At 36.0% G+C, this 57,671-nt stretch carries 53 protein-coding genes (2 of these 53 only partly in view); 30 read left to right on the forward strand and 23 right to left on the reverse strand.

What is annotated here, in order from left to right:
- Positions 1-1,205, reverse strand: the 5' portion of a protein-coding gene (locus AC1RNE_RS11600; RefSeq protein WP_492801124.1) for an MFS transporter. 91 nt of this gene lie to the left of the window's left edge; 1,205 of the gene's 1,296 nt are visible here — the first part of the coding sequence; it begins with the start codon at positions 1,203-1,205; its stop codon lies off the left edge, out of view.
- A 115-nt stretch (positions 1,206-1,320) separates the two neighbouring features.
- On the reverse strand, positions 1,321-2,079 hold the full coding sequence (cobA, locus tag AC1RNE_RS11605) for a uroporphyrinogen-III C-methyltransferase (protein ID WP_492801125.1): 759 nt from the start codon (positions 2,077-2,079) through the stop codon (positions 1,321-1,323).
- A gap of 397 nt (positions 2,080-2,476) precedes the next feature.
- Here cobA and nirB point away from each other — a divergent pair, with 397 nt between their 5' ends.
- From nirB to AC1RNE_RS11625, 4 genes are all read left to right on the forward strand, one after another.
- The gene (gene nirB, locus AC1RNE_RS11610) at positions 2,477-4,984 is read left to right on the forward strand and encodes a nitrite reductase large subunit NirB (protein WP_492801126.1); all 2,508 of its coding nucleotides are present in this window, start codon (positions 2,477-2,479) and stop codon (positions 4,982-4,984) included.
- Between the two features lie 79 nt (positions 4,985-5,063).
- The gene (gene nirD, locus AC1RNE_RS11615) at positions 5,064-5,411 is read left to right on the forward strand and encodes a nitrite reductase small subunit NirD (RefSeq protein ID WP_323249747.1); all 348 of its coding nucleotides are present in this window, start codon (positions 5,064-5,066) and stop codon (positions 5,409-5,411) included.
- A gap of 164 nt (positions 5,412-5,575) precedes the next feature.
- Entirely contained in the window at positions 5,576-7,054 is a 1,479-nt protein-coding gene (locus AC1RNE_RS11620) for an ATP-binding protein (protein ID WP_492801127.1), read from the forward strand.
- Positions 7,055-7,183: 129 nt separating this feature from the next.
- Complete coding sequence (locus AC1RNE_RS11625; RefSeq protein WP_492801128.1) at positions 7,184-7,828, forward strand: response regulator; 645 nt, start codon at positions 7,184-7,186, stop codon at positions 7,826-7,828.
- Here AC1RNE_RS11625 and AC1RNE_RS11630 read toward each other — a convergent pair whose 3' ends face one another.
- The 5 genes from AC1RNE_RS11630 to AC1RNE_RS11650 form a co-directional block, all read right to left on the reverse strand.
- Positions 7,829-8,527 carry a DNA alkylation repair protein gene (locus tag AC1RNE_RS11630; protein WP_492801129.1) on the reverse strand — a complete coding sequence of 233 codons (699 nt, stop codon included), beginning with the start codon at positions 8,525-8,527 and terminating at the stop codon, positions 7,829-7,831. It lies immediately after the preceding gene.
- On the reverse strand, positions 8,487-9,173 hold the full coding sequence (locus tag AC1RNE_RS11635) for a hypothetical protein (RefSeq protein ID WP_492801130.1): 687 nt from the start codon (positions 9,171-9,173) through the stop codon (positions 8,487-8,489). The genes AC1RNE_RS11630 and AC1RNE_RS11635 overlap by 41 nt, the downstream gene beginning before the upstream one ends.
- 34 nt (positions 9,174-9,207) lie before the next feature.
- Complete coding sequence (locus AC1RNE_RS11640; RefSeq protein WP_492801131.1) at positions 9,208-10,578, reverse strand: DEAD/DEAH box helicase; 1,371 nt, start codon at positions 10,576-10,578, stop codon at positions 9,208-9,210.
- Between the two features lie 365 nt (positions 10,579-10,943).
- Entirely contained in the window at positions 10,944-11,945 is a 1,002-nt protein-coding gene (locus tag AC1RNE_RS11645) for a hypothetical protein (protein WP_492801132.1), read from the reverse strand.
- A gap of 37 nt (positions 11,946-11,982) precedes the next feature.
- Positions 11,983-12,666: a hypothetical protein gene (locus AC1RNE_RS11650; RefSeq protein ID WP_492801133.1), complete on the reverse strand. Its 684-nt coding sequence runs from the start codon at positions 12,664-12,666 to the stop codon at positions 11,983-11,985.
- A 602-nt stretch (positions 12,667-13,268) separates the two neighbouring features.
- On the opposite strand from AC1RNE_RS11650, the gene AC1RNE_RS11655 reads away from it, so the two are divergent.
- From AC1RNE_RS11655 to AC1RNE_RS11675, 5 genes are all read left to right on the forward strand, one after another.
- The gene (locus tag AC1RNE_RS11655; protein ID WP_492801134.1) at positions 13,269-13,667 is read left to right on the forward strand and encodes a T9SS type A sorting domain-containing protein; all 399 of its coding nucleotides are present in this window, start codon (positions 13,269-13,271) and stop codon (positions 13,665-13,667) included.
- Positions 13,668-13,928: 261 nt separating this feature from the next.
- Positions 13,929-14,543: a hypothetical protein gene (locus AC1RNE_RS11660; RefSeq protein ID WP_492801135.1), complete on the forward strand. Its 615-nt coding sequence runs from the start codon at positions 13,929-13,931 to the stop codon at positions 14,541-14,543.
- Positions 14,544-14,712: 169 nt separating this feature from the next.
- On the forward strand, positions 14,713-15,543 hold the full coding sequence (kduI, locus tag AC1RNE_RS11665; RefSeq protein WP_492801136.1) for a 5-dehydro-4-deoxy-D-glucuronate isomerase: 831 nt from the start codon (positions 14,713-14,715) through the stop codon (positions 15,541-15,543).
- A gap of 36 nt (positions 15,544-15,579) precedes the next feature.
- Entirely contained in the window at positions 15,580-16,755 is a 1,176-nt protein-coding gene (locus AC1RNE_RS11670) for a glycoside hydrolase family 88 protein (protein ID WP_492801137.1), read from the forward strand.
- A 247-nt stretch (positions 16,756-17,002) separates the two neighbouring features.
- On the forward strand, positions 17,003-20,380 hold the full coding sequence (locus AC1RNE_RS11675; protein ID WP_492801138.1) for a ThuA domain-containing protein: 3,378 nt from the start codon (positions 17,003-17,005) through the stop codon (positions 20,378-20,380).
- Between the two features lie 92 nt (positions 20,381-20,472).
- Here the strand turns inward: AC1RNE_RS11675 and AC1RNE_RS11680 are convergent, their stop codons facing one another.
- Both AC1RNE_RS11680 and AC1RNE_RS11685 read right to left on the reverse strand, forming a co-directional pair.
- Entirely contained in the window at positions 20,473-21,126 is a 654-nt protein-coding gene (locus AC1RNE_RS11680) for a thioredoxin family protein (RefSeq protein WP_492801139.1), read from the reverse strand.
- A gap of 95 nt (positions 21,127-21,221) precedes the next feature.
- Entirely contained in the window at positions 21,222-21,752 is a 531-nt protein-coding gene (locus AC1RNE_RS11685) for a TlpA disulfide reductase family protein (RefSeq protein ID WP_492801140.1), read from the reverse strand.
- Between the two features lie 263 nt (positions 21,753-22,015).
- Here AC1RNE_RS11685 and rplU point away from each other — a divergent pair, with 263 nt between their 5' ends.
- The 3 genes from rplU (at position 22,016) to AC1RNE_RS11700 (ending at position 23,424) form a co-directional block, all read left to right on the forward strand.
- The gene (gene rplU, locus AC1RNE_RS11690; protein WP_492801141.1) at positions 22,016-22,327 is read left to right on the forward strand and encodes a 50S ribosomal protein L21; all 312 of its coding nucleotides are present in this window, start codon (positions 22,016-22,018) and stop codon (positions 22,325-22,327) included.
- 79 nt (positions 22,328-22,406) lie between these two features.
- Positions 22,407-22,661, forward strand: a complete 255-nt coding sequence (gene rpmA / locus AC1RNE_RS11695; protein WP_323249771.1) for a 50S ribosomal protein L27 — start codon at positions 22,407-22,409, stop codon at positions 22,659-22,661.
- Between the two features lie 613 nt (positions 22,662-23,274).
- Positions 23,275-23,424: a hypothetical protein gene (locus AC1RNE_RS11700; protein ID WP_492801142.1), complete on the forward strand. Its 150-nt coding sequence runs from the start codon at positions 23,275-23,277 to the stop codon at positions 23,422-23,424.
- 52 nt (positions 23,425-23,476) lie between these two features.
- Here AC1RNE_RS11700 and pdhA read toward each other — a convergent pair whose 3' ends face one another.
- Positions 23,477-24,484: a pyruvate dehydrogenase (acetyl-transferring) E1 component subunit alpha gene (gene pdhA, locus AC1RNE_RS11705; protein ID WP_492801143.1), complete on the reverse strand. Its 1,008-nt coding sequence runs from the start codon at positions 24,482-24,484 to the stop codon at positions 23,477-23,479.
- Between the two features lie 257 nt (positions 24,485-24,741).
- Here pdhA and recF point away from each other — a divergent pair, with 257 nt between their 5' ends.
- Positions 24,742-25,827, forward strand: a complete 1,086-nt coding sequence (recF, locus tag AC1RNE_RS11710) for a DNA replication/repair protein RecF (protein WP_492801144.1) — start codon at positions 24,742-24,744, stop codon at positions 25,825-25,827.
- A gap of 32 nt (positions 25,828-25,859) precedes the next feature.
- Here the strand turns inward: recF and AC1RNE_RS11715 are convergent, their stop codons facing one another.
- Genes AC1RNE_RS11715 through AC1RNE_RS11725 form a run of 3 tightly spaced genes read right to left on the reverse strand, consistent with a single transcriptional unit; the run spans position 25,860 to position 28,405 of the window.
- Positions 25,860-27,191, reverse strand: coding sequence for a hypothetical protein (locus AC1RNE_RS11715; RefSeq protein WP_492801145.1), 1,332 nt, complete (start codon positions 27,189-27,191; stop codon positions 25,860-25,862).
- Between the two features lie 26 nt (positions 27,192-27,217).
- Entirely contained in the window at positions 27,218-27,793 is a 576-nt protein-coding gene (locus AC1RNE_RS11720; RefSeq protein ID WP_492801146.1) for a hypothetical protein, read from the reverse strand.
- Between the two features lie 48 nt (positions 27,794-27,841).
- Positions 27,842-28,405: an RNA polymerase sigma factor gene (locus AC1RNE_RS11725; RefSeq protein WP_323249777.1), complete on the reverse strand. Its 564-nt coding sequence runs from the start codon at positions 28,403-28,405 to the stop codon at positions 27,842-27,844.
- 234 nt (positions 28,406-28,639) lie between these two features.
- On the opposite strand from AC1RNE_RS11725, the gene AC1RNE_RS11730 reads away from it, so the two are divergent.
- The 3 genes from AC1RNE_RS11730 (at position 28,640) to AC1RNE_RS11740 (ending at position 30,199) form a co-directional block, all read left to right on the forward strand.
- Complete coding sequence (locus AC1RNE_RS11730; RefSeq protein ID WP_309923634.1) at positions 28,640-29,089, forward strand: Xre family toxin-antitoxin system antitoxin; 450 nt, start codon at positions 28,640-28,642, stop codon at positions 29,087-29,089.
- A 146-nt stretch (positions 29,090-29,235) separates the two neighbouring features.
- On the forward strand, positions 29,236-29,703 hold the full coding sequence (locus AC1RNE_RS11735) for an RES family NAD+ phosphorylase (protein ID WP_492801147.1): 468 nt from the start codon (positions 29,236-29,238) through the stop codon (positions 29,701-29,703).
- Entirely contained in the window at positions 29,690-30,199 is a 510-nt protein-coding gene (locus tag AC1RNE_RS11740) for a cupin domain-containing protein (RefSeq protein ID WP_492801148.1), read from the forward strand. The genes AC1RNE_RS11735 and AC1RNE_RS11740 overlap by 14 nt, the downstream gene beginning before the upstream one ends.
- 20 nt (positions 30,200-30,219) lie before the next feature.
- Here AC1RNE_RS11740 and AC1RNE_RS11745 read toward each other — a convergent pair whose 3' ends face one another.
- On the reverse strand, positions 30,220-30,804 hold the full coding sequence (locus tag AC1RNE_RS11745) for a DUF4136 domain-containing protein (protein WP_492801149.1): 585 nt from the start codon (positions 30,802-30,804) through the stop codon (positions 30,220-30,222).
- 244 nt (positions 30,805-31,048) lie between these two features.
- Here AC1RNE_RS11745 and AC1RNE_RS11750 point away from each other — a divergent pair, with 244 nt between their 5' ends.
- Positions 31,049-31,744 carry a DsbA family oxidoreductase gene (locus AC1RNE_RS11750; protein WP_492801150.1) on the forward strand — a complete coding sequence of 232 codons (696 nt, stop codon included), beginning with the start codon at positions 31,049-31,051 and terminating at the stop codon, positions 31,742-31,744.
- Positions 31,745-31,838: 94 nt separating this feature from the next.
- Here AC1RNE_RS11750 and AC1RNE_RS11755 read toward each other — a convergent pair whose 3' ends face one another.
- The 4 genes from AC1RNE_RS11755 to mutL form a co-directional block, all read right to left on the reverse strand.
- Positions 31,839-32,543, reverse strand: a complete 705-nt coding sequence (locus tag AC1RNE_RS11755) for a 2-phosphosulfolactate phosphatase (RefSeq protein ID WP_492801151.1) — start codon at positions 32,541-32,543, stop codon at positions 31,839-31,841.
- A 28-nt stretch (positions 32,544-32,571) separates the two neighbouring features.
- The gene (gene gcvT, locus AC1RNE_RS11760) at positions 32,572-33,669 is read right to left on the reverse strand and encodes a glycine cleavage system aminomethyltransferase GcvT (RefSeq protein ID WP_492801152.1); all 1,098 of its coding nucleotides are present in this window, start codon (positions 33,667-33,669) and stop codon (positions 32,572-32,574) included.
- Between the two features lie 238 nt (positions 33,670-33,907).
- Positions 33,908-34,918 (reverse strand): M28 family peptidase, encoded by a 1,011-nt coding sequence (locus tag AC1RNE_RS11765; RefSeq protein WP_492801153.1) that lies wholly within the window; start codon positions 34,916-34,918, stop codon positions 33,908-33,910.
- A gap of 37 nt (positions 34,919-34,955) precedes the next feature.
- Positions 34,956-36,845, reverse strand: coding sequence for a DNA mismatch repair endonuclease MutL (gene mutL, locus AC1RNE_RS11770; RefSeq protein WP_492801154.1), 1,890 nt, complete (start codon positions 36,843-36,845; stop codon positions 34,956-34,958).
- A 440-nt stretch (positions 36,846-37,285) separates the two neighbouring features.
- Between mutL and AC1RNE_RS11775 the strand changes: the two genes are divergently transcribed.
- The 5 genes from AC1RNE_RS11775 (at position 37,286) to AC1RNE_RS11795 (ending at position 41,161) form a co-directional block, all read left to right on the forward strand.
- On the forward strand, positions 37,286-37,876 hold the full coding sequence (locus AC1RNE_RS11775) for a NifU family protein (protein WP_492801155.1): 591 nt from the start codon (positions 37,286-37,288) through the stop codon (positions 37,874-37,876).
- 89 nt (positions 37,877-37,965) lie between these two features.
- Entirely contained in the window at positions 37,966-39,690 is a 1,725-nt protein-coding gene (recJ, locus tag AC1RNE_RS11780; protein WP_492801156.1) for a single-stranded-DNA-specific exonuclease RecJ, read from the forward strand.
- A gap of 90 nt (positions 39,691-39,780) precedes the next feature.
- On the forward strand, positions 39,781-40,512 hold the full coding sequence (gene lptB / locus AC1RNE_RS11785; protein ID WP_323249801.1) for an LPS export ABC transporter ATP-binding protein: 732 nt from the start codon (positions 39,781-39,783) through the stop codon (positions 40,510-40,512).
- Positions 40,513-40,549: 37 nt separating this feature from the next.
- Entirely contained in the window at positions 40,550-40,783 is a 234-nt protein-coding gene (locus tag AC1RNE_RS11790) for a hypothetical protein (protein ID WP_492801157.1), read from the forward strand.
- 9 nt (positions 40,784-40,792) lie between these two features.
- Positions 40,793-41,161: a type II toxin-antitoxin system VapC family toxin gene (locus AC1RNE_RS11795; RefSeq protein WP_492801158.1), complete on the forward strand. Its 369-nt coding sequence runs from the start codon at positions 40,793-40,795 to the stop codon at positions 41,159-41,161.
- A gap of 15 nt (positions 41,162-41,176) precedes the next feature.
- On the opposite strand, the gene recO is transcribed toward AC1RNE_RS11795, so the two are convergent.
- Both recO and AC1RNE_RS11805 read right to left on the reverse strand, forming a co-directional pair.
- Complete coding sequence (gene recO, locus AC1RNE_RS11800; RefSeq protein ID WP_492801159.1) at positions 41,177-41,878, reverse strand: DNA repair protein RecO; 702 nt, start codon at positions 41,876-41,878, stop codon at positions 41,177-41,179.
- Positions 41,879-41,882: 4 nt separating this feature from the next.
- Positions 41,883-42,695, reverse strand: a complete 813-nt coding sequence (locus AC1RNE_RS11805; RefSeq protein ID WP_492801160.1) for a lysophospholipid acyltransferase family protein — start codon at positions 42,693-42,695, stop codon at positions 41,883-41,885.
- A gap of 201 nt (positions 42,696-42,896) precedes the next feature.
- Between AC1RNE_RS11805 and AC1RNE_RS11810 the strand changes: the two genes are divergently transcribed.
- Positions 42,897-43,802, forward strand: coding sequence for a TIGR01777 family oxidoreductase (locus AC1RNE_RS11810; protein WP_492801161.1), 906 nt, complete (start codon positions 42,897-42,899; stop codon positions 43,800-43,802).
- A 21-nt stretch (positions 43,803-43,823) separates the two neighbouring features.
- Here AC1RNE_RS11810 and AC1RNE_RS11815 read toward each other — a convergent pair whose 3' ends face one another.
- Entirely contained in the window at positions 43,824-44,915 is a 1,092-nt protein-coding gene (locus AC1RNE_RS11815; RefSeq protein WP_492801162.1) for an acyltransferase family protein, read from the reverse strand.
- Between the two features lie 592 nt (positions 44,916-45,507).
- On the opposite strand from AC1RNE_RS11815, the gene AC1RNE_RS11820 reads away from it, so the two are divergent.
- The gene (locus AC1RNE_RS11820) at positions 45,508-46,089 is read left to right on the forward strand and encodes an LOG family protein (protein ID WP_492801163.1); all 582 of its coding nucleotides are present in this window, start codon (positions 45,508-45,510) and stop codon (positions 46,087-46,089) included.
- A 59-nt stretch (positions 46,090-46,148) separates the two neighbouring features.
- Positions 46,149-47,804, forward strand: coding sequence for an OmpA family protein (locus AC1RNE_RS11825; protein WP_492801164.1), 1,656 nt, complete (start codon positions 46,149-46,151; stop codon positions 47,802-47,804).
- A gap of 420 nt (positions 47,805-48,224) precedes the next feature.
- Here the strand turns inward: AC1RNE_RS11825 and AC1RNE_RS11830 are convergent, their stop codons facing one another.
- Positions 48,225-48,479: a hypothetical protein gene (locus AC1RNE_RS11830; protein WP_492801165.1), complete on the reverse strand. Its 255-nt coding sequence runs from the start codon at positions 48,477-48,479 to the stop codon at positions 48,225-48,227.
- Between the two features lie 315 nt (positions 48,480-48,794).
- Between AC1RNE_RS11830 and AC1RNE_RS11835 the strand changes: the two genes are divergently transcribed.
- From AC1RNE_RS11835 to gldJ, 3 genes are all read left to right on the forward strand, one after another.
- Positions 48,795-51,296 (forward strand): S9 family peptidase, encoded by a 2,502-nt coding sequence (locus AC1RNE_RS11835; RefSeq protein ID WP_492801166.1) that lies wholly within the window; start codon positions 48,795-48,797, stop codon positions 51,294-51,296.
- Positions 51,297-51,444: 148 nt separating this feature from the next.
- On the forward strand, positions 51,445-54,801 hold the full coding sequence (gene mfd / locus AC1RNE_RS11840; RefSeq protein WP_492803634.1) for a transcription-repair coupling factor: 3,357 nt from the start codon (positions 51,445-51,447) through the stop codon (positions 54,799-54,801).
- Positions 54,802-55,009: 208 nt separating this feature from the next.
- On the forward strand, positions 55,010-56,233 hold the full coding sequence (gene gldJ, locus AC1RNE_RS11845) for a gliding motility lipoprotein GldJ (protein WP_492801167.1): 1,224 nt from the start codon (positions 55,010-55,012) through the stop codon (positions 56,231-56,233).
- A 49-nt stretch (positions 56,234-56,282) separates the two neighbouring features.
- On the opposite strand, the gene AC1RNE_RS11850 is transcribed toward gldJ, so the two are convergent.
- Positions 56,283-56,960, reverse strand: a complete 678-nt coding sequence (locus AC1RNE_RS11850) for a ComF family protein (protein WP_492801168.1) — start codon at positions 56,958-56,960, stop codon at positions 56,283-56,285.
- Between the two features lie 88 nt (positions 56,961-57,048).
- Here AC1RNE_RS11850 and AC1RNE_RS11855 point away from each other — a divergent pair, with 88 nt between their 5' ends.
- Positions 57,049-57,393 carry a carboxymuconolactone decarboxylase family protein gene (locus AC1RNE_RS11855; RefSeq protein WP_309923592.1) on the forward strand — a complete coding sequence of 115 codons (345 nt, stop codon included), beginning with the start codon at positions 57,049-57,051 and terminating at the stop codon, positions 57,391-57,393.
- A gap of 137 nt (positions 57,394-57,530) precedes the next feature.
- Positions 57,531-57,671, forward strand: partial view of a hypothetical protein gene (locus tag AC1RNE_RS11860; protein WP_492801169.1) — the 5' portion only. 207 nt of this gene lie beyond the right edge of the window; only the first 141 of its 348 coding nucleotides appear in the window; its start codon is at positions 57,531-57,533; its stop codon lies off the right edge, out of view.

Here is a 57,671-nt window from a genome sequence, read left to right on the forward strand (position 1 = left end):
ATGCCAATATAAATGAATGCTTCTGCATACGTAATGGTCTCTGATTTGAATAAAAACCCTGCTAATACCCCGCCTAAATTTCCACCTGCACCCACGATTCCTGCTACAGAACCCACATTTTTTGAATCTATAAAAGGTACAATGGCATAAGTTGCTCCGTTAGCCATTTTCAAAAACATGGCAAAACCTAACATCGCTATTACAGCAAAACCAATTGAGCCTGTCTGAGCAAAAAGCATAATTCCTAAACCTTCCATCACTAATAAGCCTGCTAATAACCAACCCTTGCCTTTCATGCCGTATACTTTCCCTACTTTATCAGCTACAATTCCACCAATGGCTCTGGCGAATAGATTCATAAATCCGAATGCTCCTGCTAAAAGTCCTGCTGTTTTTAAATCGCACGAGAAGTTTTCTGTAAAATAAAGTGCCGCTACATTATCAAAAGTAATTTCGATACCAAAACAAGCACCATAAGCTAAAAACAAAATCCAAGTACGATAATCTGATGCTGCTGATGCGAAAGAACCTTTCTGAACGGCTTCTCTTTCAATATTAGCATAGTTACCTGTAGGTGTATCCTGAGTAAATTTATAGTACACAAAAGACATGATTAGCAAAATCACTCCTGGAATAATCATGGCGAATCTCCAAGCATTGTGGTTAGCATAACCCGCTCCAACGAAAGCCGCAAACACTAATGGCATTACCATGTTAGTTACTCCTCCGCCAAGATTCCCCCAACCTCCAGCTACAGCGTTAGCTGTTCCTTTGATACTTGGTGCAAACATAGCGGAAGTATGATATTGCGTAATGACGAATGATGCTCCAATGACACTAATGGCTAACCTAAATAATAAAAATGATTCATAGCTATTTGCCAAGCCGATGGTCATTACTGGGATAGAACCAATGGCTAATAACCATGTATAAGTAAGTCTTGGTCCTAAGGTGTCGCATAAACGACCGATAATTAAACGTGCAAAAATAGTGGCAGAAACTGAAGCAATGATGATGTTCCCGATTTGACCTTTGGTTAACCCTAAATCGTCTTTTACGATTTTCATTAAGGGTGCGATACCAAACCAACCAAAGAAACAGAAAAAGAAAGTAAGCCAAGTAATGTGAAATGTTTGCATTTGAATGCCTTTGAAAGAAAATACATTCAACGCATCAAGCGGTTTGTTTGTACTGATATTTTTCATAACCTTTTTTTAAAGCAGAGAAATTATCTTCTTAAAAATTTCTCCGATTTGTAAAATCTATCGCCCCCACGATAGACTTTTTTCAACGGATGCTGAAGGGAAGAAAAAATTTAATTTATTTAATAACTAAATGATCACTAAACTTTTCGATGAATGAAGGGTGCAAACTCACCACTTCACCGATTACAATCACAGCAGGATTTGATATTTGCTGTTCTTTAACAATTGGAATAATAGTAGATACTGTGCCGATAGCATAATTTACATTTTCACGCGTCCCATTCTGGATAATCGCTATGGGCGTTTCGCCTTTACCATTCAACTGGAATAGCTCACAGATTTGATTCAGCTTACTCATTCCCATTAAAATCACTACTGTCGCACTTGATTTTGTTGCTAATGCTATATCTTTTGATAATTCTCCAGATTTTGTTGTTCCTGTTATTACCCAAAAACTTTCTGAAAAACCTCTTGTGGTTACTGGAATCCCGATGGATGCTGGTGCGGCAATGGCGGAAGTCACACCCGACACTACTTCACATTCAATATTGAAATTCCGAGCATATTCTACTTCTTCAAAACCTCTTCCGAATACATACGGGTCACCACCTTTTAATCTTACTACATGACCGTACTCTAAGGCCAAGCTTACTATTTTTTGATTAATCTCTTCCTGTGTATAAACATATTTCCCTAAGCGTTTTCCTACATAAATACGAAGTGCTTTAGGATGAGCGAATTCCAATAATTCTTCATTGGCAAGTGCATCATATAATACTACATCCGCCGATTTAATGGCACGAATCCCCTTTACGGTAATAAGCTCTATGTCTCCGGGGCCTGCACCAATCAAAGTTAATCTTGGAATATTCATATTTTAGTATTTTATACCTGAATAATTATGATTATAAATACTTAGTTGTGATTTCGATACAAACATTGCATATAATTGTTAATAATCAAAATAAAAGTTTCAAAAATTATTAATTTTCTCAAAAAACTTGCAAAATCATAAAAAATAGGTTTAAATTTGAACATGAAATAAGCATTTTTACGCATTTTAATCAAAAACAGGTTTATATTTAAAGTACAATTATCCATAATCATATTTTTTCTAAAAATAGTTATAAATACTCAATTATGTAAAATACACCAACATTCTTGAGTGATATAAAATAAATACTTAGTCAGCCTTTAAATAACTGAAAACATCAAAGCATTTTGTATAAGTATTAATCATTAAAAGTATCAATCATAATCTTGTATCATTTATGAAAAAGAAAATTGTCGTAGTGGGGAACGGCATGGTCGGTTATAAGTTTTGCGAAAAACTTATTTCAAAAGATGTGTCTAAAAGTTTTGATTTGGTCGTTTTTGGCGAAGAGTCTCGCCCCGCTTACGACCGTGTACATTTGTCTGAATACTTCGCTGGTAAAACGGCTGATGATTTAACAATGGCACCAAGCAGTTGGTACACAGAAAATGGTATAACATTATACCTTTCCGACCCAGTTGTAGATATTGATAAAGATGAGAAAACGGTACGGTCGCACCATGGTATAGTCGTAAATTACGATTACTTGGTATTAGCCACTGGTTCTGCGGCATTTGTGCCACCTATACCGGGGGTAGAAAAAGATGGCGTATTCGTTTATAGAACCATTGAAGATTTGGATTTGATGCAAGCACATGCCAAAACTGCCAAAAAAGGTGCAGTAATTGGTGGTGGTTTATTGGGATTAGAGGCTGCTAAGGCTTTATTAGATTTAGGTTTAGAGGAAACCCATGTAATAGAATTCGCCCCAAGGTTAATGCCAAGGCAAATAGATGAAGCTGGTTCTAAAACACTTCAAACAAAACTGGAAGCGTTAGGATTACAGATTCATCTGAATAAAAATACTCAGGAAATCGTTGGCGATGGTATCATTGAAGCAATGGCCTTTGCTGATGGTTCTAAGTTAGAAGTAGATATGTTGGTGATTTCAGCAGGAATTAAGCCTCGTGATGAAGTTGCCAAAATAGCAGGACTAGAAGTAGGTTCACGCGGAGGTATTATTGTGAATGATAAACTTCAAACTTCTGACCCAAACATTTTTGCGATTGGCGAATGTGCATTGGCACACCACATGATTTATGGTTTGGTAGCACCCGGTTACGAAATGGCCGAAGTTGTAGCAACGTCTATCATTGGTGGAGAGAAAGAATTCAAGCCATTTGATATGTCGACCAAATTAAAATTAATTGGTATCGACGTAGCAAGTTTTGGTGATGCTTTTATCCAAGAGCCTAATGCCCAAACAATCGTATTTGAAAATACTGCCAAAGGTGTTTATAAGAGAATCAATATCTCAAACGACGGCAAGTATCTATTAGGAGGTATTTTGGTGGGCGATGCAGAGCAATATAATATGTTGTTGCAAAACACTAAAAATAGAGTGCTTTTACCTGCCGACCCTGAAGATTTGATGTTGGGTTCAAGAGGAGGTGCTGAAAGTGCTAGCTCAGGCGTGATGGCTTTACCAGACGAAGCCTTGATTTGTTCATGTGAAGCGGTAACCAAAGGAAACATTTGCCATGAAATCATTGAAAACAAAGTAACTACGCTGGATGGCATCAAAAAATGCACCAAAGCTGGTACTGGTTGTGGTGGTTGTGTGCCAATGGTGAAAGACTTGATTAATGAAACCATGAAGTCGCAAGGGGTTTTTGTTAGAAATATTCTTTGTGAACATTTTGATTATACTCGTCAAGAATTATTCGACCTTGTTAAAATAAAAGGTTATAAAACCTATAATGATGTATTGGATAATTTGGGAAGGGGAGATGGTTGCGAAGTTTGCAAGCCTGCGGTGGCTTCTATCATTGCCAGTTTATGGAATGAGATGATTTTGGAAAGAGGCAATGCCACTGTTCAAGATTCAAACGACCGTTACTTGGCCAATATCCAGAAAAACGGTACGTACTCGGTAGTACCTAGAATTCCAGGTGGAGAAATTACGCCAGAGAAATTAATTGTAATCGGACAGGTAGCATTAAAATACAATCTTTATACTAAGATTACGGGCGGACAAAGAATAGATTTATTCGGTGCGCATGTAAGTGATTTACCAGACATCTGGGAAGAACTGGTGAATGCTGGTTTCGAGTCGGGTCATGCTTATGGGAAATCGTTGAGAACTGTAAAATCTTGCGTGGGTTCTACTTGGTGTCGTTTTGGCGTACAGGATGCCGTTTCGTTTTCAATTGAGGTAGAAGAGCGTTATCGTGGTTTGCGTTCGCCACACAAGCTAAAATCGGCTGTTTCGGGCTGTACACGTGAATGTGCCGAAGCACAATCGAAAGACTTTGGGATTATCGCTACTGAGAAGGGCTGGAATTTGTATGTCTGTGGAAATGGCGGTGTAAAACCTCGTCATGCTGAATTATTGGCTACTGATATTGATTCGGAAACTTGTTTAAAATACATCGACCGTTTCTTGATGTTTTATATCAAAACGGCTGAACCGCTTACCCGAACTGCTCCGTGGTTGGATAAAATGGAAGGTGGCATTAATTATTTAAAATCAGTGGTGATTGATGATGCCCTAGGTATGAACAGCCAGTTTGAACAAGAAATGCAGTTTTTGGTAGATGCCTACAAATGCGAATGGAAAGAAGTAGTAAACAGCCCTGAGTTACGTAAGCGTTTTACACACTTTGTGAATGCGCCAAAAATGAAAGACCCTTATGCTAGATTTGAGCCAATGCGTGAACAAATCAAAGCAGCGGAGTGGAAGTAAATGAAGTTTAACGTTTTATGGGCTGATAGGTTCAAACAAACTTATTAAGCTCATTCAAACCTCAATCATACATATAACAATGATAGCAGAAGAAACAATAACTTGGCACGTAGCGTGCAATATTGAAGATATACCAGAAAACGGAGGAGCTTGCGCCCTGATAGAAGGCGAGCAAATAGCTATTTATAATTTCTCTCGTCGTGGCGAGTGGTATGCTACCCAGAATCAATGCCCACACCGCCAACAAATGGCACTTTCGAGAGGAATGATAGGCTCGACAGGGGCTAATAATGAACCGAAAGTAGCTTGTCCATTTCATAAAAAAACGTTCTCGTTACAAACAGGGGAATGTTTGAGTGGTGATGACTACACGATTAAGACTTACCCAGTGAAAATAGCAGATGGGCAAGTGTATGTGGGAGTATAGTATCAAAGATTTTACAAATTGATATTCGCAAAAACTTGCAAAATGTCAATTTGTAAAATTGCAATACATGATTTTTCAAAGAAAAATTTTCAACAATCTCATAATCAACAAATTACTTGAAAACTATAAATGATTTTTTCCGAAAGTTTGGTATATTTCAAGTTATGAAGCCACTTGATAGTCAAATTTTCAACAGACTCACTCGCCTCTATGTGATTGCCCTCACGATGGTGGCGTTGCTTTCTATGTCTGGACAAATTATTATTCAAGTATTTCTGAATTCGTTGATTGATGATTCCCATGTGGTGAATATTGCAGGGAGACAAAGGATGTTGAGCCAGCGGCTTTCTAAAACGGCTATTTTGCTGTGTCGCCCAGATATTTTTCAGGCTGATGCAGAGCATTATTCCCAAGATATTAAAGAAATTATTACCTTATGGAAGCAAAGCCACGAGGGATTAAAGAATAAAAACTTAACAACAGACGGCAAAGCGTATACCGTAAGGAATAGCCCAGTGATTGATAGTATGTTCAGAGAAGTAGACCCTATTTTTCAGACCATCCTCACGAATGCACAATTAATCAGCGAGCATATCGATAGACCTGTGGCTAATCAGGACGAAGCGATGCAAGCTGCTTTAAACCAAGTATTGGTCAATGAAAGGCTTTTTCTGAAAATGATGAACAAAATCGTTTTTCAGTACGATTTAGAATCAAGATCAAGGGTTGATTTGACTAAAAATATTGAGCTGTTTTTATTCCTTGTGTTGTTTAGTATTCTTATTTTGGAAGGAATCATCATCTTTCGTCCGATTGCCAATTATATTCGAATTGTCATTAAAAAGCTGACTGATTCTGAAAGTGAATTACGCCTAACAAATGAAAGGCTTCTACAAACTCAACAGGCTTTAGTACAGGCTACTGAAGAGAAATTCAAACTACAACTAGCAGAAGAGAAGGTTCGTTCGGCGTCATTGATGGAAGGGCAGGAAATGGAACGTAAAAGATTAGCCCGCGAATTACATGATGGCATCGGTCAAATGCTGACAGGGCTAAGATTGCATGGTGAAAAAGTAAAAAGCTTTTCATTCATTAATCCTAAACAGGATAAATCGTTTGAAGAATTACAGAAATTAATTCAAGAAACCATTGAAGCTACCCGAACAGTTGCTTTCAACTTAGCACCCTCTGTGTTAAGTGATTTTGGCGTTACGCCCGCTATCCGAATTTTAACGGAACAGGTAGCCAAAATGTCGGGGATTAGCATTGAATTTAAAGAGAAAAAAATACAACGCTTACCAGAAAATTTGGAAGTGTGTCTTTATAGAATCACCCAAGAGGCGATTCATAATGCGGTAAAATATTCAAAGTCGGAAAAAATACAAGTAGAAATAGCGGAGAATGAGGGTTCTATTCGATTGACTATTTCTGACAATGGCATTGGTTTCGACTTGCCAGCTATCCGAAAAACATTGGGTGGTAGTGGTTTAAAAAATATGCAAACAAGAGCCGAATTGTTGAATGGCTCGTGCAAAATACAATCAAAAACAGGAAGAGGAACAAACATCATTGTTAGTATTCCTATTGGAGTAAACAACAAACTAATTAGCAAGCGGAAAAAAAATACCGAAAGAGTAGCGTAAGGCAGAGGTTGAATATCTTAAAAAAAATCAATAAATTCATCTTCTCAAGCATTACTTAAATTTTGGTACTAAGTATTTTTAAAACTTTATCTTTAAAAATCACTGTCTGTATATAATCAATTAAAAATTATGAACCCAATTACCGTATTATTAGCAGATGACCACGACGTTGTCAGGAAAGGCATGAAAATGCTGTTGGAAGACGAAGAAAGTGTGAAAGTAATCGGAGAAGCGTCTGATGGGCTAGATGCTATCGAGAAAATAAAAGCTTTGTCGCCAAATGTAGTGATTCTGGATTTGACGATGCCCAAAATGACTGGTATAGAAGCAGCAAAAATTATTTCGGAAGAATATCCCGACGTAAAAATCCTTATATTCTCAATGCACAACAACCGTGAATATATTATTAATTCGGTTGAAAATGGTGCAAGTGGTTATTTATTAAAAGATACAGGAAAAGACGAACTAATGCGTGCCATTAATGTGGTAGCAGAAGGAAGAAAGTATTTCCCACCTGAAATTTCAGAGGTCATTATCGACGAACTCCTTTCTAAAACATCTGGCAATCAACCAGATACTAGCAGACCAATATTCCAAAAAATTACTCCGAAAGAAAAACAAATCCTTGAACACATTGTACAAGGGTATAATAGCCGAGAAATTGCCGATAAGTTGTTCTTAAGTATTCGTACGGTAGACAATCACCGTGCTAATATGATGAAGAAAACCAAAGCCAAAAATACAGCCGATTTAGTAAAGATGGCGATTGGCTAGTTATCGCTTTAAATACGACAAGCGTTTATTTTCGTCCATTCTTTCAATGGCATAACGCAACATGGTTCTTGGCATTTTTGTGAGGTGTTCTTCCAAAAATTCTTCCAAAGCCAACTCATCTCGTTTACCAATCTCACGCAACATCCATCCACAGGCCTTGTGCATCAAGTCGTGTGGATGTGTGAGAAAAAGCGCTGACAGTCGGAAACAGTCTAAAAATTGCCCTTTTCTGATAAAAGCCATGGTAGAAACCACGGCGATTCTTTCTGTCCACAAATGCTTACTCGCAGCTAAATCATATAATACCTCTCGGTCTTTATCCAATAGATACACGCCTAATATTTTATAGCACGAACAATCTACCAAATCCCAATTATTGATTTTAGGCAGATTATTCAAATAGAAATCAACTATTTCAGATCTTTTCTGTTCATTAGCTTTCTCGAATTGTTCTACCAGTATCATCAATCCTGTAAATCGAAATTCATGGATATCATCATTTAGCAAAAGCTGTATATCGGCCAGACTAATTGTTTTCCAGAACTCTTTTACCAATGCTCGGACTTCTGGGTTGGTAATACCGATAAAAACATCACCTTCACCATATTGTCCTTTTCCTGTTTTGAAGAAACGAGCAGTTTGTATCGCCCTTTCAGGTTTAGCGAGGTTTAAGAGTGCTTGTTTTAGCTTTACTAACATGGCTAGAATCTATTATTACAATTTTACTGACATTATTGAAAGGGACAATTTCGGTAGTTTTGGTTTTGGGATAATACAAAAAAATAAAATTACTAGTAGTTCCCACCAGTGTTGGAAATGAATCTTTTATCGTTTGTGGTCCTGAATTATAATATACTTGTACTGTTTGCCCTTTCCCTGCTTTTATTTCTTTGCTTTTATAGCGTGCATAAATATAAGCCGACTCGGGAATATATAATAGCAATACTAGCATATAGCTCCAGAAATAATAACTCCCTGTTTGTTTAACCCATCTAGCCCAAATTTTTTCTTCTTGTCTAAGAAAATATTTGGGGAACTTAATTATCAACCATTTATTTAAGTAGTAAATCAAAACGGTTAAAATAACCGTCATGAGGGTAAACAATAAATAAAAGGGGTCTTTGAAGGCAATTAGGATAAAATCACTTACTTGTGAATAATCTAAAATATTAATATCAAATACCAGAAAATAAGCACCACTAAAAATCATTCCGATAGCCGTCAGAAGCAAATAACTTACGGTAAAGAACAGCGTTTTATCATTTTCAAAGACCTTAAATAGGTTTTTTACTTTCTCTTCAAACTCAGTATGGGCTATAATAGTTTTTGATGGTGGTGGTATCATTTAGTTTAATTTTATTCCGAAACTAACATTTTTATTACCTTCTTCCTTTGCGTGGGTCTTCTCGTTTCGTTTTTCCGAAAGTCTTTTTACGAGCATCTTTACCCGACGAAATATGAAGTTTTTTGTTTTTTACATCCTTTTCTTTGGCTTTTATTTTACGGTCTTTTTTCTCGTGGAAAGCTCCTTTGAAATCTGGGTCTTCACGTTTTTTCTGCTCATCTACTTCACGCAACATAATTTGTTTTTCAACAAACGGTGTTTGCAATACTTCTAGCTCGGCAGGTAGTGGTTCACGAGGTATCGGCATTTTAATAATCTTCTCAATCTTACCAATATGGTATTCCTCCGCTTCTGTCATGAATGTAATTGCTTCGCCTTTATTATTAGCCCTGCCAGTACGACCAATGCGGTGTACGTAATCTTCATAAATTAAAGGCACGTCAAAATTCACTACATGGCTTACCATCTGAATATCTATTCCTCGGGCAGCCACATCGGTTGCTACCAATACCTGAATGTTTCCTTCTTTGAAGTCTTCCATCGAATTTATTCTGGTATTTTGCCCCTTATTGGCATGAATCACACGAATTTTGTTTTCTCCAACTACTTTTCTGCCTAAGTATTTAAAAATATTATCAGCAATCTCTTTACTCCTGCAAAAAATAATCGTTCTGTTAAACGTCTCGTGGTCACGCATCAACATACCCAAAAGATTAATTTTGGTCATGAAGTTCGGTACTTCAAACAAGCGTTGTTTTACCATATCTGCTGTAGTAGCCTGAGGGCTTACTTCAACTTTGTGTGGAAATTCAAGGAACTCATGTGAAAGGTTCTCTACTCGTGGTGGAAAAGTAGCCGAAAACAATAGGTTTTGTCTCTTCTTAGAAGGGATTACTTCCAAAATCTTACGGATTTGTGGCATAAAACCCATGTCCATCATTTTATCAGCCTCATCTAGCACCAATGTTTTTAGTTCTTTTACGCCAATCTCGCCTTTCAGGTATAAATCCATAAATCTACCTGGCGTAGCAATCACAATATCAACACCTGCTTGTAATGCTTCTATTTGTGTCTTAGGTCCTAATCCACCAAATAAAGCGATATGACGAATATCTGTATATTTTGCCAATTGTTTTACGGCTTCATCTATTTGCATCACTAATTCGCGGGTAGGAGCAAGGATTAATACACGCATCATTGTGCCTTGGGCATACTTTACCTTCATCAGGATGGGCAATAGATAAGCAGCTGTTTTTCCTGTACCTGTTTGGGCAATTCCTAGTACATCGTGCCCCCCCATTACTAATGGAATAGCTTGCTCTTGAATAGGCGTAGGTGCTTGATAGCCAGCTTCTTCGATGGCATTATATAATTGGCGATTGAGTTGAAAATCTTCGAATGTCATAATTTGTAAACGTTAACTGTCGTCAGCTTTCTATCAATAGCTTTTGCTGAAAACATTTACAAAGGTACGAAAATAAAGTGTATCGGCTGTGTGAAGATAAAATATGACTCCTTCTGAATTTTCTCTATAATAACCAATTTGAGAGATTTTATTATGTATTATCGCCTTGTCCTTACTTTTCTTGTCTTGATACAAGAAAAGTAACAAAAGAAAATCAAGAATTCCTAATCGCAACGGCGACCCGTCTCGCTCCGCTTAAACAGTAGGAATTCGGGAAACACCATTCATAAAAAAGCGGTCGAAAACCAATTTCAACCGCCTTTTTATAATTTTAAAATTTGGAATAACCCATGTTTTGAGCTATTTTAATCCAATAAACCCTTATAAGAAGAGTCTTTCGGAGGGTTGATTTCTTTCTTACCTGATTCTGGCGCGCCATCTAACGTAATCAAATTGAACTCGCCTTTATTATAGGCATCCAACATCGACTGTCCTTTATCGGTTAATACGCCATTCTGAATATCCACAGAATTAATAAAGTCCATTGAGTAATCCATTGCTCGCTTCATTTCACCCAATTTCTTACTCATGTCGTCTTGAATGTATTCCATCGACTCGTCAAAGTAAAACTTCTTGTCTGGATCTCCTTTGAAAATACTAATCGCAGTTTTCAAGGCATTAGAGCTAGCTTTTACAATTTCGTATTCGGCCTCTTTGTGTTTTACTCTTATCTCTGTTTCCTTGATAATATAATCTGCCGACGACTGTACTTTTTCCATGAACCCTAAAATAGTTTTCATATTACGTTGAAGTGGCAACAATTTCTCATTCATTTCCTGTAATCCTGCCGCTTCTAAACTTGCTAAGGAAGCAGCTTCTTTCATACCAGGCTTGTCGGTCATGCTATTGGCTTTGTTAGCTTCAGCAAATTTAGTTTTGATGTTCTCATTGTTTTCACCGATTTTCTTATTCAGCTTTACTAACTGTCCTGCCAAAATATCTATTTGTTTAGACATCTGTTCGCGTTTTTCACGTAAATCTGAAATATAGATTTTCATGATGGCAATCGGGTCAAGCTGAATGATTAAGCCTGTTATTTTTCGCATCAAGGTTTTAAACAAAAAGAATACCCCTGTACGAATGTCTTTGCTGGTAATTAGGAAGATAAAAAAACCTAAAACTGCTAATAATCCCCCTAGATAAAGCGTATTGGAAGTAACTTTTATCAGGAATTCGACTACTATATTGAAATAGTATAACCCAAAAGCACCAAGTGCTGCCAAAAAGAATAAGGAAGTAATACCTTCGGGTTTACTCCAAAACGATTTTGAAGGTTGGGTTCCTCCAATTTGTGATAAATCTGCCATTATTTTAGATTATTTAATATTTTGATTTAGAATGAATTTATTTCAAGTAGGCTACAATCTTAGCGATATCACCCTTTATTTGTTCGACAAACGTATGATAGGTAGTTTCATAATTACTCTTATTAATCGTAATTTTTCCACTCTGTTCTGAAATATCATCTGTCAATTTATTGATTTTTATCTTGTTTTCATCAATTTTATGCTGTAAATCAATTATTTGCTTCGCTATATTTTCATTTTCTTCTTCAGTTTTTTTCAAATCATTCTTCAAACCTCCTACTTTTTGACTTACTGCGTTCTCTACATCCTTCAAGAACCCTTGTCGGTCAGTATCCAAAATCCCGATATATTGTTTGGCTGTATCCGTCAATACTGCTACATCCGTAATACCACCCATTACCTTGAAACTTGCCCATGCGGCTTGAAATTGTTTCTCTTCCGAAAGCCCGAGGCCTGTTAAGCCTTTTAATGCTTGCATATATTCAAAATAATCAGGGCCTTTCAAATTTGAATTTTCGAGCAACTGAACAAAGTGGTCTATAAACTTTTTATCGACTACGCCCTTCTCCATGCCTTGGGGTATTATCGCAGGTTCTACTGTTTTTTCAACCTTCGGAACAGGAGGAGGTGTCTGACTGCTAGTATTTGCTGGATTAGCAGTTTCTTCAGTAATAAAAAAACTTAATAATTTTCTTCCGATACTTTTTTCTTCTGCTGCCATTTTTTGATTTTTTCTGTTTTAGTATTTAGTCTTACTCTCAATCATCATTGACCTATACAATATTAATATGCTTTTATCGAGAAACCCCATTCAGTTGTAAGAATGGTTGCGGGACTTGATGATACCATAAAAAAATATGATAATTTTTTAAAATAGATGCAACATTATAATTACAGCTTGCATCTTATGTCTGAGATTCAGAAAAACAATAGCTTTTTATATCTCACACACTCATCAATTTTAAAGCATTCGCTTAAACCAAAAATCAGTTGTATATCAAGACGATTTACCATTTAACTAGTAAAACAACCGATTATGGTATTTTGTATTGCAAGGTACTGGCTTTTACCCATAACTTTGATGCATCAAAAAGGAATTAAACAAAAAATACTCTAAACATTAATAAAGATACTAAACCGAACAACAATTGTAATAAAAACGAACACCTCTAAATCTCATTAACTTTTACAAACAATTAATAATCAGACACTTATAAATTATGGCACAAAAATCTCAGTAAGTAACACAGTAAACAACAACAATGTAATTTCTAAACTTTTATTTATCATAAAATTTAATTTAAAATCTAAACAACTTAAAAAATGAAAACTTTCGTTAAATCTTTCGCAATCGCAGTATTATCAGTAATGTCATTTGTAGCAAGCGCTACTAACACTAATGAGCCAGCAAGTACTAAAAAACCATTTGCTGTGGGAATGTATCAAACAATCAACACTATGAAAATGAACGTATTGATTGAGAAGACGACTAATAAGAATTTATATATTTCATTGAAAAATGAAAAAGGGGATGTGTTGCACAAAGAAAGAGTAGGAAAAACTAATGAAAAATACCACGGCAAATTTGATTTGAGCGAATTGGAAGACGGAAAATACAGCTTCGAAATCACTGATGGCGAAAGCAAAATTGTAAAAACAGTAAACATTGGTACTAAAACTCCTGAGCCTAGTTCACAAGATCGTTTTATTTCTTTGAATTAGTCCTTATCTAACCTCAAATCTATTTACAAGCTATTTAATTTCTAAATCTGGCATATTAATTATATAAATCAGGCCGTGATGCGATATTTATTCGTATCACGGTTTTTTGTTTTTTAAGAAGAAAAAACATTAACATATCATTAACACGCCCTCCTAAAATAGCGATTCACCCTAGTGCGTTTTACTAATATATCATCAAAATGGTAAAAGTATCGGTGCTAATACTAAAACTGGTGTAATCACAATAAACCGTCAAAAAACATGAATATCAAATTATTTAGCTTGCTAGTTTTAACAGTTGGATTAGCAAATTCAGGAAAAGCTCAAGATCGTAATTATTCAAACAGGGACGCTCAAAACAGAGATAGAGACTACCAGCAACAGCAACAAAATTATCCTGATAGAAATCGGGATAATAGAGATGATAGAAATGATGATAGATACGATAACAACCGTAACAACAATTACGGCAACAATGGCAATAACAACAATTATGATGTGTATGCCAGATGTGATGACGGTAGTTATGGAAGTTATAGCTTCGACAGAAGAAACCCTTTTGATACCCGTAATCCAAACTATGACCCTCGTAACCCTTTCGACCCTCGTCCTGTTTACGATCCATATCGCCACAGTCGTTGGAATGAGGTAGATTTTCGTAGTAATGCCGACCCTTTTGACTTTTGTGACAATAGAAGAGTTTGGGCTAACAGATATTATCCAGTAGACCCACGTAATCCTTATGATATTCGCAATCGTTATCAGAACCGTTATAACAATGGCTATGCTAGAAGAGCACCGTCTCGTCCAGTAATTGTTGTTACAGTGCCTATTTTTGGCCGTGGTCATGGACATCATGGTAGGAGAGACTGGTAAGCAACATATTTTTTTCAGTAAAGCCCAAAGGATAAGTCTCAGCAACTTAACCTTTGGGCTTTATTATTTTATTTCTCTTCAAAATATAATGTCTAATTAGCAGTATAAATTTAAAACTCTCGACTCTTTGCTATAAGTTATTTATTCAACTTTACATCAAGTCTATTTTATGAAGATTTACCAAGCAATTAGTGAACGTGAGGCAAAGACCTTTACCACAGACCAATTAAGAGAAAACTTCTTGATTGAAAGCATTTTTAAGACCAATGAGATACATTTTGTATATACTCATTATGATAGAGTAATGGTAGGAGGTGCAACCCCTACGACGGATACTCTTACTTTACAGACGTATGATAATTTGAAGTCTGATTATTTCTTAGAAAGAAGAGAAATTGGTATCATCAATGTTGGCGGTAATGGTACGATTGAGGTAGATGGCGAAGGCTTTAATTTATCAAAACTGGATGCGCTTTATATTGGCAAAGGCGTGAAAGAGGTAGTTTTTAAAAGCGATGCTGCTGATATCCCTGCTCAGTTTTTCTTATTATCTGCTCCTGCTCATCAAAAATTTCCTACACAAAAGATGGGAAAAGAAGAGGCTTCTCCCGTTTCATTAGGTACAGTAGAAACAGCCAATGAAAGAACCATCTATAAGTATATTCATAGAGATGGCATTCAAAGTTGCCAAGTAGTAATGGGATTAACTGTTTTGAAAACAGGGAGCGTTTGGAACACCATGCCAGCCCACGTACACGATAGAAGAATGGAAGCTTATTTATATTTTGATTTGAATCCAGAACATAGAGTATTTCACTTTATGGGACAACCACAGGAAACTCGCCACATGCTTGTAGCCAATCATCAAGCTATTTTATCACCACCTTGGTCTATACATTCAGGTGCGGGTACTTCTAATTATTCTTTTATCTGGGCAATGGCAGGCGAAAACCTCGATTTTACAGATATGGATTTTGTTAAAATCTCAGACCTAAAATAATTTCCCTTTTTACATTCTCAAACCATCCATTTAACTATGAAAAAAATCTTTTTATGCTTGTTATTAAACATTTATGTGTTGGGAGTTTCGGCACAATCTAAGATTGATGTCAAAAAAGAATTTGAATTTGCCGCCAAACAATATGAAGGGATGCTAAAGGCACATCCAGATTATACTAAAACACCACAATCGACCAATGCAGATGGCAGTCCACGCGATATGCCTACTGAATGGTGGTGTAGTGGCTTTTTTGGTGGTTCGCTTTGGTATATTTTTGAAGAAACCAAAAGCCCTTTCTGGAAAGATGCTGCTCATCAGTGGTCAATGGCTGTTAAAAAAGAGCAATTCAATACAGGCACACACGATTTGGGCTTTATGTTGTATTGTCCCTTTGGCAATGGTTATCGCCTTACAAAAAATGCTGAATACAAAGATATTATGCTAACAGGAGCGAAGTCGTTAGCCACTCGTTTCGACCCTAAAGTAGGTGTGATTAAGTCTTGGAATAAATTTCGTCAATACACTTATCCAGTAATCATTGATAATATGATGAATCTGGAATTTTTGTTTTGGGCAGCTAAAACCTCTGGCAACAAAGAATTTTATAATATTTGTCTTTCACATGCTGATAGTACACTGAAAAATCATTTCCGTCCAGATGGCAGTAGCTACCACGTAATTTGTTATGATGAAAAAGGGCAACCTTTGGGCAAATTTACCCATCAAGGATATGCCGATGCTTCTGCATGGGCGAGGGGACAAGCTTGGGCAATGTATGGCTATACAGTGATGTATCGTGAAACAAAGCAAAAGAAATACTTAGCGATGGCTGAAAAGATAGCAAATTTCTATTTAAATAATCCGAATTTGCCTGCTGATAAAATTCCTTACTGGGATTTTAACGCACCTAATATTCCTAATGAAGAAAGAGATGCGTCGGCTGGTGCTATTACAGCGTCGGCTTTGTTAGAATTATCGACTTATACGGGCAAAAAAGGCAAAGACTATTTTAAAGCTGCCGAAACGATGTTAAAAAGCTTGGCTAGTCCTGCCTATAAAGCTAATTTAGGTGAAAATAATCATTTCATTCTGAAGCATAGTGTAGGAGCAAAGCCCTTAAAATCAGAAATCGATGTGCCTTTGGTATATGCTGATTATTATTATTTAGAGGCGCTGTTAAGATACCAATCATTGACGAAGAAGAAAAAGTAATAGCTTATTTTTCAAGCAATTAATCATGACGATATAGGTTATTTAGGAAACCCTTGATAATTTATATCGTTTTTTTTACCGAACTGTTCTATACTTGTCTATATTTACCGTACAAGGTAAGATAATAATATACCCATAAAAACTTATCTTTATCAAATATTTACTAAACTCTAAGTAAAGTACTATTTCTTTAACAAGAGGAGGCTTTATTTATATCATTCAACCAGTCCTAATTTTATTATAACTTATGAAACTTAAATTTCAGGCATTATTACTGTTGTTGTGCTTTTGTACAACAATTCTTTTTGCCCAAGGTTCTAATCCTCTCAAAGGGAAAAAGATTCTTGTTTTCTCCAAAACAGCAGGATTTCGTCACTCTTCTATTCCGTTTTGTACAAAAGCCATTCAAAAAATGGGGATTGAAAATGGTTTTGAAGTAGACACTACCGAAAACGCTGATAAATTCAATGAAGCTAACCTTAAAAAGTACTCGGTTGTTGTTTTTAACAGCACTACGGGAAATGTTTTAACTGAGCCTCAGCAAATTGCTTTTGAACGTTATATCCAAGCAGGGGGTGCTTTTATGGGTATTCACGCAGCTTCGGATACGGAGTATGACTGGCCTTGGTATGGCAAGTTGGTAGGTGGATATTTTAATGGTCACCCTGGCAAAAATGTTTCGAATGTGCAGAATGGTAAATTTATCATTAAAGACCGTACGCATATTTCTACCAACTTTATGCCTGAGACGTTGGAGCGTAAAGATGAATTTTATAGCTTTAAAAATTTCAATACAGATGTAAAGGTTTTATATACTGTTGACGAAAATTCATTCAAAGAGGGTAAAATGGGCGATTTCCACCCAATGGGCTGGTATCACGAATTTGATGGTGGTCGTTCTTTTTATACTAACTGGGGACATACCAACGAGACGTTCTCAGAAGAGATTCCACTTAAACACATCCTTGGTGGCTTACAGTGGGCGGCTAGTGGTCCTGCTTTAGATTATGCCAAAGTAAAAAGTGCTTTACCTCCAGAAGAAAATCGTTTCGTAAAAACTGTATTGGATGAAAAACTAGACGAACCAACTGAATTGGTGGTACTAGACAACGGTAAAGTATTGTTCGGTGAAAGAAAAGGTTTGCTAAAAGTATATGACCCAAAGAAAAACGCTACTAAGGTTGTAGCAGATTTAAGCGTGTATTCAAAATTTGAATATGGCTTGATGGGCGTAAATATTGACCCTGACTTCAACAAAAACAAATGGATTTACTTGTACTACGCTCCGTCAGTAGGGATGGTTGGTGCTGATACCGCCAATCGTTTATCTCGTTATGTGTATGATGATGTAAAGGATTCGCTTTATTTAAGTACTGAAAAAGTTGTTTTGCGTGTGCCTGTAAAACGTACAGAATGTTGCCATACAGGTGGTTCGGTAGCGTGGGATAGCAAAGGAAACTTATTCCTTTCTACGGGTGATGATACCAACCCTTTTGCATCACAAGGTTTTGCTCCTATCGACAATAAGCCTGGTCGTTCTGGTTGGGATGCTCGATATACTTCTTCAAATACCAACGATTTAAGAGGTAAAATTTTGAGAATTAAGCCTAGTACTGATGGTTCTTATACGATTCCAGAAGGGAATCTATTCCCAGTGGGTACTGCAAAAACTCGTCCTGAAATATATGTAATGGGTAACAGAAACCCATACAGAATATCGGTTGACCAAAGAACAGGCTTTTTATATTGGGGTGAAGTAGGGCCCGATGCTGGCGAAAATTCACCGAAATATGGTCCTCGTGGACACGACGAAGTGAATCAGGCTCGTAAAGCTGGTTATTTTGGCTGGCCTCTTTTTGTGGCAGACAACCGTGCTTATAACCAAAGAGACTTTTATAAGGATAGTACTTGGACAAAATTTGACGCTGAGCATCCTATTAACGATTCTCCACACAATACAGGTTTACGCGAATTACCTGCTGCTCAAAAAGCATTTATTTATTATCCTTACGCTGATTCTCCTGAATTTGGGGCAATCGTTGGCAAGGGCGGTCGTAATGCAATGGGCGGGCCTGTATATTATTATGACGACTTCAAGGCTGATTCAAAGGTAAAATTCCCTAAGTATTTAGATGGAAAATTCTTTGCCTATGACTGGATGCGTGACTGGATTAACTTGGTAAGCATGAAACCAAACGGAGATTTTATTTCGATGGAACGCTTTATGCCAAACACGAAGTTTAGCCACCCAATGGATATGCAGTTTGCTAAAGATGGTTCGTTGTATTTGTTGGAATATGGACAAAACTGGTTTGCTCAAAACGATGATGCTCGTCTTTCACGCATTACGTTCAATGCTGGCAACCGTAGCCCAGTGGTGGTAGCAAATGCTGATAAAAAAGCAGGAGCATTGCCTTTGAAAGTAAATTTCTCTTCGGCTGGTACATTGGATTATGAAAATGATGTGTTGAAATACGAATGGACTTTTGCCAAAGGAGCAGCCAAAAGCACTTTGCCTAACCCAAGCTTTACTTTTACAAAAGCAGGTGTTTATAAGCCTGTTCTGAAAGTAACAGACCCTGCTGGAAACGTTTCGACGACTACTTTAGAAATAAAAGTAGGGAATGATGTTCCGAAAGTGGACTTAGCCATAAAAGGCAATAAAACATTCTACTGGAACGATGAAAAAATAGCTTATGAAGTAAAGGTATCTGATAAAGAAGATGGCTCGTTGGCTAATAAAAAAATCAAAGAAGACGAAGTACAAGTAAACATAGACTACCTTGAAGGTTTTGATAAAACCGTTATTGCACAAGGACATCAAGCCAATTTAAGCGTTTCAACAGGTAGACGTTTAATAGACTTATCTGATTGTAAATCTTGTCATTCACTTGATAAAAAGTCTATTGGACCAAGCTACAAAGAAGTTGCTAAAAAATACAAAGGAAAAAGTAGAGCTTTTAGTGAATTGGTAGAAAAAGTAATCAAAGGTGGTGGTGGTGTTTGGGGCGAACAAGTAATGGCGGCTCACCCACAATTAACCAAAGACGACACAAAGGAAATGGTGAAATACATTCTCTCGTTGTCTGATGACAAAAAAGCAAGTCAACCAGTTAAAGGTGAATATGTCACCAAAGACAATGGCAAAGCTGGTACTTATATTTTCTCGGCAAGCTATACTGACAAAGGTGCTAGTAACTTAGGTTCTTTGACAGGTACAACAGCCCTTACGTTGAGAAGTGCCAAGTTCAAAGCAAATTCGTTTGATACGCAAAAAGAAACAATGAAATATACCCTTGAAGGGCTAGGAGAAGCAGTCATTGCGATGTCTGACAATTCATATATTTCATTCAACAACATCGACTTAACGGGTATCGCTCAATTTAAGCTAGGTGCTTTTGCTGCTGACGACCGTACAGCGGGCGGTTCAATAGAATTGCACATTGATTCGCCAACGGGACAATTGTTAGGTACTGCTGAGGTAACTAAAGATGCAAAAACACCCGTGAGTATTTCATTGAAAACACCTGTTGTTGGCTCACATAACTTATTCTTAGTATTTAAAAATGCTGATGCCAAAGGAAAACCATTATTTGCCATAGTAGATATTACAGCTGGTAAATAAGCCTTTTTTAATACGATTTACAAACAAGAAGAGGTTGCCAAAATTGGCAACCTCTTCTTGTTAAAATATAAAGCTGATTTTTTAGACTAGTTTTAAACGCCCTTCCACTTAACAGCACAACCCACCGACTTAGTAAAATTATTAACTACTGGTCTGCCTGCTAAAAGATTACTTACAGCATCATCCACATATCGTTTTGTTACGGCATTAGCATCCTGCGTATTATCATCAATGCCACCGATATATTGCAAAATATATTTGTCTCCTTCTTTCTTCACTACATAAGCCGATGGAGTTCTTGATACACCAAAAGCCTTTGAAGTAGCCTGTGTTTCATCTTGAAGGTAGGCAAAAGTATAGCCTTTAGCTCTGGCTACTGCCTGCATATTTTCAAAAGAATCTTCTTCATAAGCACTCGGGTCGTTTGGGTTGATTGCCAATACTGGATACCCCTGCGAAGCAAACTTTTTATCCAATGCCATTATTCTACTTTCATAAGCCTTTGAGAAAGGGCAGTGGTTGCAAGTAAAAACAATAATATATCCCTTTACCGAACGATTATCCGCCATTGATACCAAGTTACCTGTGGTGCTTTTTAATTTAAAATCTGCCACTACATCACCAATGGCATATCCTTTATCTGCACTTAATTTATGCTCTTCATTGGCAGGGGTAAACGCCAAAAATCCCGTTAAGACTATCCCAAGTAAAAAAATCGTCTTTATATTTTTTATATGTGTTTTCATTGCTTGATATGTTTATTGTATCTAATATAATTTAGAAGTTATCTCACTTGTTTGATTTAATAGTTAAATATAAATCTTGTTTATTGCTACAGTATTCAGTTTTGTATGGTAACAGTCCACATTTTTTTTAGTTCCTCCATAAATATTTCAGTATTTACTTTGCCTTCAAAAAACTTCCTTTTCTGCATTTTTGTATTGATTATGAGCGTGGCAGGAATACTTCCCGACCATTCTTTGTCTATCAAATCTATCCAATGATTATAATCTGGTTCATCCAAAAGTACTACTTTCGATTGTACTTTGTTGCGTGCTAAAAAGCCCTTTACACTCGTTTCCGCATCTTTAGGGAAATCCATACTTATTAACAAAAATTTCACCTTCTTAGTGCTATATTCAGTATTCAATCGTTCAAAAAAGGGTAATTCTTCTAAACACGGTCGGCACCAAGTTGCCCAAAAATGTAAAACAACGGTGGTATCTGATACTTGATTTAATACTTTTTGTAAATCCTCAAACTTCACAATGTCAACTTTCTTGGTTTGATTGAAAGCCTTAAAGTTAACTACGTAAATTAGGAAGATAAGTATTATTCCAAATCGTATTGAAAAGGGCCTAATCTTCATCATGATTAACTTATAAAAATGGAACTTCTATGTTAATTTATTAACGTTAAACCTTCACAATTATGTACTTGGTATACGTCGTTGTGACAAAAGAAATATTATAATATTTTACCTACACACATAACTACCTTACTATTAGATTATTATGAAACATACTAGCAAATAAAAATTTGCGAATTTTTTATAATAAATATAACTAGTTCCTTTCTCTTTTCAAAACATAATGCGTATCTTTGCGACCCAATAAAATTATAACTAATAATAAAATGTACGCAATCGTAGAAATCGCTGGTCAGCAATTTAAAGTTGAGAAAGACCTTTTCCTCTACACCCACCGTTTGGCGGGCGAGGAAGGCGCTGCACTGGTTTTCGATAAGGTTCTTCTTGTCGACAATGACGGAGACATCCAAGTAGGTCTTCCAACTGTAGCAGGTGCTACTGTAACTGGTAAAATTTTAGCTCACGTTCGTGGAGAAAAAGTAATTGTTTTCAAAAAGAAACGTCGTAAAGGATACCAAAAACAGAACGGTCACCGTCAAAATTTAACTAAAGTCTTAATCGAAGGAATCTCATTTTAATATTTAATGATTAATTTTATTCGTTAAGAGTTTCCTCAAAGCGAAAATTAAAACGTTAAATCGATAAACTAACAAAACAATGGCACACAAAAAAGGTGCGGGTAGTTCGAAAAACGGTCGTGAGTCGCATAGTAAGCGTCTTGGAATCAAAATTTTTGGAGGTCAGCCTGCAATTTCAGGGAACATTATTGTTCGTCAAAGAGGTACAGCCCACAATCCTGGTCAAAATGTAGGTCTTGGAAAAGACCATACTTTATTTGCTTTAATTGATGGTACTGTTCACTTTAAAAAAGGATTTAAAGGGCGTTCTTTTGTAGAAGTAGTTCCTGCTTAATAATGGCACATAACTAAGGTTATACCATTAAAAATTCTTTAGAAGGGATTAACGCTTGAATTTATTCAACTGTTAATCCCTTCTTCATTTAGGCATTTAACAGAAACGTAAAATTTAATATTACTTTCTTGTTAAACTATTTTAAATTTGTCATTAAACAATCATCAATCCATTGACTTATAAGCGTTTATTTGTTTATATGCAATGGCTTTTTTGTTTTGTACATTCAGGATTTGAAAGACATTCACCAATATGAATCCAAACCTTTAAAACATTTGGAATTTAGCATTAAATGCCATCCTCGATGAGGATGGCATTTTTTTGTAATATTCTTTGAACTCATTATAATGACTAATTTGTTAATAATCATATAATCAAGTGTTTAATCATGATTTATTAAAACATTTTACATTTGTATTATAATTTTTTCAACATGAAGCTGTTTAAACTTTCCGTTTCTGAGGTGAAAGTATTGTATTTTTGAATTGATTTTTTCAAAATTTGCGAAGCATAGCATCGCTACGTTGAGTAAATTTTGGAACAAGCTATTCTAAAAGACTTAGTTTAACCCAAAAGGGAAAGTTTAAACAGCTTCGATATAAACAACAAAAATATGAGACACAGCTTAGCCATTTTCCAACGGTATGATTGGAGAGACTTTCAGGCAAAGAAAAACGCCACCAGAAAGTATGCGAACAATAAAAAAACACCAGAGGTTGCACATCCAGAACACGACAAGGTATCATTCGACTGGATAAACTAGAAAAGCCGTCCCAAACGAAATTGGAACGGCTTTTTTGTATCTTCTAAAATCTTTATTCTACAGGGAATGGATATTCTTCTACATAAACATCTGTAAAAATCTCTGCTGGGTCTGGCCAAGCAGATTCTTCTGCAAATTTAACTGAAGCTTCTACTCTTACTTTGATTTCAGCATCAATTGCAGCTAGTTCTTCTTCTGTAGCAAGACCATTATCTAAAATCGCTTTCTTTACTTGCTCGATAGGGTCACGCATTTTGTATTGCTCAACCTCCTCTTTCGTACGGTATTTCTGAGGGTCAGACATTGAGTGACCTCTATAACGATATGTTTTGAATTCTAAGAATGTTGGTCCTTCTCCAGCTCTTGCACGGTCAGCAGCACGAGAAACTGCTTCGTGAACAGCCTCAACGCTCATTGCATCTACCGCTTCAGAAGGCATATCATATGCTTCACCGATTGTATAAAGGTCTGTAACGTTTGAAGTACGAGAAACCGACGTTCCCATCGCATAACCGTTGTTTTCTACCACAAAGATTGCAGGTAGTTTCCAAGTCATTGCCATGTTAAATGCCTCGTGTAAAGCACCTTGACGAACAGCACCATCACCGAAATAACAAATTGCTAAGTTTCCAGTTTTGTTATATTTTTCAGCAAAAGCCAACCCTGCTCCTAATGGAATTTGTGCACCCACGATACCGTGTCCACCTACAAAGCCAACTGATTTATCAAAAATGTGCATCGAACCACCTTTTCCTTTAGAGATACCAGTAGCTTTTCCGAACAACTCAGCCATGATAGTATTAGGATCTGAACCTAAAGCTAAAGGAATACCGTGGTCACGATATGCTGTGATATACTTGTCGCCGTCTTTCAATGCAGATCTTGCTCCTGATGAACAAGCTTCTTGTCCGATGTAAAGGTGACAAAAACCTTTGATTTTTTGTTGTCCATACAACTGACCAGCACGTTCTTCAAATTTGCGTTGAAGTACCATCGACTCGTACCAGTACATATAGGTCTCCTTCGAGTATTTTACTTTGTTTTCAGCTTTATTTGCCATTTTCTACAATTATGAATGAGTGATTTGTGAATAAGTGAAAGTGTAAGCTTCACCTTGACACTGCTTATTCGGAGGTAAATCCGATGCTAAACTGCCTGTGATTTGCAATCCCATCAAACAGTCTTTAATTTGCACTACGAAATTAGTACAAAACAAAGAACACACAAAGTATTTTGTATTATTCATTGATGCTTAAATACATGTTTTGTCAAATTTTATCCACAATTTCCTATTCAATCCCTTTTTATTTTCTTTTCATGTATTTACAAAAACTTAGTTTGACCAATTTCAAAAGCTACGACTACAATACTTTCGAGTTTTCGCCTCGGGTAAATTGTATTGTTGGCGAAAATGGTATTGGCAAAACTAATTTATTAGACGCTATTTACTTTTTGGCTTTAACTAAAAGTTCTATCTCTAATCAGGATACCCTTAGTATCAATCATGAAGCTGATTTTATGATGATTGAGGGCAATTTCGAGAGTGAAAAAAATACGCTCATTACTGTTGCTTTGCAAAAAGGACAAAAGAAGGCTGTTTTGCATGACAAAAAAGCCTATGAAAAGCTATCAGAACATATCGGAAAATTTCCAGTGGTGTTGTTGTCTCCTAATGATACCGATGTGATTCGGGATGGGAGTGAAGAAAGAAGAAAATTCTTCGACGGAGTAATGGCACAATTGGATGCTGAGTACCTTGAAAACCTATTGCAGTACAATCGTCTGTTATTGCAACGCAACTCTTTACTCAAACAGTTTGCCGAACGCCATTATGTAGATGATTTACTGTTAGATATTTATACCGACCCTTTGGTGGAAGTTTCTCTGAAAATATATCAGGCTCGTATTGTTTTTACGGAGAATTTTCTCCCCATTTTTAAAAAGCATTATGAGGTATTATCTGATGCCAGAGAGAGCGTAGAAATGATTTATGAATCGGAGGTAAGCAATCATGACTTTGTTGCCTTATTTCGAAGAAATAGGCACAGAGATTTGGCCGCACAGAGAACAACGCTTGGAAGCCACAAGGATGATTTTATTTTTGAAATTAATGGTTTTACCTTACGCAAATTTGGCTCGCAGGGACAACAGAAATCCTTTGTGATTGCCCTTAAACTAGCTCAATTTGAAATGCTGAGTGTTGCGAAGGGTTTTGCCCCAATTTTACTCTTAGATGATATTTTTGATAAGCTTGATGACAAAAGAATCCAACAGCTTATTAATATGATGACCGACGGAACATTTAATCAAGTATTTATTACCGACGCTCGCCCTGAGAGAACAAGAGAATTATTGGAAAAGCTAGTGGTAGATATTAAGTATTTTGAAGTACAAAAAGCCTAACGCATTGAATATTTACGTTAGGCTTTTTGTATTTATTTTTCTGTGAATTTCACGCCTGCATAATTGGTCTTGATGGTAATCTTGGTGGCTGAGCCTTTACCTATCTTTCCTTTATAAACCTTGGTAGATTTCCATCCCATCGTACGGTCGTCAACCTCTTTATTATCGTCAGGATTTACGGTTAACGTACATTTTCCTTCTGGGTATCTAAAGTTGGCATACGTAGTAGTTACTTCAAAATCAGCATTGCAATCGCCCGTTACTGGTAATTTTACGGCTGTATAATTTGAACGAATGTCTAGCGTCTTCAACGTCTTCGATAATTCTGCTAACTGAACGCCATCTGAATAACTGATTGACAACTTTCCTGTTTGATTAATTTTACCAATTTTACCACTTGAATATTGAATTGTTCCATCCAGATTATTAATGTCATCTAAAATCATCGAACCATAATTGTTGGTCAATTTTAGGTTATCTGCCTTTTCTATATTCAGTTTTGAATATGCAATGTGCAAATCGCCATCATCCATTTGTTTGATATTTCCTGAGCCATATTGCACAAAAATATCTTTCTCTCCGCCCGTCAATTTATCAGAAACAAAGCTTCCATAATTAGAAGTAATCTTCAAAGGAGCTGAAAACTGAGGAATAATCGTTTTGCCGTATTTATTTGAAACCGTCAATGAATTAGACTTCGGCATATAAATCATATAGTTAATCTCTACGCCACGTTTTTCATTTACTTTTTTACCATTGCTACTGCTCCAGTTAAAAGTATTTGTTAAACTATTTGCCCAACTCCAGTTGCCATTGCCATTGGTTCTTTCATCCGTATCAATCATTGTTTTAAAGGCAATTTTGTCTCCTTCTTTTCTCTCAACGATTTCTACATTATCAATAAACGTTTGGGCTTGTGCTTCTGTACTACCGTAACCCGTGATAGTTATATCTACTTTGATTTCGTTTTTATTCCAAAGTTCTACTTTTACTTCTCCGTGTTGGTTGTTAATATTCAAAAAGTTTTTAGCATCTACAGGATAAGATTTACTAATTACTTTTTTCTTTTCTACGGCTGCCGTTTCCTGAATAGTAGCCTGACCATACTCTGCATTATAAGTCATTCCAGCAGGGGGTGTTGGTGGTGTAGGAGGTAAAGGTGGCATTTCGCTAGCTCTGCCTACTATCGCAACTCTATTTAAGGTTCTTGTCGCATTACTTCTTGTTGTGGCAATACTTGCCCTTACATGGTTCTGATATTCTTTTACTTCTACAGAATCATGTACATAAACACTTACTTGTTGTGCAAAGGCGCTGTTGATTATTAAAACACACAATGCTACTATATTTAATACTTTTTTCATGACATTCTTCGATTAAACTGTTTACCTCAAATGCTTTTCATCGGATTATTCTGATAATCTTTAATTTTCTGAATAATTGATAATTGCCTGTTTAAAATATCTAATTGTACTTGTAAATTTTGAATCATCGCTTGAACTAGCTCTTCCTGATTAGGCGTTTGGGGTAATTCTGCTTTCAAGTTTTGATAGTCTTTGTTCAGGTTCTCAATTTCTGCGGCAAATTCTTTGTAAAGTACTGGGTCGTGAGCCTCAATTTGCCTGATTTCCTCTCGCTTTGTTTCAATCAAACTTGCATACTGAACCATTTTATCGCCATATTCGGGGCTTACTGTGGCAATAATCTTATCTGTATTCTCTGATTTGAAACCAAGGTCATGTATAAAATAACACCCTATTAATATGGCAAGGCCTGCTGCTAATGCCCAATATTTTTGTTTGAAAACAATAATTTTTTTATTTTCTACAAAAGGTGTTTCTCCCGGAAAGGTATCTAAATGCCCTAAGCCTTTGTCTATTTTATCCCATAAACCTACAGGGATTTCAAACTGATCAAAGTTTTCACGGTTATCACGAATGAATCTTTCTGTTTTTGTCTTTTTCATAACTCTCTAAGCCTCCTCTATCTTAATACAAAGGGAAAGAAAAGGGCTTTATTGTTTTAAAATTTCCAACAATCGTTTTTTGGCTCTGATGTATTGTGTTCGGGAAGTTGATTCTGCCACGCCCAAAATCTCTGCGATTTCTTCGTGGTCATAGCCTTCTAATAAATACAAACAAAGTACTGTTCTGAAACCATCAGGTAACTGTTGAATGGCATTCTGTACTCTTTGAATATTAAGTTCTATTCCTTCTTCGTCGTAAGTGGCATCGTCTGGAATATCTGCTGCTTCTTCGATATCGATTAATTGTACCTTTCTATTCCTTAAATGATTTAAAGCTCGATTAATTACAATCTGTTTCAACCAAGCACCAAAAGTACTTGTTTGTCGAAAATCATGGATTTTCTGAAAAGCATCTAAAAAGGCATCTTGCAGGACGTCCTCTGCTTCGCCAACATGATTTACTATTCGGACAGCAACATTGAACATAGCCTTTGCATAAAGCCTATAAATCTCGTACTGAGCCTTGCGATCACCCCTACGGCAAGCCTCCACGAGTGGCAAATGTTTGTCTATGTAATGTGTTTGTTCCAGTGCTAAAGGTTGAGGATTCATAGTGTTCAAACTTCTAACCTTCAAGTTAAGCAGTTTTCATCTATTGACAACCAATAACTTAAATTCAAACTAATGACACAGAACAATTTAGGAATGTTGCATTTTGTTAAAAATTCTTAAAATATTTTAAAAATTTTATCGTTTATGTCTCCTATTCAAAAATATTATGCCATTTATAGTATTTTTTACGACAAATGTCGTTATATTTACGACATATTTACAACAATGGCATCCATGAAAAAACAAAATATTTTACCTATATCAACTTTGATTGTATTGCTAGGCGGGCAAACAATCATCAATCGTGAAATTAGACATGATTTCGACCTGATTGAAATTGCGAAAGAAGGTTTACCTAAGCAAGCGTTAGACAGTCTGGCGAAACAAATTTCTTTTTCAAATAAAGAAATGGCCGACATCCTAAATATTTCAGAAAGAACCATTCAACGCTACAGAGAAGACCAACGCTTGGACAAAGATGCCTCTGCGAAATTGATACGTTTGGCAAAATTGTACGAGCTTGGTCAAGAAACATTTGGAAGCCTTGAAAGATTTAATGGCTGGATGCATTCACACGTGCCTGCTTTAGGAGGAAAACGTCCTACTGAATTATTAGATACTTCATTAGGCTACGAAATCATTGAAAGAGAATTAATATATATTGAACATGGTTTGTTTTCATAAACACCATGTTTAAGTAGTCTATGTAAAATAAACGATGTTGCTGTGTGAGTTAAAATGATGTTTAAACCTATTTTAGGCAAGAACAGCTCACAACTCATCACTCACAACTAAAAACTCTTACTTAACTACGCCCTAACACATTTAACATGGAAGTTTTTAGAATTAGTAAACTTATAAGAGCCCGAGATTTATCGGGTTTCGGAGCAAGTTTAAAAGGACAGCGTTGGAATAGGAGAGGCACATCGGTGCTTTATACCGCTTCACACAGGTCGCTCGCTTTATTAGAAGTATTAGTACATTTAGGCGAATATTATCCACAAGACGAATACGCTATCATCACTTTGGAGGTGCCAGATAACGAAATTACGTTGCTGGATGCAACAAGTTTACCAAAAGACTGGGCTAGAATATTTGAAGCAGGTATATTAGCTTCTTATACAGATAATTGGTTTAATACGGAGCAGTCTATCGCTTTGGGGGTGCCTTCTGCGATTGTTGCACAAGAATATAACTACCTTATCAACCCTTTGCATCCAAATTTTTTGGATATCAAGATTAAACACATAGAACCATTCACTTTTGACGAAAGATTTTTCAAGGATGTCATCGACTAAAAACGCCCAATATTGGATTGAAAACTATCAAATGAATGCTCATCCAGAAGGTGGATACTTTGCAGAAACCTATCGGGCAAGTGAAAATATTCCTCAAAAGGCTCTTCCAGCACGATTTAAGGGAGATAGAAGCTATTCGACGGGTATTTATTTTTTGTTAGAGAGTCATCACATATCAGCCTTTCATCGCATTGCCTCTGACGAAATGTGGCATTTTTATACAGGCTGTGCCTTGAATATTTATGTGTTGGATAACGACGGTACTTTAGAAATTATTCGATTAGGGAATAATCCTGATAAGGGCGAAGTATTTCAAGCAGTAGTTCCTGCAGGAAAATGGTTTGGCTCAAAGCCCGTTGAAGAAAATACTTATTGCTTAGTAGGCTGTACGGTTGCCCCTGGTTTTGACTTTGAAGATTTTGAAATGAAAGATAGAAAAGCATTGTTACAATTATTTCCTCAACACGAGGACATCATAACAATGCTTACTTATTGAACTTTTATGCTCTTCAATCATTATTTTAAAGCCATTACCTGAGTTGTTACAGGCTTACCTGCAATATAATCTTTGGCAAATATTCTGTAATTATCGAAAATCTGACGAGTAGCGATTCTTAATGCCTTTTCATCAATAGCATGTGTCTCTGGCGCTGCGATACCTGCTGCATAGCCCATCCAGATAGGACGATTACTGTCGTTTTCAACAAATTGTAAGAGGAGTGTTCCCTTTCTGAGTTTTACTCTTCTAAGTTCCTCATTCATGCTTTCCTTACCTAGCCCTCTGAAAGAACGTTGAAGCACCGAAAGGTTTACATCACTTGGGAAAAGTGCATAGAATACAATCAAATTGGGTTGCTCTTTAGAGTCAGCATAACCCCTTAGCTTCATCTGATTGCCTATTTCATCAATCACTGCTTGGAATTTATAGGTTGTATCAATCATGGTAAACTGTTTTTCAACTGTTGTGAATGACTGATAGTTTGGCTTGAATACCTCATCTTCAATTTCTCTATGACAAGCAGAACCAATTTGAAAACTGTTACGATTACAAGACGCTAAAGCAAGGAGTGCGACTACTGCGAAAAGATAGATTTTTTTCATAACGTAAAAATTAATTTAAAACTTGAAACTTATAACTATTTGATTTTTAGTTGATTTTCTGGAATCTAAAAACAAAAATGAATTTTCAAAGGCAAAAAGCCGTTCTAATAATAAGTACGTAAAAATTTAAGAATAGTCTCTTTAGTGGTGATTTAATCAGCAGTTATAAAAGTTTTGATTTAAAAGCTTAAATCAAATTTTATAGGTCTTTGTTTGATAAGTAAGGAATTATAATTTTTAAAAAATGAATACAAAACCAATAATTCGTGTAGATGTTGTTTCGGACATCGTATGTCCTTGGTGTTATATCGGTAAACGGCGGTTAGAAAAAGCTATTGAAGATACACAAAGTTCTTGTAATCTGCAAGTTATCTACCATCCTTTTCAACTAGACCCTAGCGTTCCTGAGTCTGGAATACCTTTTAGTACCCACATGGAAAGCCGTTTTGGGCCTAATTATGCACAAAAATTTCATCAGGTTGAACAAGCGGCCTCATCAGTTGATTTAGATTTCGACTTTGAAAACCTTCCAAAGGCTATTAATACTTTTGCTTTTCATAGAATACTTACGATTTCTTTGCACGAAGGGATGCAAGCTGAAGTAAAAGAAGCTTTGATGAAAGCATATTTTGTGGATAGAGTAGATTTAACAGAGCAAAGTGTAGTAGCAGCAGTGATGGCTCAATTCGGTTGGTCTACTGAAAAAACGTTAGGTATTCTTAATTCAGACGAAGCATCTGATGAAGTAAAAGAAGAAATGCACTATTTCCGTCAACAAGGTATATCGGGTGTTCCTTTCTTTATTTTTGATAAAAAATATGCTGTTTCAGGTGCACAGCCCTCAGAGGTTTTTAAAGAAATCTTTGAAAAACTAGCCCAGGAAAAACAAGTAGCGGCTATTTCTGGAGATGTTTGTGATGTAGATGGTGAGAATTGTTAGGGTAAGAAATTAATATTTTATTTTTATGGAGGTACTTAAAGTACCTCCATAAAAATAAAATATATGTTCGTTGTTCACGAGTTGAAAACTCGTGCTACATTTTTACTAATGTATTACCACGCATAACGGGTAATACATCGTATAAATCGTGTTGTAAACAATAAGCAATGTCTTTTTGAATACCCAAACGTTGAAGCCTTTTTACGTGAGATGACGAGGCAACGAATGATAATAAATCACTTTTTGATAATTCGTACTGACGCAAAGCCATCAATGCAGAATCATCTTCTACCATAAATTCTTCTTGCAAACGTTCTACCAAAGCTCCTGCAAAAAGCGTATCTTCCAAGTTAGGTTTACCTTTCCATCCAGCACATAATACTAAAATATCGTATTGTTGGTCTTTTAAATAATTGGCTAATGCTCCTAAATTCAAGAAAGAACCAACCATTACTTTTACAGCCGATTTAGATTTTGTGATAGCCAACGTACCGTTGGTCGTAGTAACACAGATGGTTGCACCATTTACTTTTTCAGTCATATAGCTGAAAGGTGAATTATCAAAATCAAAACCTTCTGGCGTTTTTCCGTCACGTTCAGCAGCGGCTAAGTATCCTTTTTGTTGATAACCAACACATTCGTCAATGCTAGCCACTGGAATAATTGCTTCTACACCATTGGCAAAAGCGGTTGTCATACATGAAGTTGCTCTAAAAATATCTACTACAACAACTATTGAATTTTCGATATTATATAAATGTAATAGCTCGGGACTGATACAAACGTCAATTTTTTGCATAATTTCAAAAGAATCTAATACAGACTAATTACTTTAAGAAAGGCATTTTCGTTACTACAGCCTTTAAATATTTATTACGGATATTGATATATATTTCAGAACCTACTTTGGTATATTCCTTAGTAATATAGCCCATACCAATACCTTTGCTTAAGGTTGGCGACTGTGTTCCTGAAGTTACTTCACCAATAATATTGCCTGCGGCATCCATGATTTCGTAATGTTGGCGAGGAATCCCTCTATCAATCATTTCAAAGCCTACTAATTTACGTGTTGGACCGTTCTCTTTAATTTTTTGATGGAATTCTGAATTAATAAACTCTTTGTTGAATTTAGTAATCCATCCTAAGCCTGCTTCAATTGGCGATGTACTATCATCAATATCGTTTCCGTATAAACAGTAACCCATTTCTGTACGCAAGGTATCGCGTGCACCTAAGCCCACAGGCATAATATTAAATTCGGCTCCTGCTTCAAAAATAGCTTTCCACATAGCCTCCGCATCTTTGTTCCAAACGTATACTTCAAAACCACCTGCACCTGTATAACCTGTTGAAGAAATCAATACGTCGTCAATGCCTGCTACTGTTCCTGCTTTAAAAGAATAATACTCCATCGACTCCAAATCTAAATCAGTCAATTTTTTCAATGTATCAATGGCTTTAGGTCCTTGAACGGCAAAGAGACTCAAACGGTCTGAAATATTTTCCATTTCTACACCGAATGTATTGTTCTGTTGTAGCCAATTCCAATCTTTCTCGATGTTTGAAGCATTTACTACTAAATAATATTCTTTTTCGTCCCAACGATATACCAAAAGGTCATCTACAATTCCTCCTTTATCGTTTGGCAAACATGAATACTGTACTTTTCCATCAACCAACACCGAAACATCATTAGAAGTAACATATTGTAAAAACTCCGTTGCTCGCTCACCTTTTACAACAAACTCGCCCATGTGCGATACATCAAAAACACCTACTGAAGTACGAACACCAATGTGTTCCTGAATAAGGTTTGAATATAAAACTGGCATTGAATACCCCGCAAAAGGTACCATTTTTGCCCCAAGCGCTACATGAACATCATTAAGATGAACATATTTTAAAACTTCTGTTTGTTCCATTGGATGTTGATTGAAATTGGTAAATTAATCCAAAATTTTATGGTTAGATAAGAATATCTTTTGTTATACTTTTCACAAAAGTAACAAAGTATCCTGAGAGGTTTAAATAATGTGTGAAAAAGCTGTAAGCGGTGAGCAGTGAGCTTTGAGCAAGTACAACAAACACATCTTATTACTCAAAGCTAAATGCTCAAATCTCATCGCTCATTGCTTAAAGCTCACTGCTCATCGCCTACAGCTACTCCTGATACAAAACTGTCAAAACTGTTTGTCCTACTGCCTTTAAAGTATTTTTATCAATAACCGACATATTGTCTTGATGAGTATGGTGATACGCTCCAAATGTCTTAGGGTCGTTCGGGCGTAACTCTATGATATCAATCATTTGAATTTTTGCTACATCGTTTACTGGCACATGGTCATCAACCAAGCCTCCGCCATCTGCATCAATAAATAATGTAGAATAGCCTAATCTGCTCGCTATGTCCCAAACATTGCGTACAATCATGGGTGCATATTGCATTGAAGTACCTTCATGTGGGAAAACCGCACCTTTTGCACCTACCATGTCTAAATTGATTCCGTAGTAAGCGGTATAATTATCTTTGTGTTTATGACTTGCCCAGTATTGCGAACCCAAGCACCATGAGTTCTGTCCATGTTCGCCTTTATAATCCTCTGGTTCGCCTACATCTTCAGTATCAAAAAAGATAATATCAATCCCCACATTAGGTTTGGTTTTAGCTTGTTGAATATTTCTGGCTAATTCTAACAACACGCCTACGCCACTTCCTCCGTCGTTAGCGCCGTCTATGGCTTTATTTTTATTGATTGTGTCTTTATCTGCGATAGAACGAGCATCCCAGTGAGCAGTCAATAAAACTCTTTTTGTAGCTGTAGGGTTAATTGAACCGATGATGTTCTGAGAATTGAGTTTTTTACCATCGAAAGTAGTTGCTACAAAATTTTGAGTAGTTACTTCACAACCAAATTGTTTTAATTTGGCAACCAACCAAGCAGCGCATTCGTCATGAGCTTTGGTATTGTTTACTCTAGGCCCAAAAGCTACCTGCTTTTCAACAAAGGCATAGGCAGAATCTGCATTAAAATCGGGAGCAGGATTAAGGGTTATTTCTTCCTGAGGAATGCTTTCTGAAGTACTTTTTTCTTGACAAGATTTAAAATAAACTGCAACTCCTGAAAAAACAAAAATTGCCAATAGGAGTAATGCTATTCGATTCGTTTTCATTATTAATTTTTGTAATAAGTCTTTTTAAAATTGTTAATTAACGCAAGAATAAACTTGCCATTTCTGATAAAGAAACAATCTTCATCGTTATTTCACCACTTGGCGTATAGCTTGGATTTGATGAAGCAAAAAGTTGTTCTACCAAAGTATTCATCTCCAAAATCGTCAATGAATGATTACCAAAGCGTCCTGCTGAGCGTTTTGCCATTGCTCTAGCCAAGTTTTCAGCTTTATCCAGGTGTAATTCAGATTCATTTTGCTTGAATTGCTCTAAAATACCTTCAATCATTTCTTGCTCATTTTCTTCGGGCGAGTCGGCTGGAATGCCATTGACCATAAAAGAATCGTGTTCTACTACACTCAACACAAAACCTAAATTCCTGATTTCGTCTTGAATCTCCAACAGCAAATGAAAATCGGCTGTGGTCAATTTTACTTTAGTCGGAAACAATAATTGCTGTGATGCACCACCATTTTTGCGTAAATGCTGAGAGAATTTTTCATACAAAATTCTTTCATAAGCAGCTCTTTGGTCTATTAATAACATCCCAGATTTTACCTGAGAAATAATGTAGCGATTATGAATTTGAAAGGTAGTAGCCTCTGAGTCTTGCGACGCTCGTTGAGGACGGTCGCTTCCAATATCATTTGCTTTACTTTTCAATAAAAAGGACGTAGCCTCGCTAGGAATGCCAAAGTCTGCTTGGGTTTGTTCAATTGATGGCTCTTTTTTCTCAAAATCATCTAGTTGACGGTTCAACCCTTCGTATAACTTATTCCAATTTGTCAGATTTGTTCGCTCTCTAAAAGGTGCTTCGGGTCTGGCAAATCCATTTACTGCTGAAATCTCCTTAGTCTTTTCAAAAGGCGAACCCGTGAACTGGAAAATATTATTGGTAAAGTTTACGTCCGTTTCAAAGTCTAAAGAGGGCATTAAATTATGCTGGCTCATAGATTTCCGAACAGCGGCTTGTACAATAGCATACACTGTTCGTTCATCATCAAACTTAATTTCGGTTTTAGTTGGATGAACGTTTATATCAATATGAATCGGATCTATTTCAATGAAAAGTACATAAAAAGGATGTGAACCTTCAGGAATTAATCCTTCAAAAGAACTCATCACAGCATGATTCAGATAGCTGTTTTTGATAAAACGATTATTCGCAAAAAAGAACTGCTCACCACGTGTTTTTTTTGCATATTCTGGTTTACCAACATATCCTCTCACACTTACGAAAGAGGTTTCCTCTTCGCAAGAAGCCAATTGTTCACGATAACCTTTACCGAATAAATCTACAATCCTTCGGCTTAGTTTTCCTGCTGGCAAATTGTACACTTCCGTATCGTTGTGATGTAACGTAAAAGAAATTTCTGGATTGGCTAAGGCTACCCGTTGAAATTCGTCGATGATATGACGCATCTCTACAGGGTTTGACTTCAAGAAATTTCTGCGGGCGGGTACATTAAAAAACAAGTTTTTAACTTGAATACTTGTCCCTTCTGAAGTAGAAACTGCTTCTTGAGCTTTTAACTCTGATGCATCTATTTTTATCAAAACGCCTAGTTCGTCTGTTGCTCTACGAGTACGCATTTCAACTTGTGCTACAGCGGCAATAGATGCCATGGCTTCGCCACGAAATCCCATTGTCCTGATTTTGAAAAGGTCTTCTGAGGAACGAATTTTGGAAGTAGCATGGCGCTCAAAACACATTCTGGCATCGGTTTCTGACATACCTAAGCCATTATCAATCACTTGTACTAAGGTTTTTCCTGCTTCTCTAACGATTAATTGAATGCTGGTGGATTGGGCATCTATGGAGTTTTCCAAAAGCTCTTTCACCACAGAAGCTGGTCGTTGTACGACTTCGCCGGCGGCAATCTGATTCGCTATCGAATCAGGAAGCAGTTGGATGATATCTAACATTTTCTGTAAACGTATTTTAGGTTATTCTTTTAACAACGGTGGTTACCCTAATTGTCCCTCTAAGTTCGTGATAAATGCAGGGAATGCCAACAAAAAATCTACTTTTGGTGTGGATAAGTAGCTAATTGGCTTATTATCAGGATATAAAGTGCAATGTTAAGTAAGGTGTATTTTTCGGCTACAATCAGATAAAGTAACTCATTAACAGGCACTTGTCAACAAACAACACAGAAGAAAACTAGTATATTTCAGTAAGGATTAAGCTTTTTTTCAAGCAATAGTCTCATAAAATGCTATTTTTTTGAGGACGTTCTAACATTTATACATTTCTTAAAACTAATTTTACATTTTAACTGTTCACTAATAGCTTGTTAGTGTTATAATTAACGAATCGTATTGATATATTAGACCCCAATCTAAATACAAATTAAATAGAACTCATGTTAAAACAACAGATATTAATCTATACAGAATCAACACCAAATCCAAACTCAATGAAGTTTGTTTTAAACTTTATTGTGGCTCCTGAAGGCTTATCGTTCGACTACGCAACGCCAGCAGATGCAATAGCAGAAGGCAAAGAATCACCGTTGGCTGTAGCTTTATTTGGCTTTGATTTTGTAAAACGAGTATTCATTTCATCTAATTTTATTACAGTTACCAAAGACGATGAGACAAAATGGGAAGATGAATTATTCAGCTTGAAACAATTTTTGAAGGGATTCTTTGAAGAGAAAAAAGAAGTTTTCACAAAGTCGACGATTGCTGCTAACGACGTGATAGGAGGAGAGGGAGATTCAGAAACAGTAGTTAAAATCAAAGCTGTGTTAGACCAATATGTTCGCCCTGCGGTAGAGTCTGATGGCGGTGCTATCAATTTTCACTCTTTCAATGAAGGAACTGTTAAAGTATTATTACAAGGCTCATGCTCTGGTTGCCCGTCATCAACGATGACTTTGAAGCAAGGCATTGAAAATTTATTAACCCGTATGGTTCCAGAAGTAAAAGAAGTAGTAGCAGAAGGCGTATAAAATCGTTCTTTAGGCTTAATTTTTCTTAAATTACATAGATTAGACCTGCAAGGCTTCCGAAACCTTGCAGGTCTTTGTATTTTTGCGTCATGACAGAAAAACGTTGGATTTATAAACCCATTCCACCCACCGATAAAATCAAACAAGTAGCTGAGGCAATTAATGTTTCAACAGAAATTGCTACGCTCTTGGCTCAGCGAGGAATTAATACCTTTGATGAAGCTAAGGCATTTTTCCGACCAGACCTTTCTAATTTGCACGACCCATTTTTGATGAAGGATATGGATGTTGCTGTTAAGCGTCTGACAAAAGCGATTGAATCGGGCGAAAAAATAATGATTTATGGTGATTACGATGTAGATGGCACTACTTCAGTGGCTACTTTTTACGGTTTCTTGAAAAACCACGTTTATCAAAATGCGTCTGACTGTCCTTTAGAATTTTATATCCCCGACCGCTATGCTGAAGGCTACGGTGTTTCGCAGGCAGGTGTTGAAAAAGCTGCTAACGAAGGCTTTGGTTTGATTATTAGTTTAGACTGTGGGATTAAATCAAAAGAGAAAATTACTTGGGCAAAAGAGCATGGCGTTGATTTTATCGTTTGCGACCACCACCGTCCAGATGATAATGATTTACCTCCAGCAGTGGCGATTCTCGACCCTAAAAGAGCTGATTGTTTATACCCTTACAAAGAATTAACAGGCTGTGGCGTTGGTTTTAAGTTATTACAGGCTTATTGTAAGACGCAGGATATTTCAGAGACATTGCTATTGCCTTATCTAGACCTTGTGGTTACTTCTATTGCTTGTGATATTGTACCTATTACAGGCGAAAATAGAATTATGGCTTATTACGGTTTGCAACAATTGAATTCAAATCCTAGAACGGGTTTAAAGGCATTGATGCAATCGGCAAGTTTGGCAGGAAAAATGGACATTACCAAAGTGGTTTTTGGACTAGGTCCAAGAATTAATGCCGCAGGAAGAATAAAGCACGCTTATGATGCTGTAAATCTATTATTGACTGACAACGAAGAAGAAGCCACCAATTTTGCCAATATCATTGCCAAGCATAATACAGATAGAAAAGGTTTTGATACCGATATCACCGCCGAAGCTTTGGCTATTATTGAAGACAACGTTGTGTTGAAAAGTGCTAAAAGTACCGTATTATTCAAAAACGATTGGCACAAAGGCGTTATCGGAATTGTAGCAAGCAGGTGTATTGAAAAATATCATCGTCCTACTATTATTCTTACAGAATCTCATGGTCATGCTGCGGGTTCGGCTCGTTCTGTACCGGGCTTTGATGTGTATGATGCTATCGAAGAATGTGCAGAGCATTTAATCCAATTTGGAGGACATACTTTTGCGGCAGGTTTAACGTTGGAAATCTCTGAGATAGAAAATTTTAAGCGTAAATTTGAAGAAGTTGTCAATCGAAAAATACTCCCTGAACAACTTTCACCCATGATTGATATTGATTTGAAATTGCCTTTGATAGAAATTTCAGATAAATTTCACAGAATCATGTGTCAGATGTCGCCTTTTGGTCCACAAAATATGACACCCGTTTTTGTTTCAGAAAATGTTTACTTGCATGGACAGCCCATTAAAATGAAAGAAAAACATTTGAAAATAAATGTTTTTCAAGAAGGCTCCCCCGCTTATACTTGCGTAGGCTTCGGGATGGTAGAAGATTATTTCAATCGTTTACACGAAGGCAAGCCGTTTTCGATTTGTTATACCATCGAAATCAACGAATGGCAAGGCAGAAAGTCTTTTCAGTTGATGTTGAAAGATATTAAGGTTTAGATTTAGTGATTGGTAAATAGAGATTAGATTGTTTATGTGCTAGCCTAAAATATTAAAATTAATAGGAGGATTATCCTTCTGATTCAAATCATGATTTTAAGAACAGAAAATTTAGTTAAAAAGTACGGACAGCGTGTCGTAAATGATAATGTTAGTTACCAAGTAGCTCAAGGTGAAATCGTGGGACTGCTAGGTCCTAATGGTGCAGGCAAAACTACCTCTTTTTACATGGCTACGGGCTTGGTAAAGCCAAATTCAGGTAAAGTGTTTCTAGACGATTTAGAAGTAACCAATCTTCCGATGTACAAACGTGCAAGGTTAGGTATTGGCTATTTAGCACAGGAAGCTTCGGTATTTAGAACACTTTCGGTGGAAGAAAACATTTTGGCCGTACTGGAAATGACTAAACTTTCTAAACAAGAGCAACGTGAAAAAACAGAACAGCTTTTAGAGGAGTTTTCTTTAACACATGTTCGTAAAAATTTGGGGCAAGTACTTTCGGGTGGTGAGCGTCGTCGTACAGAAATTGCGCGTGCTTTGGCAGTTGACCCGAAATTCATTTTGCTAGACGAACCATTCGCTGGGGTTGACCCTATTGCGGTAGAAGAAATTCAAGGGATTGTAGCGAAATTAAAGTTCAGAAATATTGGTATTTTGATTACCGACCATAACGTGGATGAAACCCTCTCTATCACCGATCGTGCGTATTTACTTTTTGAAGGCAAGATTTTAAAGGCAGGTACTCCACAAGAGCTTGCAGATGACGAGCAAGTAAGACGTTTATACTTGGGTAAACATTTTGAATTGAAGCGGAAGATTTAGCGAGTAAAATCATTATATTTGATTAAAAATCAACAATATGACAAGGATAGTTTTAGATATTCCTAATGATAAAGATGTGGAATTACTTCTTCCCTTATTAAGGAGGCTTGGAGTCATCGTTTCTAACCATGCTGACGAATTAAGTGAAACAGAAATTGCTCATCATCAGAGTGTTGTTGAAAAGGGAGGTAAAACTATTGAGCATTTTGAAAGCTTTATGGAAAGTTTTGAATTAAGTCGCCAAGATAGAAAAATGCCATTTAGAGATTAACTAACACCTATGAAAATTTTCGATAGTAATATTATTATCTACTCCTCTCAGATAGATTTTCAATTTTTGAGACCTATTATTAATCAATCAGAAAGTTATATTTCTGAAATTTCAAGGTTAGAAGTCTTGGGTTATCATCAAATTAATATCCTTGACAAAAATTATTTTGAGAGTCTATTCACACTATTGAGCATAATTCCTATTGATAAAAGTGTAGTGGATTTAGCCATAGATTTACGACAAAAAAAGAAAATGTCTGTTGGTGACAGTATCATAGCCTCTACAGCTTTACTGTACAATTGTGAGCTTTATACTAGAAATGTTAATGATTTTAGCTGGATTGAAAATCTGACAGTGATTAATCCATTTATTAACTGATAAATCATCACATTCCTACCTCATCACTTCCTTCAAAACCGTTAAAGACTTTATTTCTCCCAAAGTATCCACATGAAGTCTGTAAAATAAGATAATGGATTCTAATAATTGATTACGTGAATGGCGGTCGATTTTAGGAGATTGGTGATAGGGTGTATTCAATAAAACATCTAATTGATTTTCGAGTGTTTGATTAAGGACAGGCAAATTATGAATCCTTAATTCATTGGATATTTCATGCGCATTCTCAGGTGAAAAACCCAAATACGTACCCAATTGCAGTAAAAATTGTAAATGAAAATTCTCAAAATGTTCTTCTACTTCATCTAGCCATAAGATAGAATTATGGAGAAATTCAAACAAAAAATGATTCCCTGTTTCCTCTTTTAATGATTTTCCAAGAATTTCGGTAATAAAAAGCGCTATTGATGATTTATAAATATCATAAGGTAGGCTATGAAAAGGAGTGCTACATTTAATTTCTGCAATCCGATGGATTTGTTTATTGGCTGCTGTGTTTTTTCCTTTCTGATAAATCACCAAATCTAATAACGTGAGGGGCTGAAAAAGTGCTATCTTGTTTTTGGATTTGGCACTTCTAACACCATTTTCAATATACGTTTGTATCCCAAATTCTTCTGTAAAAATATTCACGATTACAGAAGTCTCTCGGTAACGAATATAATTTATTACGATGCCTCGTGTTTTATTTAACATACTTCTATGCTTGGGGTTCTTCTCTACGCCAAACTAATTTATCCACAGGAATTTTCTGTTCTATTTTATCTCTTAAAATATCCATCATTTCTTCTACAGGCATTTCTGCATCAAAACGTATAGGCTCTTTAAAGGTAACAGATAGCGTAGTATTGCTTTTTTTAAACCGTAACCCTTTTTTATCAAACGCTCTACGAAAGCCATTAATTACAACAGGCACAACTATTGGATTATGTGTTTTTATTAAATGCGCCGTCCCTTTCCTTAGTGGAGCATAAGGTGTAGTTGTGCCTTGTGGAAAACTTACCACCCAACCATACGATAAACCTTTGCCTACTTTATCTTCTGCCGAAGTATCTACTTCTTTTTTAACATCCTTGCCCTTTTCCCTCCAAGAACGATTTACCAAAATAGCACCTGCCTGCGAAAAAACCCTTGGTATCAAGCCACCATCTTTCATCGTTTCAGAAGCTGCTACATAAAATACTTTCGACCGTGGTGCTAATAAATAAACAGGAAAATTGACTGAATTTCTGAACCCCCATTTTACACTAAAGAAAATATGATAGAGGCAAATTACATCCATAAAATAGGTTTGATGATTCGATAAAAAAAGCACACCTTCTGTTGGAAGTCCCTCCAAATATTCTGTTCCGCTGATGCTGGTTTTATTGATACCCCTGATACGAGAGTAAGTTACCCATCCCAATACAATCATAATAATGCGTTTTAAAAACATTGAATTGCCAAAGGGATCTCGTTCAAAAAAGCCGAAGACATCAATCATCGGAAGTAGTTTTTTTATATGTTCATTCATTGTTTATGGTTTGTCAATAAGTCTTTTCCTAAGCGTTAAATTCGATATATTCATTCAAATAATCAATACTTGCAAAATCGAAGATAGATAATTTTTGGTATATTGTTTAAAAAATTGTTCTTCTTGATAACCTATTGAAGCTTTTTATGTTATGATTAACAAAGGCTTTTTTTCCTATTTTCTCAAATCTTGATAAAAATTATGAATGTACTCATCACAGGTGGTTCGGGTCTAGTTGGCACACGTCTTAGCCAACTATTATTATCTAAAGGTTTCTCGGTTTCTCATCTTAGTCGAAAGCCAACAGATGAAACAGGCAAGATAAAAATCTATCATTGGGATATTAATAAAGGCATATTAGACACAAAGGCTTTGTTGGAAGCCGATTATCTAATTCACTTAGCGGGTGCTGGCATAGCAGATAGTAGATGGACAGAGGCGCGAAAAAAGGAAATCATTGATAGCAGAATAGACTCTTTAGGATTGATTATCACTCATTTGAAAAATATTCCACATAAAATCAAAGCTTTTACTTCCTCCTCGGGTATTGGTTTTTATGGAGCTGATACAGGGACAAAACACATTACAGAAGAAACACCTGTAGGTAAAGATTTTGTAGCTGAATGCTGTATTCTATGGGAAGCGATGGCCGATAATGTAGCAAAACTAGGTATCAAAACGGTAAAACTTAGAACAGGAATTGTTTTGAGTACTGAAGGAGGAGTTTTATCAAAAATTCTGGTGCCTGTACGTTTTGGGGTGGGAGCAGCCTTGGGAACTGGTAAACAATATCAATCTTGGATTCATATTGATGATTTATGCGAGCTTTATATAAAATCGCTTTTAGATGACACCATGAATGGTGCCTATAATGCCGTTGCTCCTAATCCTGTTACTAATGTTGAATTAACGAAAACCTCTGCTGAAATACTAAAAAGACCATTTTTTATGCCCAATGTTCCTGCATGGGCTTTGAAATTAGTTTTTGGCGAATTGGCAGATGTGGTATTAGGCGGAAATTATGTGCTCAATCAAAGAGTATCTTCAGAAACCAATTTTCAATACAAGTTTACAGATGTTAAAAAGGCTTTGAAAGATTTATTGTAGTGTTATTAAAGCATTTTGTCGTCAAGTGGTTGGTTTTGTTATTTTTGAGCGATTGATAAATGCATAGCATTGCTTTTTTATATCCATAATGATGCTGTTTTTTTGCCACATTAAGCTGAACTTATCTTCCATTTTAGTAAAAATAGATTTTCTTGACAATTCTATGATTGACCCTATCGTAAAAATAATAACGATTGTACAAACGATATATAGCATCAAAAGAGAAAGGGATTCTTTTCCTCTGACCTGACTAATGAAATGTGCTATCTCTTTTCTAATCAGTGGGTGTTCATGTATCAGGTAAATTCCAAAAACTGCGCTTGAAATCAGGTTGATAAAATTACTTTGGACTTTAATATTTTTAAAGGTAAAGAAAAGCATTATCGCTGCAAATATCAATAATGGGTTGTTATACGAGAATAGTCGCCAAACAAAAGCGAACTTATGAATATCTACAAAAATTAGTGTACAACAAAAAAGCACAAGTGCCGAGACTAGAAAAAAGCGAATGGGTTTTTTGATGATGATGTTTATCTTTTTCAGAAACCTTGCAAGGATGTAAATAGTGATAAAATGAAACACTGTAAATCCATCACCCGATATTGTTTTGAATATAAAGCCCGCGAAACAGTCAAGGTATAATAAGCCCACTAATAAAAACATAAGTTGTTTATTTTCGATGCCATCAACACCTTTGTTGAGAAAAGGTGAAATAAAGTATAAAGCTAAATATACGCCTAAATACCACCAAACATTACCAGAAATCGGGAAGATAGACCTCACTAAGTCTTTCCAATCGAACGTTGAGTGATTAAATACGGCAAATAATAGAGAAATAAATAATGAATAGAAAAGTGCTTGAAATAAGATAGAAACTAGCACTTTTAGCTTAAATTTCATCCCATAATATCCCGATATAAATACAAATGTATTTACCCCTACAATGACAAAACTATTGATAAATAGTCCACAATAGAGTTTGTTTTTATCATGGTGAAAGAAATCATTTACCATATTTTCAAGGCCAAAACCATGAACAATAATATGGTGAGTAATAATCATAATCATCAAAACTATCCGCAATAGTTCAATGTTTGATTCTCTGTTTTTCATCTTTATATAATTAAAAAGGCCGTTATTGATTAAAGGTTTGGTGTATTATTGATAGATAATGTCTCCCCCAAGTATCATTAGTTTTAACCTCTTCATATTCTCCTAGCTTCCAGAAGAATGTTATCGGCAAAAACCTCAAATGCATATCTTAAACTATTGCCAACAACGGCATAGCTTCGCTCTATTCTTTTTTAATAAAAGCAATATTTCGATAAAGGGATTTTAATGAAAAAGGCGGTTGCTTAATAAAGTAAATTTTAATGCAGGAACTGACAAGGCATTTCCTGTTTTATCAATGAATTTGGGCGGTTCTATTGATATTTTGTTTTCTTAGTAGTCTACAGATTTTTATGCATCAAAAGTAATCAAGATTCTACTATTTTGCTATCGTTTTAGTTTTCTCTAAGTTATTTTATTTCATAATAACCTCTACCTCTATTTATTGGTACATTCTGAGTCTTCATCAGCGTTTTTTAATCGTTGTATAATTGCGGTTATTCTCACAGTTTTTTTATCTTTGAACAAATCTGAAGTTTATAATTTAACTTATTCAATTGCTAGGAGCTTTTTGTTTTTTAGCTAGATAATTCACATGAAAAACATTTTAATTTATTGTGGTTCTTCGTATGGCACCAACGAAATTTATAATAAAACTGCTCAACAAGTAGGAGAGGTTCTTGCTAAACAAGATTTACGAATGATTTATGGAGGAGGCAAAGCTGGCTTAATGGGTACAGTAGCTGATGCTGTCCTTGAAAATGGTGGAGAAGTAATTGGTATTATTCCTTCTTTTATGGAAGTTTGGGAAGTACAACATACAGGTTTAACAGAGTGTATCGTTGTAGAATCAATGCATGTTCGTAAACAATTGATGGCTGAAAGAGCAAATGGCGTTGTAGCTTTACCCGGAGGTTGGGGTACTTTAGATGAATTATTTGAAATTCTTACTTGGCGACAAATTGGGCTTCATCGTATGCCTGTGGGCTTGCTCAATACGAATGGCTTTTATGACGATTTGATTATGATGATGAATAAGATGGTTTCAGAAGGATTTGTGAGAGCCGTTAATCTTAACTTCTTGATTATCGATGATAATATTGAATCTTTATTGGAAAAAATGCGTAATGATGCTACGGAAGGCGAAATCATTGGCAAACGGATAGAACGTGCCTAAAACAATGTTTTGGGCTATTTTTCGTTCAAAAAGTAAATGAAGATTGTGCCACACAAGCTATGAAAAATATTACATTTCTTATTTTTACCCTTATTGTTTTGCAATGTATGCCCAAATCTAAGGCTCAAAATAAGCCTGAAAGCTTGGGAAGTGCTGTTAATTCTGAATATTCTGAATTAAATCCTGTGATTGCTCCAGATGGCAGGATTTTGTATTTCGGTAGGAAAAGCCATCCTCAAAACAAATATGGTGTAGCAGGGACAGACCAAATTTCGGGCTCACAAGATATTTGGTTTGCTGAAAATGTAATGGGGGCATGGTCAACTGCCAGAAGAATGCCTGAAAGCTTAAACCGTGATCAATATAATTCTATTCTGAGTATCTCGCCCGACGGACAAACTATTTTACTAAAGGGTGCTTATGTGAATGGTCAATACGAAACTCGGGGTTTTTCTATTGCTAAGAAATCTGCTAATGGTTGGGATATACCTAAAAAGGTAATTATTCCTAAATATGAACGCCTTAGTAAAGGTAAAAATGAGTATGGTTTTCTTTCAAATGATGGAAAGGTACTATTGATGGCTTTTTCAGAAAAGAAAAACTCTGATGAGGATGATATCTACGCTTCTTTTCTAGAAAACGATGGTACGTGGTCGGAAGTAATGAATTTGGGAAATGAAATCAATACTGATTTTACTGAAACTACACCTTTTTTAGCTCCTGATGGTAAAACACTTTATTTTTCGAGCAATAGAACAGGAGGAAAGGGTAGTAATGATATCTGGGTAGCTCAAAGAAAAGACGATAGTTGGATTCATTGGACAGAAGCTATCAATATCGGCGAGCCAATTAATACAGACCAATACGATGCTTATTACACGATTTCTGCTGCTGGCGATTATGCATATTTTGTTTCGGGTAATAATTCGTTAGGTAAAAAAGATATTTTCAGACTAAAATTAGAGGTCAATAAGCCTGTACCTACTGAACCAAAACCAAGTGAAAGCACACCGATTGGCGGAAATCCAACGAGGAAGTCACAAGACAGAAGACCTGTTCAGCCTACCCCTACGAAATCGGATGCCGTTGTTTTAGTTTCTGGAAAAGTGATTGATGGTAAAACAGGTAAAATTCCACAAAATGCTCAAATCATTTATGAAGATTTAAGCACAGGTAAAGAATTAGGTATTGCTACGCCTGACCCTATAACGGGTATTTACAAAGTAGTGTTACCTTACGGAAAGAATTATGGTATCAGTACAAAAATTGATGGCTATATTGGCACTTCTCAGAATATTGATTTAAGTAAAATTACGGGAAAATACCTTGAAGTAGAAGGCAAGGATATGACTGTAAAACCTATTGAAGCAGGTACTAAAGTTGAAATGAATAATATTTTCTTTGAATTTGGTAAAGCTAATTTAAAACCAGAATCATATCCAGAGTTGAATAGAATAGCCAATTTCTTTAAAACGAATACTAAGCTAATTTCAGAGGTGAGTGGACACACGGATAATGTAGGGTCTGATGAAGTAAACAATAGACTTTCACAAGAGCGTGCCGATGTGGTGCGTAATTATTTATTGACACAAGGCGTACCTGCTGAAAGAATTTCGGCAAAGGGTTATGGTAAAAATAGACCAAAAGTAGCGAATGATACGCCTGAAAACCAAGCTATTAATAGAAGGGTAGAATTTGAAATTTTGAAGAATTGATTTTATGACTTTAGGCTATAAAATTTTATTGATAGATTCTTTATATCTGCTATCATCTGCGATATTTATCTCCGAAAATCTGCGGGTAAAAAATATTTCTCGCTGATTGCCGCTGATTTTATTCGCTGATTTACGCTGATTGCTTTTATATAAAAGAACATATACACAAGACTAACAATGATTTTAAACTAATTTTTATTTAACTAAAAAACACATAAAACTATGTCAAAGGATAAAGGAGCCATAAAGGAAGTAAAAAAAGAGCCTGCTAAAACATTAAAAGAAAAAAGAGCGGCTAAGCAAGAAAAGAAGAATAGTAAAAGAGATTAAATACAAAAATCCTCAGTAGATAAATTACTGAGGATTTTTTGTTTCTTATTTTTCAAAAAGCTATCATTTTGGTCAAGGTTTGACATTTAATTATATGTCTTTCTTTTCTCTATTTTCTTTTTGTAAGTAAGCAAATGGGCGTAAAAAAAGCACAATTAAAGTAATGGGCAAATAGACTAGTAGTCCAAACCACATATATTCTAGTGAAAAGCTAACCTCAATCCCTGCCATTACTGTTTTATAGTAATTATAAACACAAATAGTATTTAATGGAACATATATAATTACTAGAATGATATTATTGGATTTTTTTTGTAGGTACCAAAAACGAGTTATGAGTTCCATATCTTTAGGTTTAAGACTATTTTATAAATATCTATTATTAATCCTAATTCTCCATAACTAATCTGTTATTTCGTCAAAATATCCTCGATACTTGCTTTTTTACTAATATTTTTTGAGCCAAATGAATTGAAATATTCGTAAACAGAGCCAATCCAACTACAAATTGGTCAACAAATACAATTTTGAAAACTTCTTTATCGACAAATAATTGTCAGTAGCCTATTAGTAAGACAGATTATAGCTAAACTTTCATGATTTTCATCCATAGATTTTTATCTTTGAGGAAACACTTCATTTAACAATTTAAAAAACACTATGCGAAAGCTCTCCTTTATTTTGATGCTCCTGCTGGTAGCGTCTATTTCGAGTTATGCTCAACATTCAACTGTAAAAGCTAACTATGCGTTAGCGGCTAAGTTTTCTGCTAAAAAATTAAACAAAATGATTTTCTCTACCAGTGTTGATCCACACTGGTTAAAAAAGTCAGACCGTTTTTGGTATGTTTATGAAACTACTGAAGGCAAAAAATGGTATATCGTCGACCCGCTGAAGGCTGAAAAGAAACTTATTTTTGATAATGAGAAACTGGCGGCGGCTATCACTAAAATTGTAAAAGACCCTTTTGATGCGCAACACTTGGGGCTAGATAGTATGCGTTTTGTCCGTGATGAAAACTGGATTCAGTTTGAAGTAAAAAGTACACAAGATTTGGTTGAAAAGAAGGACTCAACCACTAAAAAAGATACTAAAGTTGTCAAAGAAAAACCAAAAGTCAAAAAGGTATTTTACTTTGAATATAACCTTAACACAACCGAATTAGTAGAATTAAGTGATTTCAAAAAGCCTAAGAAAAAACCAGTTTGGGCAAGTATCTCTCCAGATGGCAATACAATTATTTTTGGTAAAAAACAGAACTTGTATTTGATGGATAAACTCAATTATGAGAAAGCCCTCAAAAACGAAGAAGATAGTACCATCGTTGAAGTTCAATTGACAAAAGATGGTGTAGAAAACTTTGGTTATCATCGTGAATCTCTTTCTTTTGGCGACAATGAAACGAATGTTGACAAAGAGAAAAATAAAAACAAACGCAAGCCTGCTTCTATCTTTTGGAGTCCTGATAGCAAGAAATTTGTGATGACTCGCACTGATAACAGAAAGGTAAAAGATATATGGGTAATCAATAGTGTGGCTGACCCACGCCCGACCCTAGAAACCTATAAATATTGGATGCCTGGCGAGAAAGATGGTCCGATAGAAAATATCATTCTCTTCGATGTAGCAAGTAAAAGTCAGCTAGAATTGAATGCTGATTTATTCAAAGACCAAACCATCAGTATTTGGAATACTACGCCACTGGCCAATACACGTGATGATGATTATCGTGCCAATGTGTGGTTGGGGACTAAAGATAAATTTTATTTGAGTCGTGCCAGTAGAGATTTAAAGAGTATTGATGTGATGGTAGCAGATGTGACTACTAACACTGTAAAGCCTATCATTCAAGAGCGAATGAATACTTATTTGGAAACTCGTAAGCTTGGTTTGATTAATGCAGGCAAGGAATTGATTCACTGGAGTGAAAGAGACGGATGGGGACATTTTTATTTGTATGATGAAGCTGGTAAACTAAAAAATCAAATTACTTCTGGTGCTTTTCATACGGAAGAAATCATCGGTATTGACGAGAAAAAACGCATTTTATACTTCACTGCCAACAACCGTGAAAGCAATGAAGACCCTTATTATTTACATACTTATCGTGTAAATTTTGATGGAACAGGTTTGAAATTGCTCAATGAAGGAAACTTTGACCATGCTTCTAGTATTAATGATAATCAGCTTTATTTTGTTGATAATTTTTCAAGAGTGAACACTACGCCTAAAGCGGTTTTATACAACACTGAAGGCAAAAAACTCTTGGATTTAGAAACTACTGATTTAACTTCTTTACTATCAGCAGGGTATAAATTCCCACAAACTTTCAAAGTAAAAGCTGATGATGGTATTACTGACCTTTATGGAGTAATGTACAAGCCTTATGATTTTGATAGCACTAAAAAATACCCAATCATAGAATATGTTTATCCTGGTCCACAAACAGAAAGCGTTAATAAGTCTTTTAGTAAAGGTATGGATAGGATAGACCGTTTAGCTCAATTAGGTTTTATTGTCATAACTGTTGGTAATCGTGGGGGTAATCCCGCTCGTAGCAAATGGTACCATAATTATGGTTATGGGAACCTAAGAGACTATGGTTTAGCGGATAAAAAAGCGGCGATTGAACAGTTAACCGACAGGTTTTCGTTTATCGACATCAACAAAGTTGGTATTCATGGACATAGTGGAGGTGGTTTTATGAGTACCGCTGCCATGCTAGTTTATCCAGACTTTTTTAAAGCGGCTGTTAGTAATGCAGGGAACCATGACAATAGTATTTACAACCGTTGGTGGTCTGAAAAACACCATGGTGTAAAGGAAATTATTTCTGAAAAAAATGATACGAGTTTTGTTTATAGCATCGAAAAAAACCCTGAGATTGCTAAGAATTTGAAAGGTAAATTGTTATTAATTCACGGAGAAATTGATAATAATGTGCACCCTGCTAATACTATTCGTGTGGTAAATGCTTTGATAAAAGCCAACAAGCGTTTTGAGATGCTTACGTTGCCTACTCAACGCCATGGTTTTGGAGATATGACCGAATATTTCTTCTGGAAAATGGCTGACCATTTCACTAAATATCTTTTAGATGATTTCAGTGATAGGAGTGTAGACATCGAAGAAATGAATAAAGAAATAGAACGAAAACGATAATTTCATTTTCTTAATCTTAAAATAAAGCATTTAGCAAACTAATTAGCTGATTTTAAGGTTAAATTTGTACCGAATTTTTCGCCACGAATTGCTCAGATTTTCACCAATCGGGCGGTTCGTGGCTATTGTTGTTATTGAAGATAAGAATATGCTCGTAAAAGATTTCCTTACCCTGTATCGTGAAGATGGCTTTGTGCAGATGATTGCCGAACAAATTAAAGCTCCCAAAATCTACCCTCATATTCAAATAAAGGGCTTTATTGGTAGTTTGGATGCCGTAGTGGCATCTGCTTTGCATTTACTTAACGAAAAGCAATCTCACCTTTTTGTGCTTTCCGACCGTGAAGAAGCTGCTTACTTTATTAACGATTTACAAAATTTAGTGGGCGAAGACCGAGTACTGGCTTTTCCGATGTCTTACAAAAAGGCTTATCAATACGAGGAGGTGGATAATGCCAACGTGTTGATGCGTGCTGAGGTATTAAACAAACTCAACAATAATACCGAAGGAGTATTGATTGTTAGTTACCCAGAAGCCCTCTCTGAAAAAGTTATCAATAAGCGTTCACTGACTAAAAATACTTTCACAATCAATGTATCTGAGAAATTGGATACGGCTTTTTTAGGGGAAGTATTGGCTAGTTATGATTTCGAGAAAACGGATTTTGTTTATGAAGCGGGGCAATATTCTATCCGTGGCGGTATCGTAGATGTTTTTAGTTATGCCAACGATTTGCCTTATAGAATTGATTTGTTTGGTGACGAAGTAGAAAGTATCAGAACCTTCGACCCTGAGTCTCAGCTTTCTGTTGAGTCTATTTCTCGTATTAATATCATTCCTGATGTACAAAACAGGTTGATTCAAGAAACCCGTGAACCTTTCTTTAATTTCTTACCCGATAATACCCGTCTTTGGTTCAAAGATGTGGAATTGACGCTTGAAATTATTGAAAAATCTTTTGAAAAAGTAGAAGCAAATTTTCAAGAAATCATTGCTAAAAGTGGCGGAATTAAGGTCATTTCAGAACCTAATCAATTATTCGAAACCCGTAGAAGTTTCCTGAATCTGATTAAAGAACTCGGTACGATTGAGTTTGGGAAGAGATTTTATTTTAAATCTGCTCACGAAAAAATCCAGTATCAGGTAAAAGTACAGCCAACTTTTAACAAGGATTTTAAAAGATTGGCTGATAATCTTCGTGAAAACCAAGCTTTTCATTATACCAATATTATCACGGCCGACTCGCCTAAACAGCTTGAACGTCTAGCAACTATTTTTGATGAAATCGATAGAAATGTTCGTTTTCAGGCCATGAATATCTCTTTGCGTGAAGGCTTTATCGACCAGCAAGCTAAAATTGTTTGTTATACCGACCACCAAATTTTTGACCGTTTCCATCGTTTTAGAGAAAAAAGTAAGTATTCAAAATCAAAAGCTCTGACTCTCAAAGAATTACGTTCTTTACAAGTTGGCGATTTTGTTACGCACGTCGACTATGGTATTGGTCGCTTTGCTGGGTTGGATAGGGTAATGGTAGGCGATTCGGAACAAGAAGCCATCCGATTAATCTATAAAGACAATGATGTATTGATGGTTTCGATACATTCACTTCATAAAATTGCGAAGTATTCGGGCAAAGAAGGTGGACCACCAATCATGTCGAAATTGGGTTCGCCTGAATGGGAGAATCGTAAATCGAAAGTAAAGAAACAGGTAAAAGACATTGCCAAAGAATTGATTTCGCTCTATGCCAAACGTAGAATGGCGCCTGGTTTTGCTTTTTCTAAAGATACTTTTATGCAGGTAGAACTGGAATCCTCTTTCTTGTATGAAGATACCCCAGACCAAGCGAAATCGACGGCTGATGTAAAAGCCGATATGGAAAAACCACACCCTATGGATAGGCTTGTTTGTGGCGATGTGGGCTTTGGTAAAACCGAAGTGGCTATTCGTGCAGCCTTCAAAGCAGTGGCTGATTCAAAACAAGTGGCTATTTTGGTACCAACTACGGTTTTGGCAATGCAACACTTTAGAACCTTCCGTGACCGTCTCGAGAAATTTCCTTGTCGGGTAGAATATATCAATCGTTTTAAGTCGGATAAACAAATCAAGGAAACTTTGAAAAGAGTAGCTTCTGGCGAAACGGACATCTTGATAGGTACGCACAGAATTGTGAATAAAGACGTAGTTTTCAAGAATTTGGGCTTGATGATTATCGATGAAGAACAAAAGTTTGGTGTAAAAGTAAAAGACCGTTTAAAAGAAATGAGGGTCAATATTGATGCCCTGACACTTACGGCAACCCCTATTCCAAGAACCCTTCATTTTTCATTGATGGGTGCTAGGGATTTGTCTATCATTGCCACGCCTCCGCCAAACAGACAACCTGTTACGACAGAATTACAAATATTTAGTGAAACACTCATTCGTGATGCCGTAAGTTATGAACTAAAAAGAGGAGGACAAGTATATTTTGTGCATAACCGAGTAGGAGAGTTGGAGTCTATCGCCAACCTGATTTTACGCATGGTGCCTGATGCCAAAGTGGGTGTGGCTCATGGACAAATGGAGGGTGATAAGTTGGAAAAGGCGATGATGAATTTTATCGAAGGGCATTACGATGTATTGGTTTCGACCAACATTATCGAAGCTGGTCTTGATATTCCAAATGCCAATACGATTCTTATCAATCACGCTAACCATTTTGGCTTATCCGACCTCCACCAAATGCGTGGTCGTGTGGGACGTTCTAACAAAAAAGCTTTCTGTTATTTACTGACGCCCGCCCTTTCATTACTTACCTCTGAGGCTCGTAAAAGATTAAGTGCTTTAGAAGAATTTTCTGATTTGGGTGATGGCTTTAAAGTAGCCATGCGTGATTTAGATATTCGTGGGGCAGGCAATTTATTAGGCGCAGAACAAAGTGGATTTGTCAATGACTTAGGATATGAACTCTATCACAAGATTTTAGATGAAGCCGTTCAGGAATTAAAAGAGACGGAATTTAGGGCTTTGTTTGAAAAGGATTTAGCTGAAACAGCCGAAAAATTGAAGATTGATTGTCAGATAGAAACAGATATGCAAGTATTGATTCCAGAAAAATATGTATCAAGTATTTCTGAAAGACTTTCGTTGTACACCCAACTGGATGATATGAAAGATGAGGAAGAATTGGTGAAATTTGAAGCCATGATTACCGACCGTTTTGGCCCTATTCCTCCACAAATGTCTGACTTGATTGAAATTGTCCGTGTTCGTTGGATTGCGGAGTCGTTGGGAATGGAAAAAATATTATTAAAAAGTAATAATTTGAAATGTTATTTCGTTCCCTCTGAGAATGAAAAGTATTATAAATCAGCAGTTTTCGGCAAGGTTATTGAATATGTTAAACAACATTCAAGAAAGTGCTCGTTGAAAGAAGTAAAAGGTAAGCTGATGTTGTATTTCGATAAGGTTACATCTATCGAAGAATTTAAATGGATTTTAAAAGAAATTGCTAAATAATAAAGTTTAATATTCTTTATATGTGGCTTTTTATTCGTAATATTCCATTTGTAATCATAAGAATTAATAATCTTTGAATATAAAACCCGCAGAATTTAGACGGTTTAGCATAAATTTGTAGTCTTTTCTGTAAATTGCATTCTTCCTAACTCAGGATATTAACTAGTTTTAAAATTATTCTTATCACGACAATCAAATTAATTAACAGATGAAGTTGTCTCTCAAATTAATGACAATTCTTGTAGCAAGCCTTGCATTGGCAAGTTCTTGTAAATCAAAGAAGTCAACGAGTGTAAAAATAGGCAAGAAAAGTACTGCTACTGGTATTGCTTATAACAAAAAAGGAGGTTTTCAGATTGATAAATCCTTCAAAGGTCAACCAACGGGTCCGAACTTAGTATTTGTAGAAGGCGGACGTTTTACGATGGGAGCTTTAGAAGAGGATGTTGTCAATTCAAGAGATAACTTAGAAAGAACCGTTTCTGTACAGTCATTTTATATGGATGAAACAGAGATTGGTAACGTTCACTATCTTGAATATTTGAATTCGGTCATGAAAGACTCTTCTCAAGAATTCTATGAATCAGCATTGCCTGATACATTGGTTTGGAAAGATGAATTAGCTTTTAACGACTCTTATGTAGAACAATATTTACGTTATCCAGGCTTCCGTATGTATCCAGTTGTGGGTGTATCATGGGTACAAGCTTCTGATTACTGTACTTGGAGAACCGCTGCCGTTAACAACGACATCGCAATGAAAAGCCAGAAAAAGAAAAAAGGTAAAAAAGGTGCTGAAAGCAGAACCACTCCTGTATTTACAGCAGGTCAGCGTTTAGCGATTGAGTCTGGAAAAGTATTACCTGCTTATCGTCTTCCAACTGAAGCAGAGTGGGAATATGCTGCTAAAGCCATGATTGGTACGCAGTATGAAGATGAGAATCAAACTAATCAAAGAATTTATCCTTGGGATGGGCCTAATATGCGTGCTTCACAAGGCAAGAAAAAAGGTTCTATGTTAGCCAACTTCAAACGTGGACGTGGTGACTATGCGGGTATTGCTGGTAAATCAAACGATGGTGCTATCATTACGACTGAAGTTTATACCTATCCAGCTAACGACTTTGGTTTATACCAAATGGCTGGTAACGTAAACGAATGGGTTTATGACTTATACCGTCCGTTATCTTATGAAGATTTCAACGATTTAAACCCTATCCGTAGAAACGATTACCTAGATGTAGCTAAGAACTACGATAGAAAAAACAACAACTCTTTAGTAGACAATAAATCAAGAGTTTACAAAGGTGGTTCATGGGCAGATGTAGCTTATTGGTTAGCACCAGGAACACGTAGATTTATTGATCAAGATTCTTCTACGTCAACGATTGGTTTTAGATGTGCGATGATTAGAGCAGGCTCTAATAAATAATATTTTTACCCATTAGGATGGCGGCAGAATTTGATTCTGTCGCCTTTTTTTATGCCATTGCTAGGGTGAGTATGGAAATGTCCTTTATATCGAATTCTTGCAGGCTTAAAACGCATGATTCAAGGGTTGCACCCGTTGTCAAGGTATCATCAACTACTACTACTTTTTTTCCTCTTAAATATGCTTGATGCTTGACAGCAAAGACGTTGTCCATATTTTGGTATCGCTCTAATCTTGATTTAGTTACTTGTGAGGTCGTGTTGGTAGCTCTTACCAAAATATCATCTCGCCATTCAATATTTAGGCTTTCTGATAATCCTTTGGCAAAACAATCTGACTGATTATATCCCCTGCTAATTAACCTTTTTTTATGCAATGGCACTGGAATAATCAAATCAAAAGCTTCTGCAAAACCATTCTCTCTTAATTCTGCTCCATACCATCTTCCTAGCATTTCACCTACCTCCTGATTACCCTTATATTTTAGCTCATGCATCAAGCGTTGGACTTTGCCTCCTTTTATAAACTTCAAATAGCTCATAACATGTTTTAGATCAACTTTCCCCAAAAATTTCTGCATCAATATATTATCTTTTTCAAGATGTAAATTAGTCTTGGGCAAATCGAATCTGCAATCTGTACAAATTACTTCCTCATTGAGTTGAAGCGGTTCTAAACAAGCCGAACAAATTCTAGGAAAAATCAAGTCTATAAATGCGTTGAACATGATTTGAGCAATGTTGTTAAGGTTAGAAACTGATTACAATTTTTTCTTTGTATTTTGCATACAATTTAACATCAATCAAACAATAATCATGAGTTTAGTCGCAGAATTTAATGAGTATAGAAGCAAGATGAACGATAAAATCTTGTCTTCGGATAATAAAGTAATTAAAAGAATTTTCAATCTGGATACCAATACTTACGCTGAAGGAGCTTTATCTGAAAAAACAAAGGAAATGATGGGGTTATCATGTTCAATGGTTTTGCGTTGTGATGACTGTATCAAATATCACCTTGGAAAATGTTTTGAACTAGGAGTGACTGATGCGGAAATGCAAGAGATTTTCTCGGTTGCTACCTTAATCGGTGGAACTATTGTTATCCCACATTTGCGTAGAGCAGTTGAGTACTGGGAAGAACTTCGGAGTGCTGAGTAGAGAGTTTTGAGTGTGGAGTATTTTATCGAAAATGAAGATGATTTTTTTACTAAAACTTATCTATCTACAATTAAAATAAATCACTAACTCACTCATTCACTAAATCACAATTAAATCTTACAGCTAAATTAAAAAATATGGAAATAGAGAATCTGGCTCAGCAATGGGATATCTTATTAGATAAATTAGAACAATCTCTCGGAAAAAAACCTGCTGATTTAAATGCGGTACTTTTTCTGATTGGCGTTCAAGAACTAGGGAAAGGACATCAGTTCTTT

The sequence above is a fragment of the Arcicella sp. GW822-FHT02H01 genome (assembly GCF_058802005.1).

What these genes read in the sequence shown, in the direction of transcription:
- AC1RNE_RS11660 (WP_492801135.1), top strand. Translation starts at nt 13,929, where the DNA reads ATGAATATCAAATTATTTAGCTTGCTAGTTTTAACAGTTGGATTAGCA.
- pdhA (WP_492801143.1), bottom strand. Translation starts at nt 24,484, where the DNA reads ATGGCAAATAAAGCTGAAAACAAAGTAAAATACTCGAAGGAGACCTAT.
- AC1RNE_RS11745 (WP_492801149.1), bottom strand. Translation starts at nt 30,804, where the DNA reads ATGAAAAAAATCTATCTTTTCGCAGTAGTCGCACTCCTTGCTTTAGCG.
- nirB (WP_492801126.1), top strand. Translation starts at nt 2,477, where the DNA reads ATGAAAAAGAAAATTGTCGTAGTGGGGAACGGCATGGTCGGTTATAAG.
- kduI (WP_492801136.1), top strand. Translation starts at nt 14,713, where the DNA reads ATGAAGATTTACCAAGCAATTAGTGAACGTGAGGCAAAGACCTTTACC.
- AC1RNE_RS11855 (WP_309923592.1), top strand. Translation starts at nt 57,049, where the DNA reads ATGAGTTTAGTCGCAGAATTTAATGAGTATAGAAGCAAGATGAACGAT.
- AC1RNE_RS11620 (WP_492801127.1), top strand. Translation starts at nt 5,576, where the DNA reads ATGAAGCCACTTGATAGTCAAATTTTCAACAGACTCACTCGCCTCTAT.
- AC1RNE_RS11775 (WP_492801155.1), top strand. Translation starts at nt 37,286, where the DNA reads ATGTTAAAACAACAGATATTAATCTATACAGAATCAACACCAAATCCA.
- AC1RNE_RS11735 (WP_492801147.1), top strand. Translation starts at nt 29,236, where the DNA reads ATGGAAGTTTTTAGAATTAGTAAACTTATAAGAGCCCGAGATTTATCG.
- AC1RNE_RS11720 (WP_492801146.1), bottom strand. Translation starts at nt 27,793, where the DNA reads ATGAAAAAGACAAAAACAGAAAGATTCATTCGTGATAACCGTGAAAAC.
- recO (WP_492801159.1), bottom strand. Translation starts at nt 41,878, where the DNA reads ATGTTAAATAAAACACGAGGCATCGTAATAAATTATATTCGTTACCGA.
- lptB (WP_323249801.1), top strand. Translation starts at nt 39,781, where the DNA reads ATGATTTTAAGAACAGAAAATTTAGTTAAAAAGTACGGACAGCGTGTC.
- rpmA (WP_323249771.1), top strand. Translation starts at nt 22,407, where the DNA reads ATGGCACACAAAAAAGGTGCGGGTAGTTCGAAAAACGGTCGTGAGTCG.
- AC1RNE_RS11680 (WP_492801139.1), bottom strand. Translation starts at nt 21,126, where the DNA reads ATGAAAACACATATAAAAAATATAAAGACGATTTTTTTACTTGGGATA.
- recF (WP_492801144.1), top strand. Translation starts at nt 24,742, where the DNA reads ATGTATTTACAAAAACTTAGTTTGACCAATTTCAAAAGCTACGACTAC.
- AC1RNE_RS11755 (WP_492801151.1), bottom strand. Translation starts at nt 32,543, where the DNA reads ATGCAAAAAATTGACGTTTGTATCAGTCCCGAGCTATTACATTTATAT.
- cobA (WP_492801125.1), bottom strand. Translation starts at nt 2,079, where the DNA reads ATGAATATTCCAAGATTAACTTTGATTGGTGCAGGCCCCGGAGACATA.
- AC1RNE_RS11675 (WP_492801138.1), top strand. Translation starts at nt 17,003, where the DNA reads ATGAAACTTAAATTTCAGGCATTATTACTGTTGTTGTGCTTTTGTACA.
- nirD (WP_323249747.1), top strand. Translation starts at nt 5,064, where the DNA reads ATGATAGCAGAAGAAACAATAACTTGGCACGTAGCGTGCAATATTGAA.
- gcvT (WP_492801152.1), bottom strand. Translation starts at nt 33,669, where the DNA reads ATGGAACAAACAGAAGTTTTAAAATATGTTCATCTTAATGATGTTCAT.
- AC1RNE_RS11630 (WP_492801129.1), bottom strand. Translation starts at nt 8,527, where the DNA reads ATGTTAGTAAAGCTAAAACAAGCACTCTTAAACCTCGCTAAACCTGAA.
- AC1RNE_RS11850 (WP_492801168.1), bottom strand. Translation starts at nt 56,960, where the DNA reads ATGTTCAACGCATTTATAGACTTGATTTTTCCTAGAATTTGTTCGGCT.
- AC1RNE_RS11835 (WP_492801166.1), top strand. Translation starts at nt 48,795, where the DNA reads ATGCGAAAGCTCTCCTTTATTTTGATGCTCCTGCTGGTAGCGTCTATT.
- recJ (WP_492801156.1), top strand. Translation starts at nt 37,966, where the DNA reads ATGACAGAAAAACGTTGGATTTATAAACCCATTCCACCCACCGATAAA.
- AC1RNE_RS11700 (WP_492801142.1), top strand. Translation starts at nt 23,275, where the DNA reads ATGAGACACAGCTTAGCCATTTTCCAACGGTATGATTGGAGAGACTTT.
- AC1RNE_RS11825 (WP_492801164.1), top strand. Translation starts at nt 46,149, where the DNA reads ATGAAAAATATTACATTTCTTATTTTTACCCTTATTGTTTTGCAATGT.
- AC1RNE_RS11725 (WP_323249777.1), bottom strand. Translation starts at nt 28,405, where the DNA reads ATGAATCCTCAACCTTTAGCACTGGAACAAACACATTACATAGACAAA.
- AC1RNE_RS11795 (WP_492801158.1), top strand. Translation starts at nt 40,793, where the DNA reads ATGAAAATTTTCGATAGTAATATTATTATCTACTCCTCTCAGATAGAT.
- AC1RNE_RS11640 (WP_492801131.1), bottom strand. Translation starts at nt 10,578, where the DNA reads ATGACATTCGAAGATTTTCAACTCAATCGCCAATTATATAATGCCATC.
- AC1RNE_RS11820 (WP_492801163.1), top strand. Translation starts at nt 45,508, where the DNA reads ATGAAAAACATTTTAATTTATTGTGGTTCTTCGTATGGCACCAACGAA.
- mutL (WP_492801154.1), bottom strand. Translation starts at nt 36,845, where the DNA reads ATGTTAGATATCATCCAACTGCTTCCTGATTCGATAGCGAATCAGATT.
- AC1RNE_RS11625 (WP_492801128.1), top strand. Translation starts at nt 7,184, where the DNA reads ATGAACCCAATTACCGTATTATTAGCAGATGACCACGACGTTGTCAGG.
- AC1RNE_RS11655 (WP_492801134.1), top strand. Translation starts at nt 13,269, where the DNA reads ATGAAAACTTTCGTTAAATCTTTCGCAATCGCAGTATTATCAGTAATG.
- AC1RNE_RS11740 (WP_492801148.1), top strand. Translation starts at nt 29,690, where the DNA reads ATGTCATCGACTAAAAACGCCCAATATTGGATTGAAAACTATCAAATG.
- AC1RNE_RS11670 (WP_492801137.1), top strand. Translation starts at nt 15,580, where the DNA reads ATGAAAAAAATCTTTTTATGCTTGTTATTAAACATTTATGTGTTGGGA.
- AC1RNE_RS11650 (WP_492801133.1), bottom strand. Translation starts at nt 12,666, where the DNA reads ATGGCAGCAGAAGAAAAAAGTATCGGAAGAAAATTATTAAGTTTTTTT.
- AC1RNE_RS11830 (WP_492801165.1), bottom strand. Translation starts at nt 48,479, where the DNA reads ATGGAACTCATAACTCGTTTTTGGTACCTACAAAAAAAATCCAATAAT.
- AC1RNE_RS11765 (WP_492801153.1), bottom strand. Translation starts at nt 34,918, where the DNA reads ATGAAAACGAATCGAATAGCATTACTCCTATTGGCAATTTTTGTTTTT.
- AC1RNE_RS11685 (WP_492801140.1), bottom strand. Translation starts at nt 21,752, where the DNA reads ATGATGAAGATTAGGCCCTTTTCAATACGATTTGGAATAATACTTATC.
- AC1RNE_RS11715 (WP_492801145.1), bottom strand. Translation starts at nt 27,191, where the DNA reads ATGAAAAAAGTATTAAATATAGTAGCATTGTGTGTTTTAATAATCAAC.
- AC1RNE_RS11815 (WP_492801162.1), bottom strand. Translation starts at nt 44,915, where the DNA reads ATGAAAAACAGAGAATCAAACATTGAACTATTGCGGATAGTTTTGATG.
- AC1RNE_RS11805 (WP_492801160.1), bottom strand. Translation starts at nt 42,695, where the DNA reads ATGAATGAACATATAAAAAAACTACTTCCGATGATTGATGTCTTCGGC.
- gldJ (WP_492801167.1), top strand. Translation starts at nt 55,010, where the DNA reads ATGAAGTTGTCTCTCAAATTAATGACAATTCTTGTAGCAAGCCTTGCA.
- AC1RNE_RS11635 (WP_492801130.1), bottom strand. Translation starts at nt 9,173, where the DNA reads ATGATACCACCACCATCAAAAACTATTATAGCCCATACTGAGTTTGAA.
- AC1RNE_RS11730 (WP_309923634.1), top strand. Translation starts at nt 28,640, where the DNA reads ATGAAAAAACAAAATATTTTACCTATATCAACTTTGATTGTATTGCTA.
- rplU (WP_492801141.1), top strand. Translation starts at nt 22,016, where the DNA reads ATGTACGCAATCGTAGAAATCGCTGGTCAGCAATTTAAAGTTGAGAAA.
- AC1RNE_RS11790 (WP_492801157.1), top strand. Translation starts at nt 40,550, where the DNA reads ATGACAAGGATAGTTTTAGATATTCCTAATGATAAAGATGTGGAATTA.
- mfd (WP_492803634.1), top strand. Translation starts at nt 51,445, where the DNA reads ATGCTCGTAAAAGATTTCCTTACCCTGTATCGTGAAGATGGCTTTGTG.
- AC1RNE_RS11645 (WP_492801132.1), bottom strand. Translation starts at nt 11,945, where the DNA reads ATGGCAGATTTATCACAAATTGGAGGAACCCAACCTTCAAAATCGTTT.
- AC1RNE_RS11750 (WP_492801150.1), top strand. Translation starts at nt 31,049, where the DNA reads ATGAATACAAAACCAATAATTCGTGTAGATGTTGTTTCGGACATCGTA.
- AC1RNE_RS11810 (WP_492801161.1), top strand. Translation starts at nt 42,897, where the DNA reads ATGAATGTACTCATCACAGGTGGTTCGGGTCTAGTTGGCACACGTCTT.